This window comes from Pseudarthrobacter sp. CC4 (assembly GCF_048957775.1).
GTDB lineage: Bacteria > Actinomycetota > Actinomycetes > Actinomycetales > Micrococcaceae > Arthrobacter.
Map to the genome: position 1 here is coordinate 1 of NZ_JARCCZ010000030.1, position 57,671 is coordinate 57,671.

The window sequence follows — 57,671 nt, forward strand, 5'->3', positions numbered from 1 at the left end:
ATACGGCAGAATAACCAGCGTCAAAGTGGCTCACTTTTCAGCCCGCGAAACGGCTCACTTTTCGACCATCGCTGACAGTGGCGCTCATTCGACGATGCCAGGCTGGCACACGGGACTACGACCGAGGTAACGCTACTCAGCGTTGACGCCGTACAGCCTACGGGCTCGTGGGTCACCATCAGATGGAATCGCTTCAACCATGTCCAGCCGGCCTGGATACAAGCGCTGCCGGAGCCGCTTTGGCCTGGATCCATCCTGCTCATAGCTCCAGACCCGGCCCAAGTGATGCCCGGCGCTCCCTGGCCGGAGACGTACTTCATCAGCTCCAGGGACTGCCTGGCATGGGCGCCTATCGACGGTCGGCCGAGTGTGCAGCGACCGTTGGCCCGAAAGTAGGACTTCCGCACGATATTGGATGGGGCCTCTGTGGTGGTGCTTGGTTCCGCTACCTGTCGCACACGAAACGGCGAGTTTCTCGGTGACAAAGCATCATGTAGTTGAGTACTAGATACCCATGACACGGCCAGGACCTATGCGAGAGTAGTTCTTACGCTCGTGTAGTTCGCAAGGGAACCACAGATGACGAGACAATCCAATCAGCTCCGCGGCTCTGGACTAAGGACGCAAAGGATGAAACCGCGCCTCGAGTTGAGAAGTATTTTCGTCCTCAACTTGGCGGCAACGGGTGGGATACGGCATGGCAACAAGAAGACAGCGTCGATCGCTTAGCGGAGGTGCCGCTGCTCAGGTTCGGAGGTTGGTGCACTTCAACTCACTCTGGGGTGATGCGAAATCGTGGCAGCAGATCCGTCCCCGCGAAGTCTTTAGATTGAAGGCGTCAACCTAGCCCATCCCCTCGATGGCTGACTGAGCCATAGACGTAACTACATCGACCGCGCTCTGCGCGGTACCCGTTGCCGCCACTTCGATGACCTTGAAGAGCAGCGCTTTGATCCTGCTTGGCTTCGGCTCGGCAGCTGTTGTTTCTTCTTCCAACTCTGCGACCAACTGATCAGCCTCTTCTCGACGATCATCCGGCAGGCCGAGAACGGGCTTCACCTCCCGTAGGAAGGTTCCCACTTTGCGGACCTGATCAACCTGCTCGGCGGTCAGGGTGTTTGTCTGCACAGCTCCAGGACTGTTTAGGGCGATGTTCATCGAGTGCGAGTCCCGGATGTTGAAGTTGTTCACAGTCATTCCTTCATGCCCTCTAGCCTCGGCAGCCGACTCCGACAGTTCGATTATGTCGATGCCACTTGTTGTAATCGTGGGCTTCAAAAGGTTCCCGCTCACTGGTGCCCACACTTGGATGTATCCCTTATCGCGCAAGGACTTGGCAGCACGGACGATCTCTTCATCGCGGTAACCCAGACCTAGATACTTACCTTCAGGACTCGCTTGGAAAGGCGTGAAGTCTTTGGGTTCTTCCCCGGACAAATGCTGGTCATAGAGCCAATTCAGAAGGCTGACTCTCAGAGCCGAAGCCCGCTGGCGTGGGTTGCCGCGCCGCTCCTGAAATTCCTGCGCGGCATCGATCCCCTCCTGGGTAATCAGGACCTCATCCACGCCGCCAGCACTTGCTTCGAAATAGATCCAGCCCGCAGCCATCAGGGCGTTGAAGTCGCTCTTCAAAGCTGAGACATCGATACCCCATAGGTGGCCCTCGTTGTAGAGACCAGCTGTGGGGACTTGGCGACGATCCCAATCTTGGGACTCGCGGTAGATCTCGGCGAGCAGGCGAAGTTGGCGCAACTTAGATGATGACTTGATCGCGGATTCAAGATCGAGCATTTACTTGTGACACCTATCGTGGGGATGAATCAGTACTTAGATGAAAGCCTACCTGCGAGGACTGACACTGGATGGATGCTGCCCAGCTGCGCAGTAGCACACTGACGACTCAGATCTCATTGAATGCCCAATTCAAGTTCGAAAATATGTGGCCATAAACACGAGTTCAATAATTCAGCTGCTAGCCAAAGAAAATAGCAAAAAGCGCAAAATTAGGCATATCTCCTCGATTCCCCGAGGGGCTTTCGATATTAAAGATCGGAAGCAGGATATGGAGACTTCTCTGACCGCCCTATTTGAACGCTCACCGTTCAAGAAAATTAACACAGGCTTTCCCTTTCAGCACCAGGAGACCATTGAGTCACCGATCGAATGGCCGATTGAACTGCCTCTAGCGGATGAAGACACTCCCCCGGCTCCGCAGGTACCTCAAGCGGTTCCTTGCCACGGTGGCTAGCATGGTCGCCCTCAGTGAGCTATCTGCCGTGCCTTTCATCTGGATCACACCACCACGCACGGCCTACATGCTGCAGGACGGTGGAGACATCGCCTTCCAATACGTCTCCATCGACCACATCAGCCGGTTCATGCTGGCGGCGACCATCGCTCATGAGGATCAGCAACTAGGCATGCGATCAGGCCCGTTTGACGTCGAGGACTTCAAGGCTCGCACTGAGGCCTACTTGAGTGGAAAGCCTGACCCCAGCGGTTCAACGATCCCCAGCAGCTCGTAAAGAACATTTACCTTTGGCCGGGACAGAACAGCGTGAGAAAGGCGCTGGAGGCTGGGCTGACCGCCGAGTTCAGTTTTACCCTCACTCCCAAGCGAATCCTCGAGCTGTATCTGAACTACGCCCAATTCTGTCCCAATCTCTACGGCATCTGCGCTGCGAGCTCGACAAAAGAGGCGGCCTCAGCGTTCCCATGCCAGTCATTCGAACATATGTTCTACACTTGTCTTCGTGATCAAGTCCGGCTCCCCTGAAGATCTCGAGCGCATGATGGCTCGCATGGAGGCCGAAGCGAGTCGACCTATAGATGACCCTGCGCCCCTGCGGGACTTCCCAAAGTATGGCCGGCCGCTGGTGTACGTCGGAGGGATCTACGGCAAAGCTGTGGGCTGGACCCAGAAGTACGGCCTCATTGAGTGGCTGGATTCCTCCGAGAAGTACCACATGGGCTGGGCGCAATCCTCGAGCATCAAACGCGTGGAGCCGGAGCAATGGAAGGGCAGTAGCAGGCTGTAGGGCGACCGTCGTCAAAAGCGAGTTCGATGACAACGCGACCCACACGCACGGCTCTAAAGAGATGACGGAATGGCCTGGTCCCTCACGAGGACCAGGCCATAGCGCGTGTTGTTTAGTTTTAGAGGCTCTGGAACCGCAAAAAGCCGTGAGTCACATGCTGATGTCACTCCGTGCCGGCCCGCCAAAAGGGGGCGCTGTCACCGCCTCCTTCGTAGCGATGTTGTAGGCGGGCTGGGCTGCTTCCGATGCCGCCTGCAGTCCAGCACCAACCGCAGCTTCGGCGCCGGCAGCCGCCCGCGGCGAGCGCTGGTAGGCGGCTGTTCCGAAGCGAAGATCGGGGCCGATCGTGTCGGCGACAATCCGCCGTGCTTCACGCTTCTCCCCGTCCTTTTCGAAGGCACGGAACTCCAGTTCGCCCGAGACGGTGACTGGGTCCCCCTTCTTCAAGGAGTTCGAAGCATTTTCTGCGAGCGCCCGGAATGCGGAGACGTTGTGGAAAACAGGCTCTCCGTCTTGCCAGCTTCCGTCTGTTCCCTGGATCCGCTGGTTCACAGCCACCCGCAGCTTGGCATGCGCTACCCCGGTCTCACCATAAGTGAGCTCGGGGTCCGCGACGAGATTGCCGACGATGTTAATCGGAATCTTGGTGCTCATCTCGTTCTGTCCTTTCCTTCGCAGACGGGGCGGTCCCGTCCAACAATCAGTGCGGCCCCCTACGGGCCGGAGATCTCCAGGCCGTGGGTTGGTCCGCCTGGCTGCTTCAAGCCCACATAGGTTTCCTGGCTCTGCACTCGCGCAGCAGCCTCGGCTGCAGGAACCTTCCCACCTGTCCCCGGAGGATCGGTCACTTGGAGAATTTCCTTGCTGGCTGCCGTAACCCGGCCCAGGACGGACTTCGCTATGTCCACACGAGAAGCAGGCTGCCTCCGCGCGGACCCTTCACCCGCAACGGAGTGCTCCGCCTCAATCACGGCGTCAGCCCACCCGGACAAGTAGCTTGCTGATTGGGGACCCCGATCGATCCCATGGGCTTTCAACACCGTGTACGCGACTGACTCGGCTTCAACTTCAGCCAGCCCGCGGTGATCCACACTGCTCCCGTAGAGCTTGCCCACGGTGTCATTCGGACCATGCAGCAGAACGTGCCCGAGCTCATGCGCCAAGACGGCGATGCGTTCCTCTGAGTTCAGCCAGCGACCGACTTGAACCTGGCGCCCCGCAAAGTCGGTGAAGCCGCTTGTCAGTCCGTACTGAGCGTCGGTGACGTGGATCGAAAAACCATGCCCGCGGGCAACTGCAGTCAATGACTCCCACAGTTGAGGCGCCTCCACGGAAGTGTTGCCAGATCGAGGAACCAGCAGCGGAGCGCCCTGCGTCTGCGAAACGTCAAAGACGGCCTGGCCGCGCCAACCGGTAATAAGGGTCTTCTTGCCCTCGTCGACGGCGCCGCGGGGCAGCTTCTCACCCATAGGAATGCGCTGACGTGTGCCGTCAGGCAACAGCATTTGTTGGACACGGGCAGTCCGCGGTGCGATGACCCACAGGGCATGCTCGCCTCGAAGGACGGTGCGGCCGTGCCGTTCCCACTCCTTGTACCCCGCAACGAGCGTCGGCTCGTCCGTGCCCCGCTGGGCCATCTGCATCATCAGCAGGGCAACATTCCCGCCCGAGTAGCGCCACAGGTTGGCGGAAGCATCGAGCAGCACCTGCCAGTGTGAGGGAGACTCGACCGCCTGCTCCAGGATCGAATGCAACCCGTCCATCAACGCGGCGATGCGTTCCTCCGGCGCCACACGGCGAGCGCCGTCTCCGGCCAGCGCAGAACTCTGGTCAGACGGGACGGCCGACGGAACTTCGGATACAGCGGCCACGACAGCCACCCTTCATACTTCTTGGACCGCAGCGTTGCTGCGCAGACACCCATTCATGGCGGTGGGCCATACGATCGACATGACTCAGTACTCAGCAACCAACTGGTGGGCAGCCTTGCGCCACTCAAGGAATGCAGGATCATCGGTGGCCAGGATTCGGGGCGCTGGCTCCTTGTGCACCTGCATCCCCACACATCCTGCAGTCCGGCTATGAACCCTCAGGCGTTCGACGGCGTGAGGGAGCCTTTCGTGGAAAGTCAGCGGACCGAATCCCGGGTCGTCCGTTGTGTAGGAGGCGAGCTCCGCGCGTTGAAGCGCGTAAAGCTCGGCAACCATCTCGGGGTGACGCCACCAGCAGTCCGGAACGACCGACGTCGTCAGTTGATAGGTGGCGACAAGCCATCTCACCCACGAGAAGAGCGACCCCCAGACTTCCTGTGACTGCTCTGGCGTCATCTCCCTCCAGCGACGAGTCACAGATTTGGGGCCAGAGGGCGGAGCAAAAGCAGACCTGAATAGCTGGGCGGTCAGCTCATCGTCCCCAAAGGAACCCGAGGCCGGGACATCGAACTCGTCAGTGTCATCACGGCTGCGCATCCTGCGTCCCTTCAGCCTGCTGCTGGCGTTGCCTGTGCCCGTCGGCCAAGACACTTTCCATTTCGGCCTTCAGGCGGCGCAGTTCCCCTGCGTCCTTGCGCTTGTGCCATTCGAGGAGATCCAGCAGGATGGGCCGGGTGCGACGGCCAAGCATAAGCGCCGTGCCAGCAGGCAGGCGCCGGATCTCGTCCAGGGCGATGACCGGGCTTTCGCGGATCTGCTCGCCGTCCTGCCGTCCCTGCGACGACCAAGACCGCGTTGTGCGGGTGATGCTCCGCTCCCCCAGCAGCCCGGCAAGTGAACGGAGGTCCCGTTCGTCGGATCCGCCACCAAAGATCACCTTGATGATGGCCGAGTCCCAAATCGTCGACGCCTCATCGATCGACCAGCCCGACCTCGCCTGGGACAACGACTGCAAAACCACCAACATTGAAATGCCGATGCCGCCGCCGTCGGAAAGCGCCACAGGCAGCCCGGGCCACGGAGCAAGATTGGCGATCTCGTCGAGGATCAGGGAAAGAGGCGGCTCCAACCGGCCGCCAGGTGATACGAAGGCCATCTCCCTCGCAGCATTGTCGATATCGTCGATCAGCGCAGAGAGGTATGGGCCGGCAGCAGCTGCGCCCGCCCGTGTGCCGATCAGATAGAGCGTTCCCCGGTCCCGGATGAAAGCCTTGGGATCGAACTCCTCAGACTCGTCCTGCGGATTCAGTGCCGCCAGCACTTTCGGCGATGACAGCGGTGCCACGGCCGCCGACACTCCAATCCACGAATTGGACGTGTTCCGTGGGTCGTCCTCCAGAATCCCCATCAGGTCTGCCTGCCAGCCCAACGCTGCCTCCGGCCGGCCCAGCACCTCGAGTGCCTCCCGCGCAAGTACTGGGCTGGAAGACCAACGCCTAAAGGCTGTCACTCCCTCGCCGGACAAAGCGGCAGCATGGAGCAGGCACTGAAGTACTATCAGCGAGCGCTTCTGCCACGCCGCGTTCTCGCCCTTCATCTCGGTGTCCGCCGTGATCACTAATGCCCTGCGGGTAGCAATGTCCGGGTCCTCGCATCCCCGCACAGGGGACCAACGCAGCGACGATGGAATCCCTGACATCCCCTGCGGATCAAAGACCGTCACCGGCCGGCCTCCGTATGCCCTGGCCTTCATCGTCACCACCAGGTTGTCGGCGCGCGTCGACGTCGTAACCACGGCTCCGGGCGCATCAAGGATGGCGTTGATAACCACGTACAAGCCCTTGCCGGATCTGGGCGCGCCTTGAATCACCATCGACTCTTCCGTGGAGACGTGGACAGTGACACCGTGGGAGCGGCCTAGAGTCCAGGACACGTCCTGCACCGAAGGGTCTATCAGCCCCGGGCGCGTAAACTTACCTCTCTTGCGCACAGCCCGCGCGCCGAAATCGTGGAGGATCTCGGCACGGCGGGCAACGCCCTCCCGGTTGAGGATGTCCTGGCGCAGCCAGCCGCCCGACTGCTTCCACCGCCGCCACAGCACCATCGCACCAACGGCGAGCGCACCGACCACAAGCAGGGCCGGGGCCAGAACCCACCACACGCTACCTGTACCAAGGGCACACCCCTCCTTCTGAACAACCATCCAGTCCGCCCTGTTGGTGAAGAGACCGACGGCGGCCGCAGGGTTGAATCTCGACGGCGGCATAGTGCCACACTGCCAGGATCCGGCCAGCTGCGCTGCCGCCTGCACCATCGCGCAGAGGCATACGTAAGATGCCGCGCCGACAAGGCCAGCGGTGACCAAGGGATTTTCGCCGGCGGCCCGCGAGCTCCCACCCCGTCTCACAACATCCTGCCGTCTGTTCCGAAGACCGCCAGTTCGTCAGTCGTCACCCGGTTGGCCACGATGAAGGAGCGGTTTCCCACCTTCCACAGCCCGACGCCTTTCGGCAGGTTCTCCACATGCTCGCACTCGGCTTCAGTCAGGCCAAGTGCTTCCTTGGTCAGTCGCATCGCGTCATGCTTCTGCCGGTAGATAATTCTGGTGTCAGCCTCGGTGAGCAGGCCCAGCGCTTTTTGCCGGTGGCCGCTGGTGCTGTCGCCGATCTCGTTGAGGTCCGCCACCTTGTGCATGATGAGCAGATTGGCGATCCCATACGTCCTGGCGAGCCGCCACTGCTCGCTCATCTTCGCCAGCATGTACGGGTCGGCGAGCATCCGCCAACCTTCGTCGTACACGACCAGCCGCTTGCCGCCGTCGGGATTTGTAATGGCGGCTTCCAGCCAGGTGGCGCCGCAAGCGGCCGCCAGCGAGAGCGCCTGCTCGGACGCCCCAATCAGGGCGGAAGTGTCCATCACCATCATCGGAGCGTCGGCGTCGAAGGCCACCGTGGACGGCGCATCGAACATACCTTCGAGGTCCCCGGACACGGTGCGCCGCAGGGAATGGCTTACGGCAGTCCCACCTTCCACGCCGACCAGGGCCGTCATCTCCTTCGACGGTGCCAGCAGGTGGTTCAAGACCATGGGCAATGTCGGGTTTGAATTCTCGGCCATTGTTTCCATTAGGGCGATATCCAAGGCTGTGTGCTCCACCGGGCGCAGCGGCGTGCCCTGCCGCATGAGGGAAACCAAGGCCACCAGCAGATACCGGCGCCGTTGCCTGACGACAGCCTGCCATTGGGCCTCGGTGAGGGCGCTCGGGCGAGGCCCGGCGTCAAGGGGATTCACTCTGGCAGGACGTCCTGGACCAACGGAAATCACCTTCCCGCCAACGGCATTGGCGACGGCGACCCACTCACCTTTGGGATCGGACGCGACGGCGGCCTTCCGCCCGAGGGTGATGGACCGCGTCACGAGGGACTTGCCACACATCGACTTGCCGGTGCCCACCGTGCCTATCACCACAATGGACGGGCCGCTGATGATCCCTTTGTCATAGAGAATCCACGGATCGTAGGAGAACGCCCCGGACCCGAAGACGTCGGTGCCGATGTAGGCTCCCTCGTGCCCCAGCCCTGACTCCGTCAGGAAAGGATAAGCGGCAGCAAACGTCATCGTGGAGGCACGGTGCGGGGCCGGCCGCAGCCGGTGCGGACCCCGGAGAGAGTTCGGCTCCCGGCTCCCCCAGTCCCCTGTCAGGCGAAACGCTTGGAAATCGAGTGGACCGTCCAGCACCACGGCGCTCGCCGATGGTGCCCCGGGTGGCGCGTTCCGCCGTCGTGCTTTCAGCTCTCGCCGCTTCTTTCCGGACGGGACGTACTCAAGGCTCCTCGTTGCCTGCTTCACCGCAGTCCCCTTCCAAGCGGCAGCCCGCCAGCCACGAAGGCGGCCCATTGCTGTCCGTAGAGAAGCCGCAGTTCAACGAAAGCTCCCGCTGCAGCGGATTCGAGTTCTTGGCGATACCGTGCCAGGTCCTCGAGGGAAGTCGCCGTGATGGTCATGTAAGCAGCCGGGCGCACGTCACCATGGCCGGCGACGATCTCTTCCTCCCGCTGGATCACTTCTTCTTCCTCCGCCTTCTGCTCACGGGTGAGGGGCCGGTCGAAGCGGGCATTGATACGGCGTCGGGTCTCGTGCGCCTCCTGCGCGGAGCGGATGTCCCGCAGGGCTTCGGCCGTAGGCACTGCCCGGATCACCTCGGTGAAGGTGTGGCGGAACTCGCCGACATAGATCAAAGGCTGCAGGAAGCCAGGGAAGACCTTCTGTCGCGGCCATTCGGCGATCCAGAAAGTCTGGTGGAAGCCGGTGTCGGTCCGCAGGTAGGTCCAGTGTTCCTCAACGGCCATAGCGCCATGACTTTGGAGGCTTTCCCTCTGCTCCCTTGACGGGGCGTCCGACGGCGGTGCTGCCGCCACCGGCGCTTTGGCGGACGGCGAAGCAGCGGGATCGAATGCGCCACGAATGATGCCAAGCAGTCCGAGTTCCCCTACCCATTCCTCGACCCTCACGTTGTGTGTACCGAGCGACGTCTTGATGGCCTCGACTTCCAGCCTCAGTACGCGTTCGAGACCTGTCAGTCCACCGCCAGACTCCCTGATCCGGCGTCGAGCCTTGCTGGTGTCCAAGACAACCGACACCAGGAGTTCATGGCTCATTGTTGACCCGGCAGCGCCAAGTAAATCCTCTTACGCGCGTTGGCCCCACGTAGTCTTCCCTCCTGCTTGGTCCCGGACTGCGTTGCCTCTGTAAAACTCCCAGAGCGCCGACGATGGGTAGGGCACTGTGTAATCCTGAACCGCGACCCTTGCCACACCCGTCCGTTGGGCCATTCCCGCTTGTACACGTGACCAGGCCTGCACGGCCCACGCCTTGTCGTCTGGATCCAGGAGCGCAAAGGATCGCGTACTGCAGCGCAGCACCGCGATTGCCTCCCTGCCGTGGCGGTCGATGATGAAGCATTCACCGCGGGCCGTTGTTCGGATCTCCAGATTGCCTAGACCGCCGGGAAGAGCGAGCCGGCCGGCCAGTTGTGGAGCCGCGGTACGTGCGAGGAAACGCGTCTGTCCTGCAGCCGCCCGGTAGAAGAACAAAGCGATCTGTTTTGCCCACACCGGATAAGGAATGCGGGAGTACTGGAGAAGCCCGAGCAGCATCAGCCCAAGCCACATGGGTCCGGAGGCGAATAGGCCAGCGGGGCCACTCGTCGCAGAGGCGACGACGGCAACTGCCCCTCCGCCGGCAACGATCAGCAACTGGTACCACTTGAGCCCAAGGAAGAAACCCCGGCGCTCGTACCTGGGGAATTTGACGGCCTCAAGTGCCCTCGCGTCTTCAGACATGTGGGTTGCCTCCCTTCGGAGGGTCAATTCTGGGTGGTTGGGGTCTCGGAGAAGGCTGCACTCTTTGCCGGCTCGGTGCGCTTACGTTTGGATGCGCTCGCGGTTCCATGTCTCCCGGTGGGGCCTGTCGTGCGGATGCTGACGGGCCGCCCCGTTTTCCGGGCTCTACTCGCCGGAAGTCCGCTGACTCCGATGGTTGCCGGGCGCTGGTGGCTCCTGGGACGGAGCCAGCGCGTAGGGCGAGTTGGCCCCCGCCACCTCCGGCCACAGAGCCTTCCGACCGCACAGCGGTTGCCAATACCTGTGTCGGGAAAGCGTTCCGGCTGGAACTGATGGGCCGAGTCATGGCGGCGCGGCCCACGAGGTTTGCGAGTGTCAGGCGGCCGCCTGCCTGCCTGCTGATCTGGCGGGCCGCCACGCTGCTGCTCCTGGACAGAATGTGGCCGCCGCCTGCCGTTTGAGCTGCTGCGGCCAGTTCCCCTCCTGCGAAGCTGACTAAGCGCAGGGCCATCAAAGGTGCGCCGCAGGCGAGCGCCATGCCCACCGTTCCGGCGGCTAATCCGGCGAATGACTTCGACTCTGCAAAGAGCTTCACCGCTACTGCCAAAACTGTTGCAGCTAGCGGTTTGGCTAGGACCAAAGCAACTACGACCTCGCACCATCGTCGTGCCCAGGATTTTGTCTTGTCCCACGGAAGCAACATGAGCGCCACGGGAGCGGCGGCCGCCATCACGACTAGCGCGAAAGAGCGGAAGATCATCGAGCACATCAGGATGAAGGCGAGGATCCAGACGACAATGACTGCCATCACCGTCACAACGACGGCTCCAGGGGCGCCGCCCATATTCCCAGGGGCCAGCGAGACCAGGTTCCATTCGCGCCCTGCTCCTTCTGGTGCCCGCTCGAAACCAAAAAGCCTCATGAACACCAGGTATGGATCGGAACCAATCGATTCGAGGAGGGCGGCCGACGCCAAGTCACTCGCCCGGGTCAGTTGCCTGACGAGATACACGGCCGCACCGACGAGTGGAATGGCGGCGGCTCCGCCGAGCATCGCCCGTCCGATGCGCCTCGGTTGCTGGCTCACCAGGCCCGAGAGGATCTGAAGGATCATCACGACGACGAGCGGCGTCATCATTACAACGACCCACCAGCTCGTCAGCCCTTCAATGGAGAGCCACTGGGAGTCGTCGACGTCCGAGACTGTGAATGCCCCGGTAATGAAGGCCCACAGCCAGGACGCCATGTTCTGGAGAATGTTCGCGAAGAGGGCCGTGACTGCGCCTATGGCGTTGTCGTTGGTTTGTGAGACCAGGCCGCAGCCGGGCGGCCACCATCCATTGAGGTCGCACTCAACAGGCATGAGCTAGAACCCGAGTGGGAAAGCTGTCTGCGACCAGAGGATGTAGCCGTTGATGCCGCCGAGGATGGCAGCCACCGGACCGGTCCAAAGGAGGATCACGCCGCCGCCTGAGGCCAGGCGTGACGACTGGCTGAGTTTGCCGGCCAGAAGCATCGCGGCGCCGATGATGGCCACGATGGCAATGATGATGAAGGCGCCAACGAGGATGCCGCCGCCGATTTGTTTGAGCGATTCCAGAAAGGGAAAGCTCGCGTTCGGGGTGATCCCCGGGTCCACCGCTGCAAGAAACATGACGCTCCGTCCGTCGTAATCCATGGAGTGAGCAGATGAGCTCACGGGTTCATGGAAATTGCGGAACGGAGCGACATGACTCCACTAGCCTTGAACCTCTCATAGGCGGCAAAAGCACCAGACTCACAATGACTCCAGTGAACGTTGAAATAGGAGGTGGATCGGTTACGGGTGCGTTGCCCCCGTCCTGGCAAGGTTATCGGCCCCTGACATTGCGATCAGGTCGACCGTGCCGAGCTTCACCGGAGGACGATAGCGCCCTTCCGAGAGACCATATGAAAGGAGTTGACTGACGAACGTTTAAGGACGGGGTGGGTCGGCAAAGGTCTCGGTCGCATTGTGCTCGCAAGACCAACCAGCGTCCGACTGACGGACGAGTAATCGGGCGCACGGTCGATTCACTCTTGGAATGCGGGGTCGGTCACGATTACCCGCCTCCGGCGGAGGCCACCGACGGCAAGTGCGCCGCCAATTGTCTCCCGACTGCTATCGCGCGGGAATCCGAGTGGAAAGGGAATGGTCACGGAGGCGCGGCGTCATCGCGATCGGGCGAAATTCGCCGCCCACCGATCGAGCATACTCTTGCCTGCTACCGGTGGTGGGTGTTAGGGGCCTGGGGTGTCATTTCCCACGAGAAGAAAATGCCGCTGAGATTACCGCACAATTAGGCACAGCCGCCGTGATCACGACATTCTAAATAGTTGTTGAGTTCCGTTCCCGTGGTGGAAAGGCGCGTGGTTCCGGCTACCGGGGCACGAGATGGGCAGGCAGGTGGGGAACCGTCTGTGTCGCGTCGTCAGCATTCGACTGGATGCCGTTGGGGCCATATGGCTTCACCGCTTTAGGGATCGCGTCGGCGAGCAGCAGCGCAGCCCCTGAGAGCTGGGCTTCCTCATCGGCCTTCAGAACCCAGATTCCGGCAAGTGCCGTCGAGGTATGACAGCAACGAATGATGGGGACTAGGCAGACGAGAAGCGGTCGCCACGAGGGGAAGGCGCTTGGATCTTGGCGATCAGTTGGAGCCTGGCGGTGCAGAAGCGCGAGCAGGCACCGTCGCATCACGGGCTGCTGGTACTTGTTACCACTAGACTTCCGTCTTCGGTCACGGTCAACGTTCCGCCGTATGCGGTCGCGTTGGCAACTCAAGCCTTGTCTGCTGGCAAGATCGTGTTCTACGCCGGTGCGGGTATCAGCCTGTCGCAGCCAACCAACCTCCCGACGGGCCCGTATCTCGCAAAAGCAATCCACACGCGGCTCAAGGCGGCGTTCCCAGTTCTTGAGGACGTTGACCCGTGGGACCTTGTTGCCGTTGCAGATGCCGTCGCGGCTCTTCCTGGCGGCGAAAATGCTCTGCGTCAAACATCTGCCATAGCGGCAAACTTCAAGTCGGCGAAGCCCGGGTATGCTCACCGTGTCTTGGCGCATCTAATGCTCGAAGGAGCGATTGACGTCCTCACGACGAATTGGGACAACTGTATCGAGCGGGGAGCCGGTGAGGAACGCCTGCCGACTGTCACCAGCAACCGTGACCTAACGGATGTCACCCCACCCTCGGTCCTCAAGATTCACGGCTGCGCTTCACAGCCGAATTCCTTGCTTGTGACAAGCGGTCATCTGAAGGACCCACCTCCTTGGGTGCGAGAACAGACGCACGCACGGCTCGGTAGTGCCGTCGTGGTGTTTATTGGCATCGGGGATGTTGCAAGGTATGTAAAGCAGCGCATCGAGGAAGCGATCAACGAAGTCGACTCCGTCGAGAATATTCGGGTCGTTACGCCAAACATTAAATCCAACTGGGAGAACTCCCAGTGGAAGACCGTCGCGCCGAATCTTCGGGACGATTACAAGATCCCGGAAACGGCCGACGTCTTCATGGAGCAGGTCGCCTCGGCATACATCATGGGGCGACTTAGTGAGCACAGTTCCGGCCTAACATCTGACGAAGTGCTCACTGCTGACCTAGATAAGGCAACGGAAGGGCTGTTCGAGTCTGACTCGTTGGCTGTGCTCAAATGGGCGCGTGAGGTCGACATCAATTGGCGGGCTGGTGAGTCCGTCCTCAAGAGTCCCGAGCTGGGTAAGGTTCTTATCGCTTTGGGCCGGCTCGCGGGGAACTCGGCCCGGCTTCGCCAGAATCACGTATTCGACACCGATCAGGGCCCTATTGAAGTGCTGGTCGCGACGCAGACGGTGCCGTCCCGGCATCTCGTCGAGGCAGCGGAATACCGGTTGCAGGACCATGCGAATCGAGGTGACCCTCATCCGCGATTCGTCGTTGCTGGCGGTGTGGGGCCGATCCCGAAGCCCCGATCCCTACCCAACAACATCATGGGTGATTCGGATGAACTGGACATCGTTGATGGGCCTCTTGCGTTAGTGCCAGACATTACTCATGCCGATGAAGTGATCGCGGCGTGAAAACCACGTCATTGTCGAGTCGGTCCGACGACGAACTCCTCGGCTTCACCAAGACGGTATTGTCCGAGCAGGGGTTCCAGGTTGAGACCATGGGTGAGAACATCGAGCTGATCCTTGCGGAGAATAACTATTTTGTCGTCGCCGTGGCCGCGATGAACACCATTCGCAACCTGATACTGGCGGAACCCATCATCTTCGAGTCGCTCTCACAACGCATCGAGTCTGTCGCGCTTGGGCCGAAAAAGTGGGACACGTACCTCGTCCTGCTCACTCAAGAGAAGTCGGCCGAAGATAACGCCGTCACTCGCGACCTTTACGCGATCAATCACGACACGTCAGGTGTGCGCCGCATCGCGCACACCGGTGTCGACCCGACGCCGGAAGCGGTAAGACATGCTCTAGCACCTTTCATTGAGCCAGTGACCCTTGCGACCACCGTCGCACACACCGACGCACTTGAGTCGCTTCTGCACACACTCATCTCACACGGCGTTGACGAGGAGCTTGCGCAGCGTGCTGTTACTGCCTTCGAACAGGGGGGATCTTTGGATGACGTCCTTTGAGCCCATGATCGACCGACTGCGCATTGAAGCGTTTCGCGGTTTTCGTGATGCGCGTGAGTTCGATCTGTCGGCATCAGCAGTTGTCGTCACCGGGCCGAACGGCACCGGAAAGACGAGCTTCTTTGATGCGTTGCAGTGGGTCTTGGTAGGCAAGATCGAACGACTTGAAGCTCTGCGCTCACGACGCAACGTGGAGCATATCGTAAATCAATACCGCATCGGGCGAAAGGCTTCGGTCGAGATAGACCTCAGTCTTCCGGCAGGGCAAGTGATGCTGCGACGAACGGGCGATCAAGGAGGAAGCACTCTTGAGCTCAGCCGACGGGGCGAAGCGCCGTTATTTGGCGAAGAAGCCGAAGCGGTGCTCCGTCGCATTCTGCTGCCCAGCAGCGAATTGTCCCTGCATTCGGCCCTATCCACTTCTGGTCTGATGCAGCAAGACGTACTACGGAGCGTGCTGGAAGCCAAGCCGACTGAGCGGTACCGGCAGTTGAGCACAGTGCTTGGACTTGGCGCGCTGGAGGACTTTGAGGACGCCACGAAGTCTGTTGCGAAGCAAGCGTCCGAGCGTGAGGGACAGGTCCGGAATGAACGCTCCAAGCTAGCCATTGCTCTGAAGCAAGCTGAGGAAAGACTCGAGACAGCGCAAGCACGGTTGGCGAGTCGCCCCCAAATCGAAGCCGTACGCGATGAGGTCCTTAATCGGCTGCGAGCAACTCCCGCCGGGGTGTCCTTCAGCGACTTGGACGTAAACCTGGAGCTGCCGGATGATGTTCGTCTCGCGGCGACAGCCTTCGGCTCTGCGATCGACCTCGTAGACTCCGCTCACGCGCTCGTCCGCCGTGCGTCTCAACTGCGCGAAGGCTTGGGGGATCCTCCTAACACTGACACGATCGATGCTCTCCGTGCGGATGTCGAACAGGCGGAAGCAAATAAGGACGCGGCCGAAGCGTTACGAGGAGCGGCGCAATCACAGCTGAACGCCGCGCGGTTGACGGCTGCAGAGGTGGCCAAGTTGGCTGCGCTTGCTATACCGATGTTGTCGGATGACTGCCCGGTTTGCCGTCAGAGTATAGACCGAGAGCATGTGGAGCGCGAGCTGATTCAGAGGGCGGAGGCAACCGGAACGCTCCTCGAACTGGAGAAATCATTTGTAGAGCGCACGAACGACTTCAGTGAGGCTTCAACTGTGGCCTCTGCGGCTTCGGACGCACTTGCCGGAGCGGAGCAGCAAGTTGAGCGCTGGCGTGCGTCCAGCACCGCAGATCGGGCAGCGGCCGTCGCCATCGAAGCTCTTGCTGCGGACATTGCCCTCGTGCGGTTCGATAAATACACGACGGAATCTTTTGGTTCGGTCGCTGTTCCAGTATTGGAATATTTTCGCGGAGCGCGCCGGGTCCTGCATGACCTCCTGGAGACTTTCGATCGGCAAAGCGATCAAGGCTCAATAGAGCGGGCCGCTGCGGAACGCACGAGCTTGGAGGCGTCGCTCGCCGCCGCCCAGGGGCAGCTAGCCACGGAAACTGCCCGGTCCGAGAAACTACAGGCACTCGCCGAGAAGACGCTTGAGGCCCGAGTTGAAGTCACTGAGAGTCGGCTGCGTTCTATTCAGCCGTTGGTTGCGGACATATTCCGCCGACTCGACCCGCATCCCGCGTTCAAGACCGTTGAGTTCGAACTGGACACCTACTATCGGAGGGGGACTACGAGCCCCTTGGTGATTGATGAGGTAGCGAGCATCTCGGCAGACCCGCTCTTGATCTTTTCGACCTCGCAGGCCAACATTGTCGCTTTGTCCTATTTCATCGCCATGAGCCTGTCGATGGAGGACACCGGATTGCCATTCCTATTGCTGGATGACCCAGTCCAGTCGATGGATGACGTGAATGTGCTCGGTTTTGCTGACCTGTGTAGGCACCTCAGGGTCCGTCGACAGCTCATTGTGTCGACCCATGAGCGGCGGCTCTCCGGGTTGCTCGAACGAAAGCTTGCGCCGCGAGCCGAAGGCTCCCGAACGAAGATCATCAGGTTTACGGGGTGGGATCGCAGCGGTCCCACGGTCGATGAGCGCGATGTGGATGGGCAGTTGCTTGAGGACCCGATTCGGGTGCTCCGTCGAGCCAGCTAAGGGCCAACGTGGCGCGTCGAAGGCGCGTGCAGAGCCACGACTGCCCTTCGAGGAACTCGTGGAGGAGCTCGGCTTCTGATCCTGCTGCAGAATCCCGGTGCGGTACATGTTCGTGCCACTAACGGAACTCAACGATCTGATCAGGCCCTACTCCCCTGCCGTTCATGCCACCGCTGTCGAGCAAGAGAGATGTCGCCAGAAATGGGTCACAGGCTGCAAATCTTCCCTTCGAGATCGCTCCCGTCCGAACTGTCAGGACGACTGGATGCAGCATAGTCCTGTCCGGGTGAATGCCGGACTGACGGTTTCAGGTTGCGACGCTTGCCGCTGGCCCGAATAGATCCGCTGGACTGGACCGAGAGCATTGCAGAATAGGGTCATGAGTCACGATGCACAACTGTCCGAAGAGTCTGGGATCCCTGGAGGACGTCGGGCTGATCTGGTCCCTACGGGTCGCTTGCATCCGGATCGGTTTGAGGATTTCACTGAGGATCTTCTTGTAGCCACCATGTCCGTAGCTGAGCCCGCTCGACGTGTGAAGCGTGTCCAGCGATGGGGCCGCCGCGGCGATAAGCAGCATGGCATCGATTTCGAGGGAACCTGGTCAGACGGCGTCAGCGTTGCCTGGCAGTGCAAACGCCTCGACGATCTGACAGCCGCCAATGTTCGCAATTTCGTGAAGGACTGCACTTTCGTCGCTGACGAGTACTACATCGTGTACTCCGGCGAGGCGTCATCAGCAGCTCGGCAAGAAGTGAAGAAGTACAAGGGCTGGGACATCATCGATCAACGCGGCCTGACCCAGATGCTGAAAAGCCTCCCACTTCAGAGGCAGCGTCAGATCCTCGACGCGTTCTGGGGTAAGAGGTTCCGCCGCCACTTCGTTCAAATCCCTGGGGTGGATTCCTTTCTCGGTATCACGGAAGTCTCAGAGCGGAGGCGTACTGGTGAAAACCTTCTGAACGACCTCGGACCCGCCGTCGGCCGTGAATCAGAGAAGACGCAGCTCTCCACGGCGCTGGATAGGTCCGCCGATTGGCCCCGCGTCGTTATCGTCAATGGGATTGGCGGTATCGGCAAGACCCGACTCATGATCGACTGCCTTGAGACCTTCCAGGCAGCCCATCCCACGGTCCAGGTGCTCTGGCTCTCCCCCGGACATGGCCTCGACAAAGATGCAATCGATCTGCTGCCTCTGGCACCGGCGGTCATCGTGGTCGATGACGTTCACAGAAGCCCAGCGGACTTCGCGATCCTACTCAACTACGCGGCAGAGAATGCTGGAACACAACTCGTACTCGGCGTCAGGGGTCTGGAAGCACGAGCCATTCGCATCGAGGTGATCACGATCGGCTTCCGCCAGGAGCAGATCTGTGAAATCACCGTCGGAAGACTCACCCTGCCTGAAGGTCGCGAGCTGGTGGCTTCCCTCGCTGACGGGCTTTCCCTCGATTTTTCCCTCTCTGAAGCCCTCGCTCGACAGGCACGGGATACGCCGTTTGTGGCTGTCCTGACACTGAACATGATCAAAGGTGGCCAGCTGATGGGTCCGCTGTCTCTCGACCGCGACCTGCGCGAGCAGGTCATGGCACGCTATGGGGACATTCTGACCGGAGGCATTGACGCTGTGGGGCCCGAACCCCTCGAACTAGTGCTCGCCACCCTGTCGGCGCTTGGCACGGTCAACGCTGACGACGAAGAGATAAGGTCCAGAATCTTCAAGCTGGCGGGCATCTCCCGGCGCGATTACCTTCGGCTCCGCGAACAACTTCGTCACCGCGGCATCGTCATTGAACAGAACGGCAGGGCGCGGGTCATGCCTGAGCTGTTCGCTGATCAGGTACTGGAACGTGCTGCCTCGATTGACGGGGTTGATACGGGATTCGTCGAGGAGCTCTGGAACGCCCTCAGTGATGTGGCCAGCGAGGACCTTTTCACCTCTATCGGCAGCCTCCAGTGGCGACTTTCCCACCACAGCGGCCCACACGTCATGGATCCGATCTGGGCAAGCGTCGTAACCAGCATTGATCACGGAGGATATGGAGACCTCTATTCGCTGGCCGGCCATCTCGGGTTGCTCCCACTCACCCAACCGGCGAAGACGCTAGAGCTACTCGGCAGGATCCGGCACCGGCTGGATGAACTCGACGGTCTTGAACCAGGTCAACGACCTGCGCATCTGTCTGGCGACGCTGCGATGGAAGCCTTGTTCGGAACGGGCGAAATCGATCGGACCTCGGTGGAACGAAGGCTGGCCGTCCCGTACGGAGCCTGTGCCGCCAACAGTGCTGAAGGGCTCGAAACAGCGCTGGATGCTCTTTGGGAGCTCGGCCGCCAAGACTCGCGCCCCGTCGACTCGGCACTTGATCACCCCCTGAGAATAATCATCGATCAGCTCTGCCAGATCAATCGGCTTCCCGATCCGTCCTACCCGGAGCGCATCATCGCCAAAGCCGGGCAGTGGCTCGCGACAATGGAACCACAAGATGCTGTCACGCCGCTGACGGTACTCGAGTCGTTCCTTGCCAAAGAAGGAACCACCACCGAGATGCAGGATCCTCGTGCCATTTCACTGGGCCAGTTCCAGGTCAATCCGACGTGGGCTCGACCGCATCGGGATGCCGTCCGGGCCTTGTGCGTGAATTATGCCGACGACGGGAACCTGTCGCTCACCGCTGAAATCGTCAGGCTCCTCGAAGATGCCGTCCGCCCACCCCAGGGTTACTTCGGAGCGAACGTTCCTGATGAACAGCGCAATGCCTGGGCGGATGACGATCTCCAGACCATCGCAGCCTTGCGAACCATCGCCGAATCCACCACGAAGCCCGCCATACGGAGAACAGTGAGCCGCGCCGCCGAAATCCCAGCCGGCTACTCCACCTCGCCAGATGTGATGCACGCAGCCCTTTCACTCCTTCATCAACTCGACCAACGCGAGGACGACGACCTCAGCGATCACCTGCTCGGCGGCGGACGATTGATCGAGGTCGACCCTCAGCGAGGGAAAGATGCGCCAACGCTTAACGGGTGCGTTGAGAAAGTTGCTGCCGGATCGAACCACTCCGCAGAAGGTGAGGCCGAATTCAGCAACCAAATAGAAGCACACGAGCACCGATCCCACCAGAGACTCCTCCGACTTGCCGAGTCACTCTGGGGGCCCCAGGCCGATACGAAAGCAAGCGTAGACCGACTCGACGCGGAACTGAGGGAAGCCCTCCTAACGTCAAAGGGCACACCCAGCCACCAGATCATCACCCTTCTACAACTCACCGCCAGCGAGCATACTGAACGCTTACCAGACATCGTCGCGGCCATCATCGAACTCTCCGACGGCCCACTCGATGCCGGCCTGCCGATCCTCCTGGAATGTCTCCATGCCTCGGACAAGGCCTTGATCGACCACATCGTTGCTGGGACAGCCGCCCAGCGTGAAGGTGTCCGGTGGGCTATCGGACGGGCTGCCGGATTCTTCGCATGGTCAAACCTGGGGACCCCCTACATAGAGGCGATCACCGATGGAGTGAAGGACCCTTCGGACCGTGTTCGGCAAGCATTCCTCACGGCCTTGCCCTTTGTTGAGGATCCAATCACCGTTTCCAAGACCTTGATCACCGGGAAGGCAACGGACAACACCATCTACGACATCCTCCGTATTCCAGTGGGAAGCTCTGGCAAGGACTGGTACCGGAAACTCAACCATGACCAAGCGGCTGCAGTACTGGACCTTCTAGCCACCATCCAGGTCGCTACATGGGAGGCCGATAAGCCGATCAAAGACATGGCAACGGCGCATCCGCGTCTGGTCCTCGACCGAACGACCGGAATCCACTCCCTCCGTCATCTTCTGCGGAGCGCCGAGGATCACAGCCTTCGCACAGCCTTTTCCGGGAATCCTCACGAGGTCGCGGCCTGGATCCTTGACGGATGCGAGAGCGACGATCCCGGACAGGTCGCATCAGTATTGACCAAAGTGGTAGGAGACCGGCTTCCTCGAGGCGTCACCGACGGGCTGAGCGACGCCGTCGGGGATCTTGGCGAGCAACAACTTGCAAACCTCCTCGGAATTCTGGCTACTGTGAACGCGTGGGCTGCCCATCACATCGAGCTGGCGCGTCGGCTCATCGAGCACGGTCGCACCTTCGGAGAAGATCTCCGCATGAACACCCTGAACCGGGTCTCACAGAATCTCACTCCACACTTCTGGAGCGGAAACGACGCTGGGTCGCCCGAGCTCCAATCCGCACTGGCTGCACTCGATCGTGCCCTGGAGTCCGAAACGAATGAAGAACTTCGCCGAGCCGAAGCAGAAGCCCGACAAGTTCTTCTGGACAAAATCAACGAGCCTGTACCCGACTACCTGGACGAGTTTTGACCGTCGGAACCGAGTTTCTGTTGACGGCCGAGCTTGCTATAGGAAGTCCCCTGCCGGCAAATCCGTCGACCAGCACCGCCCGCTTTCGGCAGCAAAGCTGTCTGTCATCGTTGCGAACCTGATGACGTACTGCTCAAGGATCCCGTGCTTGTAGACCGACTGGCGCTTCCGGCCCTCCAGCAGTCCAGCCGCGGTTCCCGTTGCAAACCGGATGCGGCCTGTGACGTACAAGGAATCAACAGCATCGCGGTAACCACGCGGATAATGCAGCCTTCGTTCCCGTCGGCGGCAAACGCGATGGCGATGTCAGCAAAATGAAGCCACCAACGTTACTAATGAGGTGGGTCATACCGTGCCACAAAGACGTCCACAGATCGGCCGAACCCGCGTGATTCCGGGGGTTCTGGTACCCACCTCCTAACTCAACATTGATGCCACGCAGCTCCCGCGGTGGTTCCGCTTAAGGTAGTGGGTTGGGTTCCAACAGGAATCGTTCATCCGCTGAGTACGCCTCTTGCTCGGGTGATGCCGTCTAGAAGCCCGCGGTGAGCCCTCAGCGCCTAAGCAGGTCAAAGTAGGCCGCGCCCGGATTCCAGCTCACTGGATGCAACAGCGTCCCTACCGCCGGGTTGAGAGCACTCCACATCATGCCGTCGCCGGCGTAGATGCCGACGTGGCCCCAGTTGTCGGGTCCTGTGGGATTCTGAACCACCAAATCTCCTGGTTGGGGATCCTCCGTTCGAACACCAACCCGCCACTGTTCTACCCGCGGCAGTTCAATGCCGGCTTGCCTGTAGATCCACTGCACGAAACCGGAGCAATCCCAGGCTTTGAAGGCAGTGCCGCCCCACACATACCGCCCTCCCAAGCCTTGCTGCGTGAACTTCAGAATGTCCTGCCGCAGCTGGCTCAGGTTGCCCGAAGAGCCAGCAGACGGTGGCGCTGGCGAAGAAGTCGAACAGGATGCCGGAGCAGTCCCACCCTCGAGTGCAGCAACGATTGCCGTAGCGGCCGGCTCCCACCGCGCGTACAGCTCTGGGAAGGCAGATATTTGGACCGCTTGGGCAGCCAGACCTTTGTCCATGACTTGCCAACCCGGAATGTCCAGCAGCCCTCGAGGACTGCCTCGATTGGGGCCCGACGGCCCTCCGTAAAACGCACGCGCGTTGTATGAGGCGTCCATCAGCTGCTCAACCGTCCCCCAGCCCGCCGCCGGCCGCTGTTGGGCGGACCCGATCGAATCATGATCCCGTCCAACACCGTCATTCGGAAAGTTAAGGGACGCCGGCACACTGGTGTTCGCCAACATGCGGAGACTCGACTCCTGCAGCGCCATCATGATGGCAATGATCTGCCCCGCGCGGGGTAGTCCAAGCTGCTTCCCAACCGCGATGTACGTCCGTGCCACGCTCTCCTGCCGCGGCGACAGTTCGTATAGCAGGCGCCCCGCGTTCCTGACTTCCAAACCAGCACCAGTCGCGTCAGACACAGTGGTCGCCGCGGTGTTCGGGGACGAGCAGGCAACTGCGGATTGGCCAGCATTGCTGGCAACCACGGCCACGCCGCCCGCGAACGCCACCGCGCCAACAAGCACGACGACCGCAGCGGCTCCCGATACAACCCTCAGCAGTGCCCGTCGCCTCACAATGCCTGCAACGACTGCCAGAGCAGCCACTAGTAGACGATCCGTTCGGTGGTCGCGTAGAAGGCAACCATTCCGCAGCGCCCAGACGGAGCCGTGACGGCCGGCGGACAGTTGACCATCACCGTGACTGGTGCCTCATAAGCGTTTCTGCCAGTGTCTGACTCGTCCACAACCTTCACCGTCACCGTGCACACGTGAAGGCCTTCCCAGGGGGCTGGATACTCCTGCACTTTGGCCAACTCAAGGTCACAGCGCGGGGACTCTGCCGTGCCGCCTCGGCGAGCCGACTGACCTGCCAAGGTTGAGAACGTCCCCGCAGTGACGCCGGTACCCTCAAACTCGCGGACCAGCACGGACAAGGGATTGGAACCATCCGGGAGCAGCGTCCACCAGGACCGCACCCGGGCATAGATATCGGAGTACGACGACGACCGGCTGTCCCACGTGTAGATCCCCTTCGCTGCCGCTACGGCGAGCGCCCGATAATCGCGGGTGCGCGGCAAACCTTCACCCGCGTCCTCGGACGGTGCCTCCGCCTCACGTGGAGCCGCGAGCATCTCGTCTGGGACTGACGCGGTGACAGACGGTGTCGCCGCGGGAGGCGCGCTTTTCGCCGGCGTTGGCGCCGCGCCCCTGGGAGGACCATCCGTTGGCCACAACAGGAAAACGGAACCGATCACCAGCAGGGCCACCACCCCTGCAAGGAACCACCGCTGGCGCCCAGCTTCACGGAATCGATTCATCACCCAGCTCCGATACCCATTCGCCATGACCTATACAGCCGGTCGGCTGACTTCGTGCTGGAGCACCCGCCACGCTGCTCGGTACAACTGCCGGGCAAAGCCGATATTCACAGCGATGTACCGTTCAGTGACGCCGAGCTCGCCAGCCAGAGCCGCCATCTGCACGGATCTTTCGGGTCCGCGCAGTCCCGGGCGCACTATCTTTTCCGCGACACTCCGGAGGACGTTTGTCGGCAGGCAACTGGCAGCGCACCGGCAGAGATCGTCGACGCCCAGTCCCGGCTCGGGGTGGCAGTTCAATGCCGTGTTGATTGTCTTGGCCGTCTGCCTAACAACAGTGACGGCGTGCCATCGACGCCGGTCCTGCGGAGACGGAGGTCCGTAGCGCCGCGGCCCCGAGAGGCTGGCCACGGCAAGCTTCCAAGTGTCCTCGCTGACGCTGCGTTGGACCATGCCAAGCATGGCTTGCGCCCAGGCTTGATCAACATAGTTCTCGGCGCCGTCCCTTGCCGCTCCGGAGCCAATGACAGCCAGAAGCTCAGGCGAGCTATCCGTCGTCGTGAAGTCAACAAGCAAGGGTAAAGTCTGGTGGCTCAGCTCGCGACGCACGTAGGCAGCGCAGATCTTATTGCAAACTCCTTGGACCCAGGCTTCAAAGGGAATGCCCGGCAACTCCTTGTAGCGCCCCCTCGAAACTCCGCCCCAAACGGCGACCCGGATGTCCTGCATAACGTCATCCACATCGCAGGATCGCCCGATTCGAGACAAGCGGGACACAACGTATCGATGCACGCCATCAACAGCGACCATGATCTGGTCGATCGGGATGACAGGCTCCCCCGCTGCAGGCGGCCTTCGCAGCGAGACATCTACATCAAACAGAGTGTCTGATGCCTTTGTAGATTCAAACGCCTTGGCTTCAATTTCCATGGCTTCACCGCTTTGACTGTTCAGATCGAGTAGTTCGCAGAGTCGCCGCATCGGCCACTCCAGTTAGTGGATGCGGAGATCCAACAACGATCAGCAGAAGCTATAGGAATTATTGTCAAAGATAATTAAAGTATCGTCAAGAGTCCCGTTCTTACTTTTTGTGCCAGCTTCAGGAAGAATGGCCGTATGCCGAGAATTACGCAGCCACACGACGCCGCCTGGTCGGCCGACGTCGAGGCTGCCGTGGCCACCTTCGGCAACAGATCGCGGAACGAGATCCTTCGATTTCTCTCTGCCAACGGGCCGGCGACGCGCGGCGACATCGTGAGCGCCGTCAGCGCGGGCGAGCCCAGCGTGGCCAAGCATCTGGCAGGGCTGGAAGAGGCAGGCGTGGTGATTGTCGACGTCGAACATGGACGCCGGCACGGACGCTCCCCTCGGTATTCCGCGGACCCTGTCCGGATCAAGGAGCTGCTCGACGCTCACCTGAAGTACCTGCTGGAGAAGTAGCTGGGGTGCCTCCCGTAACCGGGCAAAGGGCCCCTACTTTGTGTTATCCGATTCCTCGACCGCGTCGGGGTGCAAAGTGGCCGCGGCCCGCTCCCCCTCCGGCCGTCGGCTGATGTCCCTGTTCAAGTACTCGGTGATTGCCTGAAGCGTCTCCGGCGATACGTCCCCCAGCGTGCGGGCGGCAAATGTCTTCACCCTCGCCGCACGGAGAGACTTGACGAACTCAAGCTGGGAATCGATGCGCTGGGGCAGATCTGAGTCATCATCGTTCAGAAGATAGGCAGGATCCACATTGAATATCTCGCACAGAGCACCCAGCAGGGCGGGGTCGCTCACCAGCCGGCCCGTGCCGTCCTTCATGTAGAACCAGCGGGCCCTGGAAAGCTTGATACCCTTCTCCGCCAGCTTGTCCTGGACTTCTCGGAACGTGACAGGTTGGCCCCGCTCGGCAACAACAACGTCGAGAAGCAGGTTTAGCCGGCGGGCGAGTTCGGCCTGGGGAGATGGCTCCGAGCTCTTGGCATGCGTTTCGTCGCCGGACATCATCCACCTCCCGCCTGGCTTGGCCCTCGTCAAACAGCCACCAATTGTTGCCCAGTATTCCGCTGGCCGACTTCACTAGCAACATCTGCCAGCTATTGCTTCCATCCGTATACGGATGAGCGTATCGTTCTGCTGTAGACCCGTCTACAGCGGGCCCAAAGAGCTTCCTCATCACCGGGTTGTGGTCTCATGGCGAACATCTTGATGAACCGGACGCGAAGCCGCCTCATTCGCATCTTGATCACCTGTGGCCCGGCGACGAGCAACGAACTCTCTGCAGCCCTGGACATCGCCGTCACGTCCGTCCGCAGGCACCTGACCTTGCTGTCGGAGGCGGGCATGATCATTGCCGGGTCGGGAACTTACAAGGCCCAACCGGACGAGATTGCAAGGCAGCTCGGTGATCTGGCGGCCGCGTTTCAGTCACCGGGCAGCGACTTCAGAAACCGGGCAACGGACGACTCCCACTTCTCGGTGTCGCCGTTCCACTCCAGCGAGTGCCCGGGCACGTCGAACCGAACGAGCTGAACGAGGTCGGGCCGCAGCTCCGCGAATCGCTCTGAGGCCTCAACAGGCGTCGATTTATCCCCGCTTCCGTGCAGTATGAGCGTCGGCGTCCTGAGCTCAGCAGCGCGGCTCACCCAATCCAGTTGAGCTAGGTCGATGGGTTGCTCGAGGCCTGCAACCCAGCGGCCTGCCGTCCCGCCCAACATACTTAGCCCCAGCCTGGCCACCGGCTCGGGCAAGCCACTTGCGCTCCCGTTTGTGATCAGGGTCTTTGCCCAGTCCAGGACGGGGGCCACGAGTACCATGCCGATGATCCGCTCTGAATGGGCTGAGAGGTTCGCCGCGCGCAGAGCCATGGAACCGCCGAGGGACCAGCCAAAGAGGACGAGCCGCTCAGCGCCCTTCTCGACGGCGAATTGGATGGCGGCGTCGACGTCCAACCATTCGTTCTGGCCCAGAGAGTAGCGGGAATCGTTCGACGGCGGCGCTTCGCCGTCGTTGCGAAATGACACGACCAGTGACGTGAGGCCAAGTTTGCTGGCGATGGGCACACCCCGCAGGGCGCCGGCGCGCTTTCCACCCATTCCGTGTGCGTGAATCGCCCAGGTGGAAGACATTGGACCATCCGTTGCGGGATCGAACCTCCATGCGGGAGCCATCCCGCCGTCGACCTGGATTTTCACGTCGTCGAAGGGCAAACCCAATTGCTCCGGTTTCGAGTAGGCGTAGCCGCTCCAGATGCCGGCCTTGGCAGCACCCAGATCGCCGGCGTCGACGCGCTCGACGAGCCGCGTCACTGTTCCCGCTTGGGCGTTCTCGCCGACGACGCTCCCGACGCAAGCGTGGCCCTTACCGCTGGCGAACCACAGGCTGTACCAGCCCGCTGCCCTTGTTAGAGGTGAGGCGGGAAGTTCAATCCTCAGTGTTTCGTCTTCACCCTTGAAAACCCGATGGATGGCAAGATCCTCCCGTCGGGTCGTCGTCGGCATGACCACCCGGCGGGCAAAGTAGGCGGCGGCGAGGCATGTCGTGGAAGCTGTCGCCAAGACTGCAAGGGTCAGAAAGCCGAGAAGTCTATGAGCCTTCATCGTCACGCCTGACACGCGTGTTAATGACATCCCTAAGCCTGGCCAGCGTTTCCGGGGACAACTCCTGGAGCTGGCGGGCTGCGAAATTCCTGACTCGAGCCTCACGCATCGACTTCAGGAGGTCCAGCTGGGCTTCCACCATCTCGGGGACTTCTGTGGAGTCGTCAAGAAGGTACCGGCGGTCGACGCCGAAGAATATTGCGAGGTTTTGCAGCAGTTCATCGTCCGTGGCCAGGGATCCGTCACCGCTTCGCATGTAGGCCCACCGGGAGCGCGACAGAGGTGTACCCAGAGCAGACATGTTCTCGCTGATCTCCCGGTAGGACGGCGGCTTCGCTCCTTGAGATTCATACAAATCCAGCAACAGGTTGATCTTGCGGGCGAGCCTTGCCTGCGGCGACTCCGGGGGTTCGGCTGCATTATCTGTCACTCCCGTGCCTCCTCTCCCGTCGCGCCAGGCTTCCTTGACCACTCGGCACGCCATGATGGGATGCGAGGTAGTCCTCGGCTTGTGTCAGTGCTTTGAAATCAGCTTCATCCAGCAACTTAGCAGCGTCTGGGTTCATCAACAGAGAATCCTGAATCTCAACGAGCATCCTGTGAAGTCGTCGAGTCCCCGCATCGTCCCGTTCGATGACCTCGGCAGGCGCCGCCAGGCGCTCGTCCCTGCGGGCCGCGGTCGCCTTTTCCCATGTAGACGTGAGGCCATCCAATAGCCAGGCTTGGGTCTTCAATTGTGTTCGTCGAGCAACCCGGCGGGCGACTGGTGGCAGGGCCAACCCGGCACACAGGAACACCATCGCTCCAACAAAACTGGCGTCGTAGACGGCAGCCAACTTCTCCATCGTTGACAGATCTCCGAGAAGATGGGCGACATCCATCCCAAGGACCGCAACCACAACCACCAAAGCCAGGGAGCACCCAACGCCGATAAGCGTGAAGGCGACACGGAAGTAGGATGCCGCCATCCGCCGTCGAAATCTGAAGCATACGTAACCCGTGACGCTGACGACCACCCCGATGTAGACGAACTGAACGGCGGAATAGAGAGCGGCAGCAGGCTGATCCCCATAATCCAGCATGAACCTCGTTGATGAAACGGGTGCTTCGATGAAGAGGAAGGCGAGGACCAGTCCCGCGGAGACCACCCCCAGGAAGAGGAGACCACGGCGGTCCCTGCGCACGGGCGCATCGTTGAGTTCTGCCGCCCGGAGGATTGCCTGCGAAAGGAAGTAGATTCCCACGACCATCAAAATGTTCGCGCAAAGATCCAGGAGATTGCGTCCTCCGATGGCTTGATCGCCGGCGCGATAGATCGCATCGATATTCAAAGAAAGCGCTGTTGCGATTGCCACGGCGGCGACAAGAATGCAGTGGTCTTTTCTGGTGCGCGCGCCCGGCAGAAGACAGAGGACGAGCCCCCAGATGACCGAGGCCGCCACTGCCTGGATCACCCGAAAACCTGCTCGAATGATCTCGGTTCCAACGTGCTTTCACGGATTGCGCTGGCAAGTAGATCCGCGAGAGTCTCGGCGGCGGCCTCCAGGTCGTCGACGAAGCTGCTTCGGGCCAGAGCCCGTGACACCAGTTCGCCGTCGAGGTTCGGGAAGAGACTGGCCGCGTATTCCGAGGAAATGCCCAACTCATCGTGGCGCAGGATCATGTGTCCAAGCTCGTGAAGGATGAACTGTTGCCTGTGTAGGGCAGAATCTGTAACGGCGTGGAGGATGATCTCACGCGAGTCGGTTGACAGCCATAGGCCACATACCGATGTGCCGTTGAGGATTGTCGTGGCTTCAATTTCTATACGACGCCGACGGCGGGCTGCCACTATGGCGATTAGGCCAGACAGGGTCAGACGGCTCGGTAGACGCAGCGCGTGAAACGCGTCCGCCGCAATCTGTGCCGGATCCCGTGCTTCCGATGTTTGCTGGTCCATACCGCCCCCTCCTTGCAGCGGACAGCAAGCGCGACTGTCAGCAAGATCAGTCGCGAGCGGCGTAAGCGCCGCACTCTTCATTGAACGCCTCCGCTCTGGACATGTCCAGAGCCCGGTGGGGGCTCCTACCCACGCTAGTCGAGTATCTTGGCTCATCTTGGGCCGAAGTAGACGACGGCCCAGGCCATGACAGACTTTGGTTCTCTTTCCCCTAGGACAGTCTGAGTTCCCTATTACCGAATGAGAGTGACGATGCAAACCGACTCCTTTGCCGACTTGCGTGCCGAGATTGTGACCCTACGGCGTTCAGCTCCGCTGCCGGACAGCCAGGAGTAGTTTCAGGAGGTATTCTTCCGGTGCTGTTCGGCAGGAGGAGCCGGGAGCGCACCCTTCCAACGACTGCGCCTATGCGCTTGATACTTTCACGCGGATGGAAGTGCATTCATTTTTAGAGCGACATCGGTTCGAGGGCGCCCACGTAGCTCCTCAGGGTTTGCTGCGGGTACGTACGATGGCTGAGCCACGGAAAGTCCCCCGTGACCCGCCAACCGTCAAAAGCAAGCCGCTCCTCATATTGGCCCGCAATCTGTTGGACATGGAGATTGCGGTGGCTTTCCTGCAGTTGCTGCAGGCGCCGTACGGCTTCCTGATCGTGTGCCACATCGGGATCGGCTGAATAGACGATGTCAATCTTGACCCGCCTCTTGAGCCCGTTATCGACGAGTCGGCAGAAGTGTTCGTCCACAACGGCCTTAGATAGTCGAACGGAAGCGATTTTCACAAAGGCCTTTGATGTGGATAGTGCTCTTTGAAGCAGTTCGTGGTGCTGGAAATCACGAACTTCCCTTGCCGATCGTTCCTCCGTCTCTTGGCCAGTAAAAATAGGATGCTCCTCGTCCAATGGCTCCCGGGGTGATCCGTCAATATGGGGTACCGCTCGCGTTTCCAGACAAATATCGACCACGTCCTGGGCATTCCATTTGGCCAACGCCAAGTCCTGTCGTTGGCTTAGCTCACCTTCAATTACCAGCGCTAAAGAAGTATCTTCGTTCGTGTCACCTCGAAAGACGAGCAGGTCTGCGGGTAAGCACTTGTAACTGCTGAAGCGTGTGCTCCTGACCTCGAGAACGGTGAGCTCTTTACGACCCTTAAATTTAAGAACATTGTTTAACGCCGCTGGTGTTATTTCATCACGGCCCAGGACACCTTTACGTGAGTATGGTAGGACAGTCCGTGAGTCTGAAACCGCATCAGACCTTGACATCAGGCTAGCCCGAGGGTAGTCGACAACAACCCATGAAAGGCGGTCGAAGGTAACAGGGAACTCCCAAAGAACTGGCTTCAACTCCACAAGGTCTTGGACGAGCTTGTCACCCATTGGCGTAAGTTCAAAACTGTTGGTATGCGGGGAGTACAGCAGTGTGCCGTCCGCGACTTGGCTCAACGTGACGTTTGATACGAGCTCTTCATTCAGTCCGCATAGGTCGGCAATTTGAGGAATAGTCTCCAAGCCTGCATCTATCATCCGCAGAACGAACTCTTCTAATAAGTCCAGCGGCTTCTTTTCCTGTGCTACTACATCGACGTTGACCACCGTGACCGGTAGAGCCACGCGCACAATACCGACCAACCGCATACCGGGCCTGCTGTGCGCGTATTTCTTCCAGAGCCGATAGTCGTCACTGTACATCTGCAAGACGGACCTCACAGTCTTCGGGGTGGGTGAGCATATATGACAGTACGTCCTTTAGGGCTCCAGGCTTTCTGGACGAAAAGTGCGCGTCACCTATGACCGTGAGCCCGTAGCGGGCTCTCGAGAGAGCCACGTTTATTCTGCGCCAATATGGTTCTCCGAGAAATCCCATGCGGCCAAAGGCGTTGCTTCTCGTCACTGTGAAGATCGCAATGTCAGACTCCCGCCCTTGGACGGCGTCGACGGTCTCCACAGATGCGCTGATGTGTTGCAATGTTGCTCCAGCTAAACGGCGACTGAGCTCATCGACCTGGCTTCGGTATGGTGCTATTAGCAATACGTCGACTGTTTTCTTTGAAGATTCCGGCTTAATCAGTCCACGGTCCACCGCCCGATCAATTTCCTGAAGCCGCCGGATGGCAAGTCGCGCCTCGTGTCTGTTGGCGTAACTACCCCCATCTTCCTCAGCGTTCTCGCGTCTGGCGTTACTCTTGGACGTATCGAGCCATAGGACAGGCCTGCCAAGGTGTTCGTAACCTCGCAACCCTTCCGTTACAGGTGACCTTAGGTCTCCGTCGTAGAAGCACTCAGAAATCAGGTTCCCGATGGGAGCAATCATTCTGTACTGATCGGCTAAGGCAAATTGGGCTACGTCTGGCAGGTGATCGGTTAGCCGCTGAAACAACGTTTCGCGAACGAAGTCCGGAGTCAGGTCGTATTCTGCCATCAGGTCCGTCCTCCGAAGAAGGTCCTCGTCGAGAGGGGGTAATTGTCGTGTATCACCGACCAAAATTGAACGGCGAGAACGGGACAACGGAACCAAGGCTTCGGTGGCAGTGGCTTTTGAAGCTTCGTCCAAGATGCAAAGGTCGATGTCCAGATCCCTCATGGCAGGATTGCCAATGAACCCAAGACAAGTTCCTGCCACAACCCTACTGGTCTCGAGGAAAATCTTGCTTAGAGCTCTGTCTGAGGCGAAACGCTGCAACCATTCGGACTGTAACTTGAGGAACTGGAGAAGGTCACCCGCCTCGGGAGCTTGTTCCAGGATCAATGCGACTGCAGTTTCCAATTCGGGCAGTTTGGGTCTCACGGACACTTCGATCAGGCCGCCAAGCTTCTCCGAAACCAGGGCGAGCAGATCCGATTCTTGATCGGCAAGCTTCTCAAGCCGGGGTTGTAACCGTGCAGCTTCCTCCTCAAAACCAAGACGTGCGTTCAGGTCGGATGTGTGAGTTTCCACTGCAGGAATGCTGTCCAAGTATTCTCGCAGCGTCTGCTGTTCCCTGGATAATTCAATTAGTTCCTGCAGATGGATTGCGGCCTCGAGATGATCCCTATCCATCCCCTTGGCCGAAGCCAGATTCTCCATGTGAGAGAGTGCCTTCTGCCTGACCTTAGATGACCATTTCTCCATCTGTTGGTCGAGCAAAAGGGGCAGGGAGCCATCCGAGATGCGCGAGCTTCCCGGCTGGCCAAGTCTAACGATCCCTGGAACGCCAGCTTCTTCCAATCGCTGAAGAGCATTATCAACGGCGACGTGAGTTTGGCTTACAATCAGGACCCTAGAGTCAGGATTGGCTTTAGTGAATTGAACCACCAGCTCGGCAATGAACCTGGTCTTGCCGGTCCCGGGAGGTCCTTTAACGACCATAAGGTCTTGCACTCCCAAGCCCGCCTCCACTGCACGGCGCTTGTCGTCGTCGAGATCTTCATGCCAAGAAGTCACGATGATTGGGGAGGGCGACCGGGATATCGAAGGGTCGGCCAGCACGTCTATTAGGGCCACTGATTCGACGTCTCTTCGCTTCACTCTGTTTAGAGCATCCTGTTGTCGCTGGAAGGCGACCTGGGATCTACCCAGGTGAGGCTTGAGAGTACCCGTGACGGGGAGTTCCCGGGGGCTTTTCCCTACGACCTCCAAGGTAATGTCACGTCCATGCTGATTCGTGACTTCACCGACACAGACGAAGCTTCGGGAGAGGGACCAAACTTGCCACTCTGTCCCCATGAGGTCTTCCTCAGACTCATGCGCCAACGTGAGCCATAGACTCCGCCCGCTCGATCGAGCGTTCGAATACGTCAGGGCTGACTTGTCTCCTCTAGCGACGTCCTCGCGTGCCCTAAGCACTTGTTCCCATCCACGAATGAGGTCAGAGCTCTTAGTTTCCATAGGATCGCGGCCATCCGTGATCTCGGTGTCGTGGAACTCGTCGAGAAGTTCCAGTAGCGTCCCTTGCGCGAGTTGCTCATCACGAGATGAAAATGCGCGCCGATGGGTCCAGTAGTAGAGGTGCCCGATTGGTAAAGACCTGCGCTTCAGACGATCGAGGTCTTCATCGCCCAATCGTCTGGCGCCGATGACGACCATTTCCCCAGCATCCTCCGGAACGATGGTATAGCGGTACGAGCGTCCAGCGACGACGATCTTCTTACGATCCCGGGTGCCTGATTTCTCATCGATTCTGAACGAAGCGAAGACTTCCTCGTTGAGGTCGTCAGCTGCGACTCTATTCGCCGTAAAAGGCCCTCCTAGGTTTGTCTCGGCTGTGGTCGTCAAGCGAAGGAGCAATGGCATGCGACTCCTGCCCGCAAGCGGCTGCGAATCTCTAATAGCGATGAGCCCCTGATGCAGGGCTGCGCCATGCTCGGGGCGTTCACCCGGATCGATAGCGACGCTTTTTTGAAGGAGTGCGCGTAGGGCCTCCGGAATATCCAACTCATGAAGCGTGGTGTGGACATGAGAGAGATCTTGAAGCTTTTCCTTTGTCAGAAACTGAGTGATTAGGACCCCAAGCGAAAAAATATCTCTAACATATTTCTTCGTATCGGATCTCTCGGGCGGCGAGTAAACTGGGGACCCGAAGCTCTGAACTGTGCGCGTATCCTCACGCTCCATAAGCTTGCTGATGCCAAAGTCAGCCAACAAGAGATGGCCAGTGTCAGATATAAGCACATTCTCGGGCTTTACATCACGATGAACGGCCCCTCGTAAATGCATGTGTGAGAGTGCAGAAGCGATGGGGACAGCTATTTCTTCGATAGTTTCGTGCCATGGGCGGCCGTACCCCTCCCGAAAAAGATCCAAAAGCGACCTTTCAGCCCACTCCATGATCAGAAACGGCTGCTGGCCATCGTCCTCAAAACCGTGTTCAATGACTTTGACGATATTCGGATGGTCGCAAGCTGAGAGCGTCTCCACCTCGCGCTTATAAAAGTTCAGTTCAAAGTCACTTCGAAGACTAGATATCAGCTTGATGGCAACAAAGCGGCCAGTGGCTAATTCCATGGCTTTCCGGACTATCGCCTGACCTCCGGAACGGGACTTTTCGGGAAGGAATACGTACTTACCATCCAAAAAGGTTTCCACTTGATGCATCTGCTACTTCCCCATTTGTAGTGCCCAAACCTCCACTAGAATACAGTGGAGTGTGACGCGTCAAGGCGAAGACACCGATACCTCAGATTTCATTTAATGGGCTGTCCGCAGAGTTGGCGTTTTGTTGCCCTACATCTTTAAGCTGCGTACGAGCATGTCTCGTTACCGCCCGCCCGGCGGTAACTTGCTTCCGGGCTTCCTAGTCCCCCGGCGCGGTCATCGGGAGGACACGGAACGGCCACCGCGGCTGCCACGGAGACACAGTTATCTGCCGCCCCGGCATCATGATTGCCGGCTGAGCCGTCGGCTCCAACAGGCGTACTGAATCAGTGACCCAGCAATTCTGGGTCGGCCGCTTATAAGGCGCGGAGTTCACCAACTCTCTGCTGCATGACTTGGATCTTGGCACCTCGGAGGTCGTCGAGGACGTGGCGGCAGTCAGTGGCAGTGATGTGCCCACCAGCAGGCAGCTAAGAACCCACAAGGGGTAGAGCGTGGCTATCCCGAGCCGCGCCTGAATCTGATTCCAGACCCACCGCCACTGATGCCCATTTGGAGCGCAAGCTACCTTGACCGTTAAGGCCGCGCCCTTCCCAGTTCAAGCATTACGATGTCCGCCCAGGGCTGATGGATCTAGTTGCAGGCCTCGAGAACCTTCACAATTGCGTTGCGCTCGGCCTGTGTGACCCAAAGGCTGTACTTGGCCTTCACCGCCGTTTGGCGGGCGACGTATTCGCACCGGAATGCCTTGTTCGGAGGCAGCCAGGTCGCGGCATCCTTGTCGCCTTTGGCACTGTTGGTGGGCCCGTCGGCCGCCATGAGGTTCAGGGGGTCGTTGGCGAGGTCCTTGCGCTGGTCGGCACTGAGCTGCTGCGCGCCCTTCTGCCATGCGTCGCTGAGCGCGACGATGTGGTCAATCTGAACCTCAGAGCTGGTGTCCTGGCCGCGAACAAAGTTGATGGTTGTGCCGGTGTACCTGTCGGCCAAGGTGCCCGTGGTTACCACGCAGTCGTTGGTGCCGGGCTTAAACGTTTCGCCGGTCAGGTCCCGGGCGAGGATGTCATTGCGTGTATCGCAGCCGTTGCGGTCAACATCAGCCCACGCTGGTCCAAACTCATCCCGGGTATAGCCGGTCTTCGGCGCGCGGCCTTTGACCGGGACGCCCCTCAGTTGTTCGAGAGCGTTGATTCTATCTGCCGGGGAAGGCGCTCTGGCAGCGATGCCTGCAGGAGATTCGAGGACTTCGAGGGCGTTGGCTGCTGCGTCACACCCGGCGAGCGAGCCGGCCAGAAGTAGGGCGGTTGCAGCGGTCAGGGCTTTGGCGGCGGACCGGATAATCCTAAAGGTCCTTCGGTCTGCAGCGGGTTGTTCCACGCTAGCTTCGCCTGATGCCTGCCACCGGCAGGTGTGCCCGTGGTGCCCATCACATGCCGCGATTCCCCTGGCTCCCGCGAGTGTTCGGCTTCCGAGAATGCGTTCCGGCTCAATTGTTCGAGCCGCGGCTCGAAGTGAGTTACCCACCCGGGCTCAGTGCACGGTGGTCAGGCTGGCTTTCGAGCGGGTACCGATGAGCCGCTCCTTTCCCGCCGGCCGACTGACCGAGAGCGCGGATGCACTGCTGCCGGGAAGGATTTCACTCAACTTCGCGATTTCCAGGATGTGCTCGGAAGTGAAAATGATCTTGCCCTTGCCCCAACATGCATGGGGAAAGCGTCCGCTTGTGGCCCCGTCGCGCAGCCACGACTCTGTGCAGCGCATGAGCGCGGCCGCTTCGGCGGGTTCAAAAAATTCGATGTCCACGGCGTCTCCAAATGGAAGTCGTTTCTTTCCACGTTCATGGCCGAGTGGAAACACAATCGACATGACCGGAAGCACGGGACAGGCAAAACGTTTCCCTGACATCCACCGAGCCTCACGTGGTGCACTCCCCGTCACCGGTGGAAAGCCCCTACCGACCGCTCCATAGCATCAGCGCCGGCCTGCAGCGCCTCCGGCATCAGATGCCCGTAGACCTGCTCCGTGGTCCTGGTGGACGTATGCCCCAGGCGGCGGGAAATCGTGAACAAGGGCACCCCGTCCTGGATCAGCCACGACGCGTGGGTATGGCGGAGGTCGTGGATCCGCGGATTTTTGGTCAGACCGATTGCCTGGGCCGTGCGAACCGCGGGGAGCCAGTATTCGTCCCAGTAGAGCTTGTGGTAGATCCGGTCGCCCTTCTGCGACGTGAACACAAGGTCCTTCCCGGGCCTGCTCGCCACCAACGGGATCAGCAATTCCACAAGCGCAGGGTTCAACCCTATGGTCCGCTTGCCGGCACCTGTCTTCGTCGCACCAATGTAGAACTGGTTCTGGCCGTCCCGTTTCCAGGCCTTGTTGATCCGAGCGGTGGGCGGCTTGGACAGCAGATCAACGTCCGCCACAGTCAGCGCGGTGGCCTCCCCAAAGCGGGTACCTGTCATGACCAGGAAGTTGGTGAAAGCCTTGTAGCGCTCCCCCATCCCTTCCATGATGAGGCTGAACTCCGCATGGGTGAGGAACATGGCCTCATCCTCGGCCTTTTCAATCCCGGGAAGCTGCACGCCGCGGCAAGGGTTCCGGGCAATGTAGCCGAGCATCTCCGCCGTATTCATGGCGGCCGAAATGAGCCCGTGCACGTTATGGATGGTCTTCGGCGCCTTCCCCTTGGCCATCATCGACTTCACCCAGTGGGCGATCAGACGGTAATCGAGCTTGTCCACGGGGACGTGGCCGATGACGTTCCGGATGTGCAAGTCCAGCATGGTTTGGTAGGTCTTTGTGGTTCCGCTCGATGGACGGATCAGCAGGTCGATGTGTTCCTGGATGACTTCAGCGACGGTCGGCGTGCGCTTCTCGTTGGTGAGGATGGCATGCTGCGCGATCTCGAAGGATTGGCCGTTGGCGTCCAGCAGCCGTTTGAGCGTTTCAGCTTCGATAAGCGTGCTCACGGTGAGCCCTTGGTTAGACCGGGTTTTCGGGTCCCGCCAGCGCACCATGTAGGACTTGGAACCGTCCTTTTTGGTGCGAGTAGCGATGCTTGCCATACGAAAAACGGTACGCTCGTGTACACACTTTTGGCGGTTTTGTACACACCTGACCGCTCAACAGGCCCTTGACCTGCGGAAACACTGTGCCCGAGGTGGGACTCGAACTGCATTTCAGGCCTTGCAAACACTGGGAATCCGCGAAAACATGCGGAATCCGAAGCAGTTCGAGAACTGTACCGCCCGAACCGAAGAGAGATCTGTTGACATTGTCAACGCCTCGTCCTGCAGCTCTTGAGCAACTCGGCCCGACTGCCTGGAATAGATCCCGGGGGTGAAGGCGGTCCGGGCATGGGAGAAGCGCGCGAGCAATCGCGGGATATGAGCCCAGCTCCCGTCCGCCGCACCGAAACGCTTGAGTCAACGGTCCAGAAGGATAGTCAGTATCGCTAACGCATAGGGACCTCGAAGGAACAGGCGACGGCGGGCCGCCTGGTGAGCGCCCGCCGTCACAGTTCAGTAGTTAGAATATGGCCCGTCGCGCCTCCGCATCCTGACGGTTCCGCTCCACGTAGCCGGGCCTGGGCACGCCCACGGACTCCGGGGCGCCAGGAAGCTCCTCTCCACGAAGGGTCGCCTGCGCCGTCTCCCGCATGCACAGGACACTAACCAGGCCGATCACGCCGGCGAACGCCATGTACCAGCCCGGCACGAGCTGGTTTCCGGTGGTTTCAATCAGCTGATTGGCCACCGTCTGCGACGGTCCTGCGAAGAACGCCGTGGAGAAGTTGTAGGCAATTGCGAAGCCGGTGTAGCGCACGGCGGTGGGGAACAGTGCCGGGAGGGTTGAAGACACCGAGGCCACAAGAATTACCAGCAGCAGCCCTAGCACGGCCAGTCCGAGGAACTGGAGCATGAGGTTTTGCATGCCAAGCAGCATGACTGACGGTACGGACAGGACTGTGTAGCCGGCGGCGGCCACGAGCAGAAGAGGCTTGCGTCCGACGCGGTCGGAGAGCGCGCCCACCGGTGGAATGGCCACCAGCATAAGGGCCATAATTACTACCAGCATCCAGTTGCCTTGGGCGGTGCTGTGGCCCAGTTGGCCGCTCAGGTACGTCGGCATGTAGCCCAAGATCAGGTAGAACGCCACGTTCAGCAGAACCACGAAGCCGGCTAGGACCAGCAGCTGCCGCCAGTTGTTGCGCAGAACGTGCCGCAACGGCGACTTGGTGGTCTCCTTATGTTGCGAGGCCTCGGAGAAGACGGGCGCCTCCACGAGCCGGGTCCGGATCCACAGTGCCGTGAGGCCAAGCGGGATGGTCAGGAGGAACGGTGCGCGCCACCAGCCCGCTTCCATGCCGCCGTCTCCGACAACCGCGATCAGCATGGTGCAGACGACTGCGGCCAGCATGAATCCTACCGTGGTGCCGAACTCGAGGAACGATCCCAGGAAGCCGCGTCGCCGGTCGGGTGCAGACTCGGCCATATAGACCGCAGCACCGCCGTATTCGCCGCCCGCTGAGAAGCCCTGCACCAGGCGGCAGGCCAGCAGCAGTATGGGGGCGAGCAGGCCGACAGTGTCCAGGGTGGGCAGCAGGCCGATGGCGCCGGTGGCCAGTGTCATCAGGGTCACGGTGAGCACCATGACCTTCTGCCGGCCAACCTTGTCACCCAGCGGGCCGAGGATCAGGCCGCCGAGCGGCCGCACCAGGAAGGACAGCGCCAGGGTGGCAAGGGTGAGAGTGACGCCGAGACCGCCGTCCCCCTCCTTCGATCCGAAGAAGTTTGTGGCCATGTAGATGGTCAGGTAGCCGTACACACCGTAGTCGAACCACTCGACGGCGTTGCCCAGGGCGGACCCCAGTATCGAACGGTGGAGCGAGCGCCTGCCCTCCTCGGTGGAGGGCTCCGCGCCGGGTGCGGTCTGTGGGTCCGGATGCTTGTCATGCACGGGCTGGGGACTGGTCATCATTGGTTCGTCCTTCAGTGAAGTTGTTGTCATTGCGGGCCGCCTGTTGTTGGACTTGTATAGGGCTGCGCCGGCATTGGCGCAGCCCTTTCAAGGCTTTTCAGCCGCGGGGTACGGCCATGTACTTGGTCTCGAGGAATTCCTCGATGCCTACGCGTCCGCCTTCGCGGCCCAGGCCTGAGGCTTTGATCCCGCCGAACGGCGCCGCCGGGTTGGAGACAATTCCAGTGTTCAGCCCGACCATGCCGACTTCGAGGGCGTCGCCCATCCGGAAACCGCGGTCCACGTCCTGGGTGAAAAGATACCCCACGAGGCCCCACGGAGTGTCGTTGGCAAGCCGGGTAACCTCCTCTTCCGTGTCGAACGGCACCACGGGTGCCACCGGGCCGAAGATCTCTTGGCTCATCAGGTCCGACTCCGGGTTCACGCCGGACAGCACTGTGGGCGAATAGAAGTAGCCCGGACGGTCAGGCCGTGAGCCGCCGCAGACAATGGTGGCGCCTTTGGCCACCGCGTCGTCCACCAGTTCCTGCACTTTGGTCAGCGCCTTTTCCTCAACGAGGGGCCCGACGTCGGTCCCGGTCTCGGCACCGTCACCCACCGAGAGTGCGTTTAGGCGGGCAGCGAGGCGGCGTGCGAATTCGTCTGCGATGGGGCGCTGGACAAAGAGGCGGTTGGCAGCCGTGCACGCCTCGCCCATGTTGCGCATCTTGGCTGCGACGGCGCCGTCAACCGCACGGTCCAGGTCCGCGTCTTCAAACACGATGAACGGCGCGTTGCCGCCCAGCTCCATGGAGGAGCGCATGACGTGCTGGGCAGCCTGCTCTAGCAGCCGGACGCCCACGTCGGTGGAGCCGGTGAAGCTGACCTTGCGGGCAATACCGCTGGCCATCCACGGGGAAACCACGGCGGAAGCCTTGGTGGTGCAGACCACGTTCAGGACGCCCTTGGGCAGGCCTGCCTCGATGAGGATGTCTACCAGCGCCAGAGAGGACAGTGGGGTGAGGTTGGCCGGCTTGAACACCATGGTGCAGCCCGCCGCGATGGCAGGGCCGATCTTGCGGGTGCCCATGGCCAGCGGGAAGTTCCAGGGCGTGACCAGTACGCACGGTCCGACCGGCTGCTTGGAGACCAGGATGCGGTTCTTGCCGTCGCCGGTGGTGGTCACGTCGCCGCCGATCCGGACGGCCTCCTCGGAGAACCAGCGGAAAAACTCGGCCGCGTAGGCCACTTCACCCTTGGCTTCAGCGAACGGCTTGCCCATCTCGGAGGTCATGATGAGGGCCAGTTCGTCCTGGCGGGCCATGATGAGATCGTAGGCGCGGCGGAGGATTTCGCTGCGCTCACGGGGCGCGGTCTTGGCCCAGTCTGCCTGGACGCGGCCTGCGGTCTCGATGGCGCGGCGGGCGTCTTCGGGGCCGCCGTCGGCCACGGTGGCGATGACCTCCTCGGTTGCGGGGTTAATTACGTCGAAGCGGGCGCCGGAGGCGGCTTCGGTCCACTCGCCGTCGATGAAGAGGCCGGTGCTGACCTTGGCGATGGCGTCCCGGGCCAGCTGTGAGGTGCCGGCGGTCTGGGTGGTCTGGGTTGTCATGATCGAGAATCCTTTTCGTTGGAGATGGTGCAAAATGTGGGTCAGCCTGCGGCAGCGTCAGGCGTGGTCTGGGCAGTCTTTCCTAGGGCTGTTTCTCCCGGGTCCAGGAGCTGGGCAATGTGCCTTCCGGGGCGTTCGGGATCGATTTGTTTCACCTGCATTGCGCAGGAGAACCCGTCGGTGAGGACCACGGATCCCGTACTTGTGGCACGCAGCGCCGGGGCCAACGACTGCTCGGCGACCTTCATGCTCACCTCGTAGTGCTCCTTTTCGAACCCGAAGTTGCCTGCCACTCCGCAGCAGCCGGGGGCATCCACCACATCTGCGACGCCAATGGAGGCCAGGGCGCCGCGCTGGGTCCTGGCGCCGAACACCGAGTATTCGTGGCAGTGCGTCTGCAGCACCACCTGGTCCGGAAGCGGCATTGCAGGAACCGGAGTCCAGCCTGCAGCAGCCAGCTCGCCAACATGCTGGGCGAAGCTGCGGACCCTCGCGGCCACCCGCCGGGCCTGGTCCGTGTGTACCAGTTCGGGCAGGTCCTTCCGCAGCGCGGCTGCGCAGCTGGGCTCTACCACCACGATGGGACGGTCGGTGCCGTCGTCCAGGACTTCGGCAGCGTTGGCCATCAGCTTCTTTGCAGTGTCCAGCTGGCCAGTGGAGATCCACGTCAGCCCGCAACACGCATCTGCCGCGCATTCCGTGGAAGCCCCCGTGCCGGCCAGCACCCGGGCGGAGGCACCGGCCACCTCGGGCCGGAATCCTTTGGTGAAGGTGTCTACGAAGAGCACGACGCCTGAGGCCGAAGCGCCCGGGATGACCTCGCGGCGGGAGCGCGTCCCGCCGTCGTACTTCCCACCGGTCTTTTGCCCTGGGATCCTGCGGCCCGGCATTCCCACGCCAGCCGCGGCGACCTCTTTGCGCCATTCACTGTCGCCGGCGAACCGGGGCAGGTCACGGTGTGTGGTGAGGCCGCCCAGCACGGCGGCCAGCTTACCCAGGGGCGTGGCCAGGGCGGCATTGACCAGCGGTGCCATGTGCCCGGTGATCTTCAGCCATCGCGGCAGCCAGCCCAGCGAGAAGTGCGAGAGCGGCCGCAGCTTGCCCTGGTAGTAGTGGTTGAAGAACTCGGACTTGTAGGTGGCCATATCGACGCCCGTGGGGCAGTCGGTGGAACATGCCTTGCATGACAAGCACAGGTCAAGCGCTTCCCGTACCTCTTCGGACTTCCAGCCTTCGTCCACGGTGCGGGCGCCCCGGACCATGTCCTGCAGCACGCGGGAGCGGCCGCGGGTGGAATCTTTTTCGTCGCCGGTGGCCCGGTAGCTGGGGCACATCACGCCGCCGGCGTCTGTGCGGCAACGGCCCACGCCGATGCACGCCTGGACGGCATGCACCCACGGATCCATTCCGCTGCCGGCGGAGTGGGACGGGTTATCCGTTTCGCTGGCCGAACCGCCGCCGGAGTGCAGCGGCCGCAGGTCAAAGCTGGTGCGCCATTCCCGCTGCGGCACGCCGTCCAATGCCAGGTTCTCATCCAGCGGGTCAGGGTCGGTGAGGGAGCCGGGATTCAGGATCGAAACGGGATCCCACAGCTGGCGGAAGTCTGAAAACGCCGCCAACATCCGAGCCGAGTACATCAGCGGAAGCAGCTGCGATCGGGCCCTGCCGTCCCCGTGCTCGCCGGAGAGGGAGCCGCCGTGCCGGACCACCAGTTTCGCCGCCTCCGCGGAGAACCGGCGGAACACCTCGCGGCCTTCCTCCGTACGGAGATCGTAGGTGATGCGGATGTGCATGCACCCTGCGCCGAAGTGCCCATACATGACCCCCTGCAGCCCGAAGCTGTCCAGCAGCCCGCGGAAATCGGCAAGATAGCTGGCCAGGTTTTCCGGTGCTACGGCCGAGTCCTCCCAGCCGGGCCATGACTCGCCACCGCTGGCGAGACGGGCGGAAAGACCGGCGCCATCCTCGCGGACCCGCCACAGCGAGGCGCGCTCCACGGTGTCCGGAACCGGGCGGCCAGCCACCAGGCGGCCGTTTTTCCGGAGTCGGGCCAGCAGGCGGTCAGCCTCGGCACGCACCTGGGCGGGATCGTCGCCGTCGAGGTCCACATAGAGCCAGGCTTTACCCTCCGGAAGTCCGAGCACCGAGTCGGCGCCGCGCCGGAAACGCATGGTGTCCACGATGGCTTCGTCGATGCCTTCGACGGCGGCCGGCGAGAATTCCAGAATAGTGGTGATATCCCGCGCTGCCTCCACGACGTCGGCGTACCCCAGGCAGACCAGCAGAGCGCTGGCCGGCTTGGGGACCAGCTTCATCCGCGCGCCGGTGATGATGGCGCAGGTTCCTTCCGAGCCCACCAGGGCGCGCGCCACGTTGAAGCCCTTTTCCGGTAGCAGGTTATCCAGGTGGTAACCCGAAACCTGCCGCTGGATCCGGCCCAGCTCAACCCGGAACTCGGCCAGGTTGATGTGCGCCAGTTCCTTGAGCGAACCTGTGAGCGAGGCCGCGCGTGCAGCACCGGCCTTGTCCGCGGGGTCGGTGGCGCGCAGGCCATCCGCTGTGGCGGTGAGCCGGGCCCCGTCGGAGGTGACGACATCGAGCTCCAGCACGTGGTCCGACATGCGGCCGTAGCGCACGGAGTGGTTCCCGCATGCGTCGTTCCCGAGCGAACCCCCAATGGTGGCCCGGTTTTTGGACGAAGGGTCCGGGGCGAACGTGTAGCGGTTGCCTGTGGCCCGCTCCACCTCGCGGGACAGCACTGCCAGGACTACCCCGGGATCCACCGCGACGGTCCCGGCGGCCTCGTCGATGCCATGGATCCGGTTCATGTGGCGCGAAAAGTCCAGCACCACACCGGGTCCGATCGCGTTGCCGGCCATGGATGTACCCCCGCCGCGGCTGATCAGCGGGGTGCCTGTCTCCCGGCACGCCGCCAGCGTTCCCACCACGTCCTCGGTGGACCGGGGGAACACGACGGCGAGCGGCGCCACACGGTAATTGGAGGCGTCATAGGAATACTCAGCCAGCCGCCGCGGCGAAGTATCCGCGTCGATTCCGGCCGCGGACAACCGCCGCAGGATCCGCTGCTGCTCCGCGTCAGGCGCGGCAGCGGATACGACGTCGGCCCGAGCGGCGGGCAGGGAGGAAACAGTCATCGCGCGGCTCAGGCTCCGGCGGTGGCGGGGACAGCGCCAACCACGGCACCGACGGCGGCTTCGAAGCGCTCCAGGCCGGTGGCGATCTCCTCGGCGGTGACTACCAGTGCCGGGATGAGGCGGACCACGTTGCCGGCCGGGCCGCAGGTCAGGGTCAGCAGCCCCTGGTCCGTGGTGGCCTGTTGGATTGCTGCGGCCGTGGCCGCGTCCGGCTTGCCGTCTTCGCCGGTGAATTCGATGCCCTGCATGAGGCCGCGGCCGCGGACGTCGCCGATAACCGGGAACCGCTGCTGGATTTCCTTGAGGCCGGCTTGGAGCTGCTCGCCGCGGATGCGGGAGTTCTCCACCAGGCCTTCTTCCTTGACCACTTCGAGGGTCGCGACGCCGGCCGCAGCGGAAACTGCGTTTCCGCCGTAGGTGCCGCCCTGGGAACCGGGCCAGGCCTTGGACATGGTCTCGGTGGAGGCGGCAATGGCGGAAATCGGGAAACCGGAGGCGATGCCCTTGGCAGTGATGATGATGTCCGGGGTGGCGTTCGAGTACTGGTGGCCCCAGAACTTTCCGGTGCGGCCCACGCCAGCCTGGACCTCGTCGAAGATCAGCTGGATGCCGTACTTGTCGGCACGCTCACGCAAGCCCTCCATGAAGGCGGGCGGGGTGGGCAGGTAGCCGCCGTCGCCTAGGGCCGGTTCGATCAGGAAAGCGGCGGTGTCATTGGGGGCGGTGCGGGTCTGCAGCAGGTAGTCCAGTTCCTGCAGGGCGAACTCGACTGCGAGCGCTTCGTCCCAGCCGTAGCGGTACGCGTAGGGGAACGCGGACATGTGGACGCCGGCCATCAGCGGGGAGAACCCGGCGGAGAATTTGGTGCCGGCGGTGGTGAGGGATGCTGCGGCGACAGTGCGGCCGTGGAAGCCACCCTGGAACACCACGATGTTGGGGCGGGCGGTGGCCATGCGGGCTAGCCGGATGGCAGCTTCCACAGCTTCCGAGCCGGAGTTGGCGTAGAAGACGGAGTCCAGGCCGGAGGGGAGGACCTCACCGAGCTTTTCGGTCAGTTCCAGCAGCGGCTTGTGCATCACGGTGGTGTATTGGGCGTGGATGATCTTGCCCACCTGTTCGCGCGCTGCGGCCACCACCCTCGGGTGGCAGTGGCCGGTGCTGGTCACTCCGATGCCGGTGGTGAAGTCCAGGTAGTCTTTGCCGTCCGTCCCGTGGATCCAGCTGCCAAGGGCGTGGTCCACGACGACGGGGGTTGCTTGCTTGAGTGCGGGGCTGAGGGAAGTCATGCCACCCATGATGCAGGTCACATCTGTTTATTGTCAACAATCCTAATATCGCGTAGGGTTGTGGCGTGAGTAACACTGATATCCAAAGCCAGCCCTTACCGGCCCCGGCAGGAGCGTCCGAGGCAATGAAGCCCCGGGTTGTGATCCTGGTCGCCGAAGGGCAGCCCCGTCCCTACAACCTGACCGATATTAAACAGATGGCCGACGTGATCCTCACGGACGCAGCCGGACTCGCGGAAGCATCACGAGGCGCCGACATTCTATTCCTCTGGGACTTCTTCTCATCGGCACTGAGCGAAGCCTGGCCGCACGCCGACGCCCTTAAATGGGTGCACGTGGCGGCGGCCGGAGTGGACGCGATGATGTTCGAGGAACTGCGCTCCTCGGACGTGGTTGTGACCAACGCCCACGGCACCTTTGACCAGCCGATCGCAGAATTCGTCCTGGCGTCCATCCTGGCGCACGACAAGCAACTGCACCGCAGCAAGGCGCTGCAGCAGCAGTCCACGTGGCAGCACCGGGAGGTGACCCGCACCGAGGGTTCCCGCGCACTGGTAGTGGGCACCGGCGGCATCGGCCGGGCCACGGCCCGGCTCCTGCGCGCGGTGGGGATTGACGTCCGCGGCGTGGGCCGCGGCGCCCGCGACGACGACCCGGACTTCGGCACCGTCCTCGCCAGCGGAGACCTGGCAGCGCATGCGGGCTGGGCGGACCACGTGGTGCTCATTGCGCCCCTGACCGACCAGACCAGGAACATGATGGACCGCAAGGTCCTCTCCGCCATGAAACCGTCCGCGCACCTCATCAATGTGGGCCGCGGCGCCCTGGTGGACGAACCGGCACTGATCGAGGCCCTCCAGGAGGGCCTGATTGCTGCCGCATCCCTGGACGTCTTCACCGAGGAGCCGGTTCCTGCCGCACACCCCTTCTGGGCCATGGACAACGTCCACATGTCCGCCCACATGTGCGGCGACGTCGTCGGCTGGCGGGACGCACTGGCGCGCCAGTTCCAGGAGAATCTCGAGCGCTGGACCAGCGGCGGGCAGCTCAACAACGTGGTGGACAAGCAACGCGGCTACGTCAGCCGCCGCTAGTCCTGCACACACCCCTGCCCGCAGCGCTGGGCGCCGGTTTGTGTGAGCCATGACACATGACATAAATTGTAAACAATCTACTAACTATCGGAGGTGTCTCTTTGCTGTTCAGCCAAGAGGAATATGATGCCAGGCTCGCCGGCGTCCGCTTGCGCATGGCCAGGCAGGGGCTGTCAGCCCTGCTGGTCACCGATCCTGCCAACATTTACTACCTGACCGGCTACAACGCCTGGTCCTTCTATACCCCGCAACTGGTCTTTGTGCCGGCTGAAGGCCCCATGCTGTTGTTCAGCCGGGCCATGGATGCCGGCGGCGCCACCCGGACCACCTGGCTGCCCGAGGAATGCATCGTAGGATACCCCGAGCAGTACGTCCACCGCCCGCATGTCCACCCCTTCGATTGGGTGGCTTTTGCATTGCGCGAGCGCCACCTCATTGCCCCCGCCGCCAAAGGCTGCGTGGGCCTGGAGATGGACTCGCACTTCTTCTCCCCCAAGGCATACCGTTCGCTGGTCAACGCCCTCCCCGAATGGACCCTGGTGGACAGTTTCGAGCTGGTCAACTGGGTACGCTCCGTCAAGTCCCCCGCCGAGATCCAGCTGATGCGCGGCGCCGCGCAGGTCTGCATGGCGGCGATGCAGGCTGCTGTGGAAACGATCGACGTCGGCGTCCGCCAATGCGATGCGGCCGCGGCGATCAGCCAGGCCCAGATCCGGGGCGCCAACGGCATCGGCGGCGACTACCCCGCCATCGTGCCCATGCTGCCCACCGGCGAAGCTGCCGACACCCCGCACCTGACCTGGAGCGAAGACCGCTTCGAGGCCGGCCAGGCTGTGGTGATCGAACTCGCCGGCGCCCACCAGCGGTACCACACGCCCCTGGCGCGCACCCTGACGCTCGGCAAGAAGCCGGAGCGGCTCGCCAAGCTGGCAGACGCCGTCGCGGACGGTCTGAATGCCGTGCTCACCGAGGTCCAGCCGGGCGTTCCCGTACGGGAACTTGCCCGCGCCTGGAACTGGACACTGGCCAAATACGGCCTGGAAAAACCGTCCCGCATCGGTTACTCGATCGGCGTCGGCTACCCGCCGGACTGGGGCGAGCGCACCATCTCCATCCGCTCCGAGGAGGAATCTATCCTCGAGGAGAACATGACCTTCCACGTCATCGGAGGCATGTGGATGGACAACTACGGCTACGAACTCTCCGAATCCATCCGCGTCACCGCCGACGGGGTGGAAACCTTCACCAGCTTCCCCCGCGAACTCATCCAGAAAGGCGGCTAGGCCGTGAACCACATCGCTACCCGCGCCCAGGCATTGCCGCTGGCTGACCGCGCCGCCAATCTGGTGGGCTCGGTAATCGACTCCAGCACGTCCCTGCTGGCCGCCCAGACCCACGACATTGTCCGCTTCGCCATGGGCTCCCCCGCGGACGAAGCCGTGCCGCTGGACGAATTCCGCGACATCGCAGACAAGGTCATCGACCACAGCTCCATGACCTACGGCGCCACCGAGGGCGAGCCCGTGCTCCTGAAGGCGCTGGTGGACTACCTTGCCGGGACCACGGATCCCACCACGGAGGAGCGCGTCACCATCACCGCCGGCGGCATGCAGGGCCTGGATCTGGCCTGCAAGACCTTCATCAACCCCGGCGACCTGGTGATTGTTGAAAGCCCCACGTACACAAACGGCAGCGCCACCGCCCTGAGCTACGGCGCCGAACTGCTCGAAGCGCCCATGGACGAAAACGGCCTCATCGTCGAGGCCCTCCCGGAGCTGGTGGCCGCCGCCGGACGCACGCCCAAGGCCATCTACACCATCCCCAACTTCCAAAACCCGTCCGGCGTCACCCTGTCACTGGCCCGGCGCCACCAGCTTTTGGAACTGGCCCACGAGTGGAACGCCGTGATTATCGACGACGACCCCTACGGTCTCCTCCGGTTCCAGGGCGAGGACCTGCCGTCCTTCCAGGCTCTGAGCCCGGGCGATCCGCTGCTTTTCTCTGTCCGCACGTTCTCTAAGATCCTGGCTCCGGGCCTGCGCGTGGGCTGGGTTGACACCGATCCGGCGCTCCGCCAGCTGGTCATCAACGCCAAGCAGGCAATGGACACCTGCACCAACGTCCCCAACCAGCACATCGTGGCCGAATACATCCGCCGCGGCGGCCTGGACAACCACCTGGCCGGCCTGCGCACGGAGTACAAGCGCCGCAAGGACGCAATGCAGGAAAGCCTCCGCCGCCACCTCGGCGACCGGGTCACCACCACCGACCCGGAAGGCGGCTTCTTCCTCTGGCTCACCCTGCAGGGCGAGGATGCAGGGATCTCCACCCGGAAGCTCTTCGAAACCGCACTGGCAGAAGGGGTGGCGTTCATCCCCGGGCCCGCGCTCTCCGCCAGCGGAAAGTTCGACGACGCCGTCCGTCTCTGCTTCGCATCCACCACTCCGGAGCGGGCCGAAGAAGGAATTATCCGGCTTGGCCGGGCCATGGACCGTGAGCTTGCAGCGCTTAAGGCCGGAGCAGGCGCGTGAGTGCCGCCGTCCAGCAGGATCTGCAGCTCCTTGAGGACAGGGTCCTGGGCCTAATCAGCGAAGCGGACCTGGTGGCGCTCACCACCGCGCTCGTGGCCGCCGGCGGCGAGAACCCCGGCGGGACCGAGGAAGCCACCGTGCAGGTCCTGACGGAGTTCAGCCGGGCCGCAGGCCTGGACGTTGCCACCGAAACCGTCGCGGAGGGACGGCCGAACTTCACGGCCGTCCTGCCCGGCGGCAGCATGCCAGGCATGCTGTTCCTGGGCCATTCGGATGTTGTTCCGGCCGGGACCGGCTGGGAGCGTCCCCCGTTTGAACCCTACATACGGGACGGCCGGCTGTTCGGCCGCGGCTCCACAGACATGAAAGGCGGCCTGGCCGCCGTGCTCATCGCCCTCAAGGCGCTCAAGGCCGCCGGTATCGAACTGCCGTTCAACGCTGCACTGGCCTGCACCGTGGATGAGGAGGACCTTGGCATCGGCATCCGCGCCTACACCGCCTCCGCCGCAGCCGATCCGGCCTTCAGTTATTCGGCGTGCGTGGTGGCGGAGCCCACCGACCTGGAGACCGTGATCGGCTGCCGGGGTGACAGCTACATCGAGCTGAAAGTCACCGGCAAGTCAGCCCACTCCGGCCGGCCCGCCGACGGCCGGAACGCCATCGATGCCGCCGCCAGGATCCTGGAACTGGTCCGCAAGGACCACGCCCTGCTCCAGGAGAACCAGGACCCGCTATTGGGCGCGGGCACATGGAACATCGGCCTCATCCAGGGCGGCACAGGTACCTCCATGGTGGCCGCGGAATGTACCGTCTCACTCGACCGCCGGCTCATGCCCGACGACGACGCGCAGCAGATCCTGGACCGTCTCCTGGCACAGGTCCGCGAGGCAGGCATCGACACGGACGGCATCTCGGTCTCGGCCGGGGTCACCATGGAGATGCCCGGTTTCCGCACCCCCGAGGACCACCCGCTGGTGTCGAATTCCGTGGCCGCCTTGGCGGACGCCGGTGTGGACAGCGCCATCCGCGGCTGGACTGCTGCCTGCGACGGCGGCTTCGTGGTCCGCGACCTCGGTGTGCCGGCCATTGTGATGGGCCCCGGCGGGCTGAACGACCAAGCCCACCAGGTCAACGAATCCGTCAGCATTGCCGAGATTGTCGCCGCCGCCCGCGCCTATGCGCTGCTTTGCCTACGGCACGGCGGGAGCTGACAGACCATCAATTAACGCGCAAGGGGGGCCGGATGCACATTGTGCAGCCGGCCCCCTTCTTTTGAGCGGTGACATTTCCGCGGTGGCGCGATGGCGCGGGCCCCTGGTCAGGCGGTCGCAACCTCGGCATCGCCGCTGCCGCCGGTCAGGCGTTCCAACGCGTCTTCCATGTGGCTGATCAAAAGCTTGCCCACGCGCTCCTGGTCCCCGTCCCCCAAGGCCTCGGCGATGGCCTGGTGTTCGGCCACCCGGGCATGCGGGTCGGGATACTTTTTCTCCAGCGCCGTAAGGCACATTCGGGTCTCGGTCAGCAGAGTGTTGTGCATGCGGGTCAGCCGGGTGCTATCGGCCGCCGCCACCAGCGTGGCATGGTATTCCATATCGGCTTCGGACATCGCGTCCAGGTCGCCTTTGTCAGCGGCTCTCTGCATGGCTTTGACGATCGGTATGAGCTGCGCGGCGACACCTTTGCCGCCCTTCTGTAGGATCAGTTCGGAGGCGGCGCGTTCGACGGCGGTGCGCGCCACATACATGTCGCGGACCTCTTCATCGGTCATGGTGATCACGAACAGGCCGCGGTTGCGGATGCTGATCAGCAGGCCTTCCTGCGTGAGCCGCTGCATCGCCTCACGGAGCGGTCCCCGGCTGACGCCGAGCTCCTTGGCCAGTTCCGCCTCCCCCAGCTGGGAGCCCGGCGGAATATGGCCCAGCCCGATTGCCGTGCGCAACTTACCGGCAATGATTGCTGGCGTGGACTCGCGCACCAGGGGCTCAAATCTTTGCATCGGTACCAACTATCCGTCAGGGGTCCGGCTGCGGCCTCGGAGCCCGCAGCGGACCGGTTGTCTTTCATATCCGGCCGGGATGGTCGGATCAAAAACTGTCTACAATCCTACTGCCAGTAAGCTGACCATCCATGGATTATGTAAAAAGAAGTCGGGGCCGCCGGCAAGGCGGCCCCGACTCGTCTGGATCAGGGCGCAGTGTCCACGGCCCGTGAATAGGTCAGGGTTTCGTCCCGGGCGCCGCCCATCCAGATGTCCTGGCAGGCGGCCGCCATTTCATCCAGGCCTTCCACGATGGTGGCGAACACGTTGCCGGGCACCCAGCCGGTGTCGCCGTTCAGCAGCAGGTTGTTCCGGCCGTAGAAGACGGCAAGGTCGACGATGGTCTGCACCGAATCCGTCGAGTCGGCTTCATAGCCGTGTGACGGCGTCTTGAGATCGTTGGACGTAAACGTGAAATAGCAGACGTCGCCCGGGATGGGGGTCACGGTGGTGTTCTCCGCGCCGGGTTCAGCCGGAGCAAACGCCGGAACCAGGTTGTAGATCTCGTTACGGGCGTACTTTCCATGGAAGACCTGCCCGCTGAGGGGAAGTGCGTCCCAGACGGCGTTGGCCGTACGGGGCGCTGCGTCGTCGTGCAGGAGCGCCTTGCAGGTGACTCCGCGCTTTTCAAGGGTGATGTTGATGTACCTGGCCATTTTCTGCCTTACTTCAGGATGGGGGTGGACATTGCCGGGGTGGAATTGGGGCGGGCGTGCTGCCAGTCGACGGCGCCCTGGTATGCGGCGGCCGCCGAGAGCACTCCAGCGTCGCCATGCCGGGGACCCACGATCTGCAGCCCGACCGGAAGGCCTTCGCCGGTGAAGCCGCACGGGACACTAATGCCCGGCTGCTGGGTCAGGTTGAAGGGGTACGTATAGGGCGTCCAGGATGTCCAGTCCTGCGAGGACGATCCGGCCGGGACGTCACGGCCGGCTTCGAAGGCCGGAATAGGCAGCGTGGGTGTCACCAGAAGGTCGAAGCGCTCGTGGAGAAGCCCCATCTCCCGGCCCAGTTTCATGCGGACCGCCGTGGCGTCCAGGAAGTCCCCGGCGCTGAAGCCGGAGTGCCGTTCCAGTGCCGCCGCCAGCAGCGGATCAAGCTGTTCCGCGGCACCGGGGCCGTAGCCTTCCACCACTTTGGCCGCGCCGCTGAACCAGAGCACGTGGTAGGCGTCCACCGGGTCCTGCCAGCCAAGGTCGATTTCCTCCACCTCGGCCCCCAGGTCCCGCAGGACCTGGACTGCCCCGCGGACTGCCTTGTCGACGTCGGGATCATTTTTTCCGTAGCCGAGATCCGGGCTGAAAGCGATTTTCCGACCCCGGACCCCTTCGTCGATGGTGGACAGGAAGGAGCGCGTCGGCGCGGGACCTGCGGACCAGTCGCGAGCGTCCGGGCGGGAGAGGATATCGAGCATCAGCGCCGCATCCTCAACGGTGCGGGTGATGGGGCCGGCGTGGGCGAGGGTGCCGAAAGGGCTGGCCGGGTACAGCGGCACGGTCCCGTACGTGGGTTTGAAACCCACAACGCCGGTAAAGCCGGCGGGGATGCGGATGGAGCCGCCGCCGTCGGTCCCTACGGACCACGGGCCCATGCCCTGCGCCACGGCGGCTGCGCTGCCCCCGCTGGAGCCGCCGGCCGTGCGCGAAACGTCCCACGGGTTGCGGGTGATCCCGCAGCGCGGGCTGTCGGTCACGCCCTTCCAGCCAAACTCGGGGCTGGTGACCTTGCCGATCAACACAGCACCGTTTTCGCGCAGCCTGGCCACGGCGGGTGCGTCCTCGTTCCAGTCTCCATCAGGGGAGGTCAGGCGGGACCCGCGCAACGTCGGCCACCCCTTGGTAAGCATGAGGTCCTTGATGGAGGTGGGTACACCGTCGGCCAGGCCCAGCGGCTCGTTCCGGCGCCAGCGCTGCTCCGATTCACGCGCCGCCGCAAGGGCTGACTCCGCCTCCACCAGGCAGAAGGCGTTGATGCCGCCGTCGTGCTGTTCGATGGCGTTCAGGGCCGCCTCCGCAGCCTCCACCGGGGAGACCTCCCCCGATCCGTACGCGTCAACCAGCTGCGTGGCAGTGGCCCATTCCAGTGAATCAATCACGCTGTGAAGCTCCTTGTCCGGTACAACCTGCGGTCTCCGCCACCGGCTGTGACGCCGGTAACACTGCGGTCAGGTTATGTTGCGCTCACCACTATTGTCAACAATCCTACTTTCCTATCTTTTGCGTTCTGATGATTGTAAGATTGTGCACAATCCGCGGGAGCGGTTCCCACGGTCACTTCAAAGGAGAATCTATGGCCGTCACCATTGGCATGCTGTACCCGGGCTTCGGCGCCGAGGACGACTACCCCTTCATGGAGAAACTCCTGGGCGAGGGAATCCACCTTCCCCTGGTCCACACCTCCGTAGGCGTCGACGCGCACGAAGTCCAGGCCCTGCTCGACCTCGGCAAGAGTGAAAGGCTTCTGGAAGGCGCGGATGCCTTGCGCGCCGCCCTGCCAGACGCCGTTATGTGGGCCTGCACATCCGGCAGCTTCGTCTTCGGCTGGGAGGGCGCACATCAGCAGGCCCGGGAGGTCCAGGAAGCCCTTGAGGTGCCCGCCTCCTCCACGTCCCTGGCCTTCGTTGCCGCCTGCAAGGCGCTGGATCTGACCAAGGTGGCCGTCGCCGCCACCTACCCGGAGGACGTCTCCCGGCACTTCGTGGCGCTGCTGAACCGTGGCGGCATCAACGTCACGCAGCTGGTCAGCCACGACATCCCCACTGCCGCACTTGCCGGCGAGCTTGACCGCGAAGGCGTCCTTGCCCTTGCCCGGAGCAACGACAGCGACGAGGCGCAGGCGATCCTGATCCCGGACACGGCGCTGCACAGCGCCCGCTGGATCAACGAACTCGAAGCGGCGCTCGGCAAACCCGTCCTCACCGCGAACCAGGTAACCGTCTGGCAAGGCCTGCAGCTTGCCGGCGCCCTGCGCCCGTGCGACGCTCTGGGCACGCTGTTCAAGAAGACGGCACCGGTCGGCGTCGGAGCATAGCCCGACACGACAAGAAATCCCGGCCGCGGGCTGTCACACGAACAGCCCCGGCCGGGATTTCTTTTGTCCCGGCTATGCCAGCAGGCGCTGCCCCGGACCTACCGCCGCCTTGCCCAGGCGGCGCAGCGACGCCCACGCTGTCACCTGGTTGGCCGAGAGGACCGGCTTGCCCAGTTCCCGTTCCAGCGGCGCGATGATGTCGTACGTGGGCAAGTTGGTGCAGCTGATGAAGACCACGTCCGCCTCCGGAACGTCGGCCCCGCGGATCAAGTCGCAAGTGGCCTGGTAGGGAACCTGCCAGATGCCCCCGTCCAGCCCGAGCCCGGCTTGCGCTGCCACCGAATGGCCGGCCTCCTCCAGGAAATCCCCCAGCCGAACGGTCAGGTCCGCCACGTACGGCGTAATGACCACAACCCTGGAGACGCCCAGATACTCCAGCGCCTCCAGCAGCGCCTCGGAGGTGCTGACACCATGCGCGTCGGCGGCGGCCGCCATCACCTTCGAAATATGGCGGGCTCCGGATAAACCGTTGACGAAGCTGCCGGACGTGCAGGCGTAGGCCATGACCGCGGGGCGCACGGCGCTAAGGTTCTTCACCGCAGCGAGGATGTCGGCGTCGTCGCTCACATCCTCTGCCATCTCCAGGCTGACGGGCTCATCAAAGAACGGCGTCCGGGTGAAGAACAGCGAGACGTCCGACGGCATCCACCGCCACAGCTCGCGGTCCAGCGCCATGTCGAACGGGCATACCACGCCTATGCCGGCCTGCACCTCCGGGCCAGCGAACGTGGGTTCAATGGGCTGCATTAGCTCTCCCTAAAATTAGTAGATTGTTGACAATCCATTGCCGTTTGCCTAGGGTCCGTAGTGACCCGGCTAACCCGTGCAAAGGAGCATCTTGAACATGTCGAAAATCCCGGCCGACGGCGTCGACCTCGAATTGCCGTCCCCACCCGTTCCGGTGGCCAACTACGTTCCGGTCCGCCAGGTGGGAAACCTCGTATTCACGGCGGGCCAGACGCCCACCCGCGATGGCGTCCTCACCATCAGCGGCAAGCTGGGTCGCGAGCTCACCATCGAGCAGGGCCAGGAAGCAAGCGCCACGGCGGTGCTTAACTGCCTGGCAGCCCTGAAGCAGCACCTGGGCTCGCTGGACCGGATCGTGTCCGTAGTCAGCCTGACCGGTTACGTAGCTTCGGCCGAAGGCTTCGGTGACCAGCCGGCCGTGATCAACGGCGCCTCGCTGATCCTGGAACAGGCCTTCGGCGACAAGGGGCGCCATGCCCGGGCAGCTGTCGGCGTTGCCGAACTGCCCGGACTGGCACCCGTTGAAATTGCGATGATTGTAGAGGTGTAGCGGACCGTCAGTGCTGCAGGACGGCCCGGAGGAAGGTCCGGGTCCGTTCCTGCTGCGGGTCCTTGAAGATCTGGGCCGGCGGTCCACTTTCCACGGCAGCCCCGTTGTCGAACATCACCACCCGGTCCGAGATCTCCTCCGCGAACCGCATCTCGTGCGTCACCATGAGCATGGTCATGTCCGTGGTGTGCGCAAGGTTCCGGATCACATTCAGCACCTCACCGATCAATTCCGGGTCAAGCGCCGAGGTGGGCTCGTCGAACAACAGCACTCTGGGCCGCATAGCCAGCGCCCGGGCGATGGCCACGCGCTGCTGCTGCCCGCCGGACATCTGCGGCGGCGTGTGGTTCATGTGCTTCCCGAGGCCCACCAGGTTCAGCAGCTCCGCGGCGCGTTCCTTCGCCTCCGCCTTGTTCATGCCCAGCACGTGGATGGGCGCCTCGATGACGTTCTCCATGGCGGTCATGTGCGGAAACAGGTTGAACTGCTGGAACACCATGCCGATCTTGCGCCGGGTTTCCCGCATCTGCTTGGTCTCGCGCACCTTTTGGCCGGCCGTGACATCCCACAGCACGTCGCCGTCGACCTTCACGAGCCCTTCACTGGGCGTCTCCAGCGTCATAAGGATACGCAGGATCGTGGTCTTGCCCGATCCGGAAGGGCCGATGATGGAGACCTTCTCCCCCGGCGCCACTTCGAAGTTCAGCGACTTCAGGACCTGGTTTGATCCCCAGTTCTTGCTGACGTTCTGGAACCTGATGATCGGATCGGAGGCAAGGCCCACGGGAGTGGTCAGGGGTTGGGGTTCAGTGCTGGGGCGCATAGCGCCGCTCCAATCTGTTGACGAGCCGTGAGGCGGGGTAACTGATGGCCAGGAACAACAGCGCTGCCAGGGTCAGCGGTTCCAGGTAGCGGAAGCTGGAGCTTCCGATCGCCTGTGCCGTTGCCATGAGTTCCACCACAGTGATGGCTGACAGTACTGCTGAGTCCTTGAACATCTGGATGAGGTAGTTGCCGAGCATCGGGACTACGGTGCGTATTGCCTGCGGGAGGATGATCCTGCTCCAGGTGCGGGACCCGGGGAGGCTCAGCGCCGTTGCTGCCTCCCACTGGCCCTTGGGCACACCCTGGATGCCGCTGCGGTACACCTCTGCCATGTAGGCGCTGTAGTTCACCCCTATAACCACTACGCCGGTGGTGAAGGCGTCAAAACTGATACCGTACGCCGGCAGGACAAAGAATGCGCAGTAGGCCTGGACGAGCAGCGGGGTTCCCCGGACGAACACCACGAAGAAGGACACGACGGGCGACAGCACCGGGATGGCGAGCCGCCGAAGAATCGCAAAGAACAGACCCAAAAGGGCAGCCAGCAGGGTGCCCAACAGGGTGATCCTGACCGTGACCCAGAGGCCCTCAAGGAGCAGCGGAATGACGGACACGGCAAAGTTGTTGTCCCAGATCATGCTGCACCTACCTTCATGAGTTGGCTTTCCTTGCGCTGGGCGGCGAGTGCCTTCCGGTCAAGCGCGTAGCGCCGTTCCAGCCAGCTGGTGAGCAGCGTCAGCAGGTAGGAGAGGACGAAGTACATCACCAGGATGGTGATGAAAATCGCCGTCGTCTGCCCTGTGCTGCTACGGATCATCTGTGCCCTGAAGGTCAGGTCCGCCACCGTGACGAGGGAGACGAGTGAGGTGTTCTTCAGCAGGTCCACCATGACGTTTCCGAAAGGCGGCAGCATGGCGGGGATCGACTGCGGAATGATGATGCGCCTGAGCCTCAGTGCGGGTTCCATGCCCAGCGCGATGCACGCTTCGGTCTGGCCTTTGGCCCGGCTGGCGATGGCGCCGCGTACAACTTCTGCGGCGTACGCGCCTTCGTTCAGCCCGAGCGCCAGGACCGCAGCGGTGAGCGGGTGGAGCTGGATTCCAAAGAACGGCAGTGCGAAGAACAGCCAGAACATCTGCACCAGCAGCGACGTTCCTCGGAATACTTCAATGAACACTCCTGCCGGCCAGCTGATGATCCGGTGGCTGGATAGTCGTGCCAGGCCGGCGGCAAACGCGACCACCAGGCATAACGCCCCGCTGAGCACCGCCACCAGGATGGTGGTCAGGAGCCCCTGCCACAGCAGCGGCGCGTACTCGATTACTGCGGACATCCCAGCCTCCCCTCTGCCGGCAGGGGCATCAGCCCGCGGTCTTGCATAGGTCCTGGGCGGTTACGCCTTCCACCACGGACGCGTCAAAGCC

Annotated in this window: 48 protein-coding genes and 1 pseudogene (1 of these 49 running past the window's edge); 15 read left to right on the forward strand and 34 right to left on the reverse strand. The window is 62.1% G+C overall.

The genetic code is table 11. From position 1 onward, the window contains the following. Nucleotides 1–843: 843 nt before the first annotated feature. On the reverse strand, nt 844–1,791 hold the full coding sequence (locus tag PV768_RS18570) for a hypothetical protein (protein ID WP_421093807.1): 948 nt from the start codon (nt 1,789–1,791) through the stop codon (nt 844–846). A gap of 458 nt (nt 1,792–2,249) precedes the next feature. On the opposite strand from PV768_RS18570, the gene PV768_RS18575 reads away from it, so the two are divergent. From PV768_RS18575 to PV768_RS18585, 3 genes are read left to right on the forward strand one after another with little or no spacing between them, the layout of a single operon-like run. Beyond that, nucleotides 2,250–2,525 carry a hypothetical protein gene (locus PV768_RS18575; RefSeq protein ID WP_421093808.1) on the forward strand — a complete coding sequence of 92 codons (276 nt, stop codon included), beginning with the start codon at nt 2,250–2,252 and terminating at the stop codon, nt 2,523–2,525. A gap of 32 nt (nt 2,526–2,557) precedes the next feature. Beyond that, nucleotides 2,558–2,776, forward strand: coding sequence for a hypothetical protein (locus PV768_RS18580; protein ID WP_421093809.1), 219 nt, complete (start codon nt 2,558–2,560; stop codon nt 2,774–2,776). Beyond that, nucleotides 2,754–3,038, forward strand: coding sequence for a hypothetical protein (locus PV768_RS18585; protein ID WP_421093810.1), 285 nt, complete (start codon nt 2,754–2,756; stop codon nt 3,036–3,038). Before PV768_RS18580 ends, PV768_RS18585 begins: the two co-directional genes overlap by 23 nt. A 150-nt stretch (nt 3,039–3,188) precedes the next feature. Here PV768_RS18585 and PV768_RS18590 read toward each other — a convergent pair whose 3' ends face one another. From PV768_RS18590 to PV768_RS18625, 8 genes and pseudogenes are all read right to left on the reverse strand, one after another. Further along, nucleotides 3,189–3,692, reverse strand: coding sequence for a single-stranded DNA-binding protein (locus tag PV768_RS18590; RefSeq protein ID WP_421093811.1), 504 nt, complete (start codon nt 3,690–3,692; stop codon nt 3,189–3,191). Nucleotides 3,693–3,751: 59 nt separating this feature from the next. Beyond that, a complete protein-coding gene (locus PV768_RS18595; protein ID WP_421093812.1) occupies nt 3,752–4,909 on the reverse strand; it encodes an ArdC-like ssDNA-binding domain-containing protein in 1,158 nt (385 codons plus the stop codon). Nucleotides 4,910–4,993: 84 nt separating this feature from the next. Beyond that, on the reverse strand, nt 4,994–5,365 hold the full coding sequence (locus tag PV768_RS18600; protein ID WP_421093813.1) for a hypothetical protein: 372 nt from the start codon (nt 5,363–5,365) through the stop codon (nt 4,994–4,996). A 127-nt stretch (nt 5,366–5,492) separates the two neighbouring features. Further along, nucleotides 5,493–7,175 carry a type IV secretory system conjugative DNA transfer family protein gene (locus PV768_RS18605; RefSeq protein ID WP_421093814.1) on the reverse strand — a complete coding sequence of 561 codons (1,683 nt, stop codon included), beginning with the start codon at nt 7,173–7,175 and terminating at the stop codon, nt 5,493–5,495. Between the two features lie 137 nt (nt 7,176–7,312). Further along, nucleotides 7,313–8,527 carry an ATP-binding protein gene (locus PV768_RS18610; protein WP_421093815.1) on the reverse strand — a complete coding sequence of 405 codons (1,215 nt, stop codon included), beginning with the start codon at nt 8,525–8,527 and terminating at the stop codon, nt 7,313–7,315. A 227-nt stretch (nt 8,528–8,754) separates the two neighbouring features. Then, a pseudogene (locus tag PV768_RS18615) lies at nt 8,755–10,251 on the reverse strand (SCO6880 family protein). Further along, nucleotides 10,244–11,614, reverse strand: a complete 1,371-nt coding sequence (locus PV768_RS18620) for a type IV secretion system protein (protein WP_421093816.1) — start codon at nt 11,612–11,614, stop codon at nt 10,244–10,246. The pseudogene PV768_RS18615 and the gene PV768_RS18620 overlap by 8 nt, the downstream one beginning before the upstream one ends. A 3-nt stretch (nt 11,615–11,617) precedes the next feature. Continuing rightward, nucleotides 11,618–11,950, reverse strand: coding sequence for a hypothetical protein (locus PV768_RS18625; RefSeq protein WP_421093817.1), 333 nt, complete (start codon nt 11,948–11,950; stop codon nt 11,618–11,620). A gap of 960 nt (nt 11,951–12,910) precedes the next feature. Here PV768_RS18625 and PV768_RS18630 point away from each other — a divergent pair. The 4 genes from PV768_RS18630 (at nt 12,911) to PV768_RS18645 (ending at nt 21,386) form a co-directional block, all read left to right on the forward strand. Continuing rightward, nucleotides 12,911–14,323, forward strand: a complete 1,413-nt coding sequence (locus PV768_RS18630; protein WP_421093818.1) for an SIR2 family protein — start codon at nt 12,911–12,913, stop codon at nt 14,321–14,323. Continuing rightward, entirely contained in the window at nt 14,320–14,886 is a 567-nt protein-coding gene (locus PV768_RS18635; RefSeq protein WP_421093819.1) for a hypothetical protein, read from the forward strand. The genes PV768_RS18630 and PV768_RS18635 overlap by 4 nt, the downstream gene beginning before the upstream one ends. Further along, the gene (locus PV768_RS18640) at nt 14,873–17,014 is read left to right on the forward strand and encodes an AAA family ATPase (RefSeq protein ID WP_421093820.1); all 2,142 of its coding nucleotides are present in this window, start codon (nt 14,873–14,875) and stop codon (nt 17,012–17,014) included. Before PV768_RS18635 ends, PV768_RS18640 begins: the two co-directional genes overlap by 14 nt. A gap of 379 nt (nt 17,015–17,393) precedes the next feature. Beyond that, the gene (locus PV768_RS18645) at nt 17,394–21,386 is read left to right on the forward strand and encodes a hypothetical protein (protein WP_421093821.1); all 3,993 of its coding nucleotides are present in this window, start codon (nt 17,394–17,396) and stop codon (nt 21,384–21,386) included. A 553-nt stretch (nt 21,387–21,939) separates the two neighbouring features. Here the strand turns inward: PV768_RS18645 and PV768_RS18650 are convergent. The 3 genes from PV768_RS18650 to PV768_RS18660 are packed head-to-tail and all read right to left on the reverse strand — an operon-like array spanning nt 21,940 to nt 24,704. After that, entirely contained in the window at nt 21,940–23,061 is a 1,122-nt protein-coding gene (locus PV768_RS18650; RefSeq protein WP_421093822.1) for a C40 family peptidase, read from the reverse strand. Further along, complete coding sequence (locus tag PV768_RS18655) at nt 23,061–23,774, reverse strand: hypothetical protein (RefSeq protein ID WP_421093823.1); 714 nt, start codon at nt 23,772–23,774, stop codon at nt 23,061–23,063. Before PV768_RS18655 ends, PV768_RS18650 begins: the two co-directional genes overlap by 1 nt. Nucleotides 23,775–23,804: 30 nt before the next feature. After that, nucleotides 23,805–24,704 carry a hypothetical protein gene (locus PV768_RS18660; protein WP_421093824.1) on the reverse strand — a complete coding sequence of 300 codons (900 nt, stop codon included), beginning with the start codon at nt 24,702–24,704 and terminating at the stop codon, nt 23,805–23,807. A 186-nt stretch (nt 24,705–24,890) separates the two neighbouring features. On the opposite strand from PV768_RS18660, the gene PV768_RS18665 reads away from it, so the two are divergent. Next, nucleotides 24,891–25,214, forward strand: a complete 324-nt coding sequence (locus PV768_RS18665; protein ID WP_421093825.1) for an ArsR/SmtB family transcription factor — start codon at nt 24,891–24,893, stop codon at nt 25,212–25,214. A gap of 33 nt (nt 25,215–25,247) precedes the next feature. On the opposite strand, the gene PV768_RS18670 is transcribed toward PV768_RS18665, so the two are convergent. Beyond that, nucleotides 25,248–25,760, reverse strand: coding sequence for a hypothetical protein (locus PV768_RS18670; RefSeq protein WP_421093826.1), 513 nt, complete (start codon nt 25,758–25,760; stop codon nt 25,248–25,250). A gap of 201 nt (nt 25,761–25,961) precedes the next feature. Between PV768_RS18670 and PV768_RS18675 the strand changes: the two genes are divergently transcribed. Continuing rightward, nucleotides 25,962–26,285 (forward strand): helix-turn-helix domain-containing protein, encoded by a 324-nt coding sequence (locus PV768_RS18675; RefSeq protein WP_421093848.1) that lies wholly within the window; start codon nt 25,962–25,964, stop codon nt 26,283–26,285. Here PV768_RS18675 and PV768_RS18680 read toward each other — a convergent pair. From PV768_RS18680 to PV768_RS18740, 13 genes are all read right to left on the reverse strand, one after another. Next, nucleotides 26,177–27,352, reverse strand: a complete 1,176-nt coding sequence (locus tag PV768_RS18680; RefSeq protein ID WP_421093849.1) for an alpha/beta hydrolase family protein — start codon at nt 27,350–27,352, stop codon at nt 26,177–26,179. The genes PV768_RS18675 and PV768_RS18680 overlap by 109 nt on opposite strands. Next, nucleotides 27,339–27,782, reverse strand: a complete 444-nt coding sequence (locus tag PV768_RS18685; protein ID WP_421093827.1) for a hypothetical protein — start codon at nt 27,780–27,782, stop codon at nt 27,339–27,341. The genes PV768_RS18680 and PV768_RS18685 overlap by 14 nt, the downstream gene beginning before the upstream one ends. Then, nucleotides 27,772–28,806, reverse strand: coding sequence for a hypothetical protein (locus tag PV768_RS18690; RefSeq protein WP_421093828.1), 1,035 nt, complete (start codon nt 28,804–28,806; stop codon nt 27,772–27,774). The genes PV768_RS18685 and PV768_RS18690 overlap by 11 nt, the downstream gene beginning before the upstream one ends. Continuing rightward, the gene (locus PV768_RS18695; protein ID WP_421093829.1) at nt 28,803–29,291 is read right to left on the reverse strand and encodes a hypothetical protein; all 489 of its coding nucleotides are present in this window, start codon (nt 29,289–29,291) and stop codon (nt 28,803–28,805) included. The genes PV768_RS18690 and PV768_RS18695 overlap by 4 nt, the downstream gene beginning before the upstream one ends. A gap of 448 nt (nt 29,292–29,739) precedes the next feature. Further along, the gene (locus PV768_RS18700; protein ID WP_421093830.1) at nt 29,740–30,981 is read right to left on the reverse strand and encodes a hypothetical protein; all 1,242 of its coding nucleotides are present in this window, start codon (nt 30,979–30,981) and stop codon (nt 29,740–29,742) included. Continuing rightward, nucleotides 30,971–34,354, reverse strand: a complete 3,384-nt coding sequence (locus PV768_RS18705; protein ID WP_421093831.1) for an AAA domain-containing protein — start codon at nt 34,352–34,354, stop codon at nt 30,971–30,973. The genes PV768_RS18700 and PV768_RS18705 overlap by 11 nt, the downstream gene beginning before the upstream one ends. A gap of 642 nt (nt 34,355–34,996) precedes the next feature. Continuing rightward, nucleotides 34,997–35,737, reverse strand: a complete 741-nt coding sequence (locus tag PV768_RS18710) for an HNH endonuclease family protein (RefSeq protein WP_421093832.1) — start codon at nt 35,735–35,737, stop codon at nt 34,997–34,999. A 153-nt stretch (nt 35,738–35,890) separates the two neighbouring features. Next, nucleotides 35,891–36,163, reverse strand: coding sequence for a hypothetical protein (locus tag PV768_RS18715; RefSeq protein WP_421093833.1), 273 nt, complete (start codon nt 36,161–36,163; stop codon nt 35,891–35,893). A gap of 131 nt (nt 36,164–36,294) precedes the next feature. Continuing rightward, a complete protein-coding gene (locus tag PV768_RS18720; RefSeq protein ID WP_421093834.1) occupies nt 36,295–37,425 on the reverse strand; it encodes a tyrosine-type recombinase/integrase in 1,131 nt (376 codons plus the stop codon). Nucleotides 37,426–37,888: 463 nt separating this feature from the next. After that, nucleotides 37,889–39,370 (reverse strand): MFS transporter, encoded by a 1,482-nt coding sequence (locus tag PV768_RS18725; protein ID WP_421093835.1) that lies wholly within the window; start codon nt 39,368–39,370, stop codon nt 37,889–37,891. Nucleotides 39,371–39,437: 67 nt separating this feature from the next. Beyond that, entirely contained in the window at nt 39,438–40,931 is a 1,494-nt protein-coding gene (locus PV768_RS18730; protein ID WP_421093836.1) for an NAD-dependent succinate-semialdehyde dehydrogenase, read from the reverse strand. Nucleotides 40,932–40,972: 41 nt separating this feature from the next. Continuing rightward, on the reverse strand, nt 40,973–44,086 hold the full coding sequence (locus tag PV768_RS18735; RefSeq protein WP_421093837.1) for an FAD-binding and (Fe-S)-binding domain-containing protein: 3,114 nt from the start codon (nt 44,084–44,086) through the stop codon (nt 40,973–40,975). A gap of 8 nt (nt 44,087–44,094) precedes the next feature. Then, on the reverse strand, nt 44,095–45,372 hold the full coding sequence (locus PV768_RS18740; protein ID WP_421093838.1) for an aspartate aminotransferase family protein: 1,278 nt from the start codon (nt 45,370–45,372) through the stop codon (nt 44,095–44,097). Between the two features lie 125 nt (nt 45,373–45,497). Here PV768_RS18740 and PV768_RS18745 point away from each other — a divergent pair, with 125 nt between their 5' ends. The 4 genes from PV768_RS18745 (at nt 45,498) to PV768_RS18760 (ending at nt 50,208) form a co-directional block, all read left to right on the forward strand. Next, a complete protein-coding gene (locus PV768_RS18745; protein WP_421093850.1) occupies nt 45,498–46,466 on the forward strand; it encodes a D-2-hydroxyacid dehydrogenase in 969 nt (322 codons plus the stop codon). 101 nt (nt 46,467–46,567) lie between these two features. Beyond that, nucleotides 46,568–47,749, forward strand: coding sequence for a M24 family metallopeptidase (locus PV768_RS18750; protein WP_421093839.1), 1,182 nt, complete (start codon nt 46,568–46,570; stop codon nt 47,747–47,749). Nucleotides 47,750–47,752: 3 nt separating this feature from the next. Then, nucleotides 47,753–48,997, forward strand: coding sequence for a PLP-dependent aminotransferase family protein (locus PV768_RS18755; protein WP_421093840.1), 1,245 nt, complete (start codon nt 47,753–47,755; stop codon nt 48,995–48,997). Next, nucleotides 48,994–50,208, forward strand: a complete 1,215-nt coding sequence (locus PV768_RS18760) for a M20 family metallopeptidase (protein ID WP_421093841.1) — start codon at nt 48,994–48,996, stop codon at nt 50,206–50,208. Before PV768_RS18755 ends, PV768_RS18760 begins: the two co-directional genes overlap by 4 nt. Nucleotides 50,209–50,315: 107 nt before the next feature. Here PV768_RS18760 and PV768_RS18765 read toward each other — a convergent pair whose 3' ends face one another. The 3 genes from PV768_RS18765 to PV768_RS18775 all read right to left on the reverse strand — a co-directional run bounded on the left by PV768_RS18765 (nt 50,316) and on the right by PV768_RS18775 (nt 53,130). Beyond that, nucleotides 50,316–50,972 carry a GntR family transcriptional regulator gene (locus PV768_RS18765; protein WP_421093842.1) on the reverse strand — a complete coding sequence of 219 codons (657 nt, stop codon included), beginning with the start codon at nt 50,970–50,972 and terminating at the stop codon, nt 50,316–50,318. A gap of 209 nt (nt 50,973–51,181) precedes the next feature. Then, complete coding sequence (locus tag PV768_RS18770; protein WP_311218571.1) at nt 51,182–51,691, reverse strand: DUF3830 family protein; 510 nt, start codon at nt 51,689–51,691, stop codon at nt 51,182–51,184. Nucleotides 51,692–51,699: 8 nt separating this feature from the next. Then, nucleotides 51,700–53,130 (reverse strand): amidase, encoded by a 1,431-nt coding sequence (locus PV768_RS18775; RefSeq protein WP_421093843.1) that lies wholly within the window; start codon nt 53,128–53,130, stop codon nt 51,700–51,702. A gap of 194 nt (nt 53,131–53,324) precedes the next feature. On the opposite strand from PV768_RS18775, the gene PV768_RS18780 reads away from it, so the two are divergent. After that, a complete protein-coding gene (locus PV768_RS18780; RefSeq protein ID WP_421093844.1) occupies nt 53,325–54,065 on the forward strand; it encodes a maleate cis-trans isomerase family protein in 741 nt (246 codons plus the stop codon). A gap of 72 nt (nt 54,066–54,137) precedes the next feature. On the opposite strand, the gene PV768_RS18785 is transcribed toward PV768_RS18780, so the two are convergent. Further along, a complete protein-coding gene (locus tag PV768_RS18785; protein WP_421093845.1) occupies nt 54,138–54,872 on the reverse strand; it encodes a maleate cis-trans isomerase family protein in 735 nt (244 codons plus the stop codon). 97 nt (nt 54,873–54,969) lie between these two features. Between PV768_RS18785 and PV768_RS18790 the strand changes: the two genes are divergently transcribed. Continuing rightward, on the forward strand, nt 54,970–55,422 hold the full coding sequence (locus tag PV768_RS18790) for a RidA family protein (RefSeq protein WP_421093851.1): 453 nt from the start codon (nt 54,970–54,972) through the stop codon (nt 55,420–55,422). A gap of 7 nt (nt 55,423–55,429) precedes the next feature. Here PV768_RS18790 and ehuA read toward each other — a convergent pair whose 3' ends face one another. The 4 genes in view from ehuA to ehuB are tightly spaced (at most 28 nt apart) and all read right to left on the reverse strand, a layout consistent with a single transcriptional unit that may run on beyond the window. Beyond that, the gene (ehuA, locus tag PV768_RS18795; protein ID WP_311218566.1) at nt 55,430–56,245 is read right to left on the reverse strand and encodes an ectoine/hydroxyectoine ABC transporter ATP-binding protein EhuA; all 816 of its coding nucleotides are present in this window, start codon (nt 56,243–56,245) and stop codon (nt 55,430–55,432) included. Further along, nucleotides 56,229–56,885: an ectoine/hydroxyectoine ABC transporter permease subunit EhuD gene (gene ehuD / locus PV768_RS18800; protein ID WP_311218565.1), complete on the reverse strand. Its 657-nt coding sequence runs from the start codon at nt 56,883–56,885 to the stop codon at nt 56,229–56,231. Before ehuD ends, ehuA begins: the two co-directional genes overlap by 17 nt. Beyond that, nucleotides 56,882–57,580 carry an ectoine/hydroxyectoine ABC transporter permease subunit EhuC gene (gene ehuC / locus PV768_RS18805; RefSeq protein ID WP_421093846.1) on the reverse strand — a complete coding sequence of 233 codons (699 nt, stop codon included), beginning with the start codon at nt 57,578–57,580 and terminating at the stop codon, nt 56,882–56,884. Before ehuC ends, ehuD begins: the two co-directional genes overlap by 4 nt. 28 nt (nt 57,581–57,608) lie before the next feature. Continuing rightward, a protein-coding gene (ehuB, locus tag PV768_RS18810; RefSeq protein ID WP_421093847.1) for an ectoine/hydroxyectoine ABC transporter substrate-binding protein EhuB crosses the window boundary here: on the reverse strand, nt 57,609–57,671 show its 3' portion. The gene runs 831 nt beyond the window's last position; 63 of the gene's 894 nt are visible here — the last part of the coding sequence; its start codon lies beyond the right edge, outside the window; its stop codon occupies nt 57,609–57,611.

What these genes read in the sequence shown, in the direction of transcription:
- PV768_RS18730 (WP_421093836.1), bottom strand. Translation starts at nt 40,931, where the DNA reads ATGACAACCCAGACCACCCAGACCGCCGGCACCTCACAGCTGGCCCGG.
- PV768_RS18780 (WP_421093844.1), top strand. Translation starts at nt 53,325, where the DNA reads ATGGCCGTCACCATTGGCATGCTGTACCCGGGCTTCGGCGCCGAGGAC.
- PV768_RS18790 (WP_421093851.1), top strand. Translation starts at nt 54,970, where the DNA reads ATGTCGAAAATCCCGGCCGACGGCGTCGACCTCGAATTGCCGTCCCCA.
- PV768_RS18620 (WP_421093816.1), bottom strand. Translation starts at nt 11,614, where the DNA reads ATGCCTGTTGAGTGCGACCTCAATGGATGGTGGCCGCCCGGCTGCGGC.
- PV768_RS18745 (WP_421093850.1), top strand. Translation starts at nt 45,498, where the DNA reads ATGAAGCCCCGGGTTGTGATCCTGGTCGCCGAAGGGCAGCCCCGTCCC.
- PV768_RS18655 (WP_421093823.1), bottom strand. Translation starts at nt 23,774, where the DNA reads ATGAATCGATTCCGTGAAGCTGGGCGCCAGCGGTGGTTCCTTGCAGGG.
- ehuC (WP_421093846.1), bottom strand. Translation starts at nt 57,580, where the DNA reads ATGTCCGCAGTAATCGAGTACGCGCCGCTGCTGTGGCAGGGGCTCCTG.
- PV768_RS18590 (WP_421093811.1), bottom strand. Translation starts at nt 3,692, where the DNA reads ATGAGCACCAAGATTCCGATTAACATCGTCGGCAATCTCGTCGCGGAC.
- PV768_RS18785 (WP_421093845.1), bottom strand. Translation starts at nt 54,872, where the DNA reads ATGCAGCCCATTGAACCCACGTTCGCTGGCCCGGAGGTGCAGGCCGGC.
- PV768_RS18610 (WP_421093815.1), bottom strand. Translation starts at nt 8,527, where the DNA reads ATGACGTTTGCTGCCGCTTATCCTTTCCTGACGGAGTCAGGGCTGGGG.
- PV768_RS18600 (WP_421093813.1), bottom strand. Translation starts at nt 5,365, where the DNA reads ATGACGCCAGAGCAGTCACAGGAAGTCTGGGGGTCGCTCTTCTCGTGG.
- PV768_RS18645 (WP_421093821.1), top strand. Translation starts at nt 17,394, where the DNA reads ATGAGTCACGATGCACAACTGTCCGAAGAGTCTGGGATCCCTGGAGGA.
- PV768_RS18670 (WP_421093826.1), bottom strand. Translation starts at nt 25,760, where the DNA reads ATGATGTCCGGCGACGAAACGCATGCCAAGAGCTCGGAGCCATCTCCC.
- PV768_RS18740 (WP_421093838.1), bottom strand. Translation starts at nt 45,372, where the DNA reads ATGACTTCCCTCAGCCCCGCACTCAAGCAAGCAACCCCCGTCGTCGTG.
- PV768_RS18675 (WP_421093848.1), top strand. Translation starts at nt 25,962, where the DNA reads ATGAACCGGACGCGAAGCCGCCTCATTCGCATCTTGATCACCTGTGGC.
- PV768_RS18735 (WP_421093837.1), bottom strand. Translation starts at nt 44,086, where the DNA reads ATGACTGTTTCCTCCCTGCCCGCCGCTCGGGCCGACGTCGTATCCGCT.
- PV768_RS18570 (WP_421093807.1), bottom strand. Translation starts at nt 1,791, where the DNA reads ATGCTCGATCTTGAATCCGCGATCAAGTCATCATCTAAGTTGCGCCAA.
- PV768_RS18605 (WP_421093814.1), bottom strand. Translation starts at nt 7,175, where the DNA reads ATGCCGCCGTCGAGATTCAACCCTGCGGCCGCCGTCGGTCTCTTCACC.
- PV768_RS18725 (WP_421093835.1), bottom strand. Translation starts at nt 39,370, where the DNA reads ATGACAACAACTTCACTGAAGGACGAACCAATGATGACCAGTCCCCAG.
- PV768_RS18660 (WP_421093824.1), bottom strand. Translation starts at nt 24,704, where the DNA reads ATGGAAATTGAAGCCAAGGCGTTTGAATCTACAAAGGCATCAGACACT.
- PV768_RS18720 (WP_421093834.1), bottom strand. Translation starts at nt 37,425, where the DNA reads ATGGCAAGCATCGCTACTCGCACCAAAAAGGACGGTTCCAAGTCCTAC.
- PV768_RS18770 (WP_311218571.1), bottom strand. Translation starts at nt 51,691, where the DNA reads ATGGCCAGGTACATCAACATCACCCTTGAAAAGCGCGGAGTCACCTGC.
- PV768_RS18575 (WP_421093808.1), top strand. Translation starts at nt 2,250, where the DNA reads ATGGTCGCCCTCAGTGAGCTATCTGCCGTGCCTTTCATCTGGATCACA.
- PV768_RS18700 (WP_421093830.1), bottom strand. Translation starts at nt 30,981, where the DNA reads ATGTACAGTGACGACTATCGGCTCTGGAAGAAATACGCGCACAGCAGG.
- PV768_RS18640 (WP_421093820.1), top strand. Translation starts at nt 14,873, where the DNA reads ATGACGTCCTTTGAGCCCATGATCGACCGACTGCGCATTGAAGCGTTT.
- PV768_RS18680 (WP_421093849.1), bottom strand. Translation starts at nt 27,352, where the DNA reads ATGAAGGCTCATAGACTTCTCGGCTTTCTGACCCTTGCAGTCTTGGCG.
- ehuA (WP_311218566.1), bottom strand. Translation starts at nt 56,245, where the DNA reads ATGCGCCCCAGCACTGAACCCCAACCCCTGACCACTCCCGTGGGCCTT.
- ehuD (WP_311218565.1), bottom strand. Translation starts at nt 56,885, where the DNA reads ATGATCTGGGACAACAACTTTGCCGTGTCCGTCATTCCGCTGCTCCTT.
- PV768_RS18665 (WP_421093825.1), top strand. Translation starts at nt 24,891, where the DNA reads ATGCCGAGAATTACGCAGCCACACGACGCCGCCTGGTCGGCCGACGTC.
- PV768_RS18695 (WP_421093829.1), bottom strand. Translation starts at nt 29,291, where the DNA reads ATGGACCAGCAAACATCGGAAGCACGGGATCCGGCACAGATTGCGGCG.